This window comes from Mesorhizobium sp. PL10 (genome assembly GCF_053714315.1).
Genome location: NZ_JBSKBR010000003.1, coordinates 57,325 through 110,297, shown reverse-complemented (window position 1 = coordinate 110,297; position 52,973 = coordinate 57,325). Strand labels below are relative to the sequence as shown.

Annotated in this window: 62 protein-coding genes and 1 tRNA gene (1 of these 63 running past the window's edge); 25 read left to right on the top strand and 38 right to left on the bottom strand. The window is 62.2% G+C overall.

Annotated features, from left to right (window positions below; translation table 11 throughout):
- Positions 1-108 precede the first annotated feature (108 nt).
- The 3 genes from gpt to ACWGTO_RS06705 form a co-directional block, all read right to left on the bottom strand.
- Complete coding sequence (gpt, locus tag ACWGTO_RS06715) at positions 109-609, bottom strand: xanthine phosphoribosyltransferase (protein WP_181061551.1); 501 nt, start codon at positions 607-609, stop codon at positions 109-111.
- Positions 610-748: 139 nt separating this feature from the next.
- Positions 749-1,582 (bottom strand): universal stress protein, encoded by an 834-nt coding sequence (locus tag ACWGTO_RS06710; protein ID WP_454574088.1) that lies wholly within the window; start codon positions 1,580-1,582, stop codon positions 749-751.
- Positions 1,583-1,681: 99 nt separating this feature from the next.
- Complete coding sequence (locus ACWGTO_RS06705) at positions 1,682-2,422, bottom strand: competence/damage-inducible protein A (RefSeq protein ID WP_454574087.1); 741 nt, start codon at positions 2,420-2,422, stop codon at positions 1,682-1,684.
- Positions 2,423-2,590: 168 nt separating this feature from the next.
- Between ACWGTO_RS06705 and ACWGTO_RS06700 the strand changes: the two genes are divergently transcribed.
- Positions 2,591-3,562, top strand: a complete 972-nt coding sequence (locus ACWGTO_RS06700; RefSeq protein ID WP_454574086.1) for an alpha/beta fold hydrolase — start codon at positions 2,591-2,593, stop codon at positions 3,560-3,562.
- A 30-nt stretch (positions 3,563-3,592) separates the two neighbouring features.
- Here ACWGTO_RS06700 and ACWGTO_RS06695 read toward each other — a convergent pair whose 3' ends face one another.
- From ACWGTO_RS06695 to ACWGTO_RS06680, 4 genes are all read right to left on the bottom strand, one after another.
- Positions 3,593-3,832 carry a DUF2188 domain-containing protein gene (locus ACWGTO_RS06695; RefSeq protein ID WP_454574085.1) on the bottom strand — a complete coding sequence of 80 codons (240 nt, stop codon included), beginning with the start codon at positions 3,830-3,832 and terminating at the stop codon, positions 3,593-3,595.
- A 25-nt stretch (positions 3,833-3,857) separates the two neighbouring features.
- Positions 3,858-4,136, bottom strand: a complete 279-nt coding sequence (locus ACWGTO_RS06690; RefSeq protein ID WP_032891817.1) for a DUF982 domain-containing protein — start codon at positions 4,134-4,136, stop codon at positions 3,858-3,860.
- A 73-nt stretch (positions 4,137-4,209) separates the two neighbouring features.
- On the bottom strand, positions 4,210-4,524 hold the full coding sequence (locus ACWGTO_RS06685; protein WP_454574084.1) for an SH3 domain-containing protein: 315 nt from the start codon (positions 4,522-4,524) through the stop codon (positions 4,210-4,212).
- 122 nt (positions 4,525-4,646) lie between these two features.
- A complete protein-coding gene (locus tag ACWGTO_RS06680; RefSeq protein ID WP_454574083.1) occupies positions 4,647-5,744 on the bottom strand; it encodes an NADH:flavin oxidoreductase/NADH oxidase in 1,098 nt (365 codons plus the stop codon).
- A 135-nt stretch (positions 5,745-5,879) separates the two neighbouring features.
- Here ACWGTO_RS06680 and ACWGTO_RS06675 point away from each other — a divergent pair, with 135 nt between their 5' ends.
- Complete coding sequence (locus ACWGTO_RS06675; RefSeq protein ID WP_454574082.1) at positions 5,880-6,461, top strand: NUDIX domain-containing protein; 582 nt, start codon at positions 5,880-5,882, stop codon at positions 6,459-6,461.
- A 439-nt stretch (positions 6,462-6,900) separates the two neighbouring features.
- Positions 6,901-7,995, top strand: coding sequence for an acyltransferase family protein (locus ACWGTO_RS06670; protein ID WP_454574081.1), 1,095 nt, complete (start codon positions 6,901-6,903; stop codon positions 7,993-7,995).
- 170 nt (positions 7,996-8,165) lie between these two features.
- On the opposite strand, the gene ACWGTO_RS06665 is transcribed toward ACWGTO_RS06670, so the two are convergent.
- The 3 genes from ACWGTO_RS06665 to ACWGTO_RS06655 form a co-directional block, all read right to left on the bottom strand.
- Positions 8,166-9,662, bottom strand: coding sequence for an HAL/PAL/TAL family ammonia-lyase (locus ACWGTO_RS06665; protein ID WP_454574376.1), 1,497 nt, complete (start codon positions 9,660-9,662; stop codon positions 8,166-8,168).
- A gap of 483 nt (positions 9,663-10,145) precedes the next feature.
- On the bottom strand, positions 10,146-10,352 hold the full coding sequence (locus ACWGTO_RS06660) for a hypothetical protein (RefSeq protein WP_454574080.1): 207 nt from the start codon (positions 10,350-10,352) through the stop codon (positions 10,146-10,148).
- Between the two features lie 133 nt (positions 10,353-10,485).
- Positions 10,486-10,710, bottom strand: coding sequence for a hypothetical protein (locus tag ACWGTO_RS06655; protein ID WP_454574079.1), 225 nt, complete (start codon positions 10,708-10,710; stop codon positions 10,486-10,488).
- A gap of 334 nt (positions 10,711-11,044) precedes the next feature.
- Here ACWGTO_RS06655 and ACWGTO_RS06650 point away from each other — a divergent pair, with 334 nt between their 5' ends.
- On the top strand, positions 11,045-11,284 hold the full coding sequence (locus tag ACWGTO_RS06650; RefSeq protein WP_454574078.1) for a hypothetical protein: 240 nt from the start codon (positions 11,045-11,047) through the stop codon (positions 11,282-11,284).
- 682 nt (positions 11,285-11,966) lie between these two features.
- On the opposite strand, the gene ACWGTO_RS06645 is transcribed toward ACWGTO_RS06650, so the two are convergent.
- From ACWGTO_RS06645 to ACWGTO_RS06635, 3 genes are all read right to left on the bottom strand, one after another.
- Positions 11,967-12,052: transfer RNA gene (locus tag ACWGTO_RS06645), tRNA-Leu, on the bottom strand.
- A gap of 135 nt (positions 12,053-12,187) precedes the next feature.
- Complete coding sequence (locus ACWGTO_RS06640) at positions 12,188-12,850, bottom strand: outer membrane protein (RefSeq protein WP_454574077.1); 663 nt, start codon at positions 12,848-12,850, stop codon at positions 12,188-12,190.
- A gap of 115 nt (positions 12,851-12,965) precedes the next feature.
- Entirely contained in the window at positions 12,966-13,817 is an 852-nt protein-coding gene (locus ACWGTO_RS06635) for an alpha/beta fold hydrolase (protein WP_454574076.1), read from the bottom strand.
- Between the two features lie 390 nt (positions 13,818-14,207).
- Here ACWGTO_RS06635 and ade point away from each other — a divergent pair, with 390 nt between their 5' ends.
- The gene (gene ade, locus ACWGTO_RS06630; protein WP_454574075.1) at positions 14,208-16,019 is read left to right on the top strand and encodes an adenine deaminase; all 1,812 of its coding nucleotides are present in this window, start codon (positions 14,208-14,210) and stop codon (positions 16,017-16,019) included.
- Positions 16,020-16,047: 28 nt separating this feature from the next.
- Here the strand turns inward: ade and ACWGTO_RS06625 are convergent, their stop codons facing one another.
- From ACWGTO_RS06625 to ACWGTO_RS06615, 3 genes are all read right to left on the bottom strand, one after another.
- On the bottom strand, positions 16,048-17,211 hold the full coding sequence (locus ACWGTO_RS06625; protein ID WP_454574074.1) for an alpha/beta hydrolase: 1,164 nt from the start codon (positions 17,209-17,211) through the stop codon (positions 16,048-16,050).
- Positions 17,212-17,344: 133 nt separating this feature from the next.
- Positions 17,345-18,448 (bottom strand): alpha/beta hydrolase, encoded by a 1,104-nt coding sequence (locus tag ACWGTO_RS06620; protein ID WP_454574073.1) that lies wholly within the window; start codon positions 18,446-18,448, stop codon positions 17,345-17,347.
- A gap of 97 nt (positions 18,449-18,545) precedes the next feature.
- Entirely contained in the window at positions 18,546-19,949 is a 1,404-nt protein-coding gene (locus tag ACWGTO_RS06615; protein WP_454574072.1) for an aminopeptidase P family N-terminal domain-containing protein, read from the bottom strand.
- A gap of 128 nt (positions 19,950-20,077) precedes the next feature.
- Here ACWGTO_RS06615 and ilvA point away from each other — a divergent pair, with 128 nt between their 5' ends.
- Both ilvA and ACWGTO_RS06605 read left to right on the top strand, forming a co-directional pair.
- A complete protein-coding gene (ilvA, locus tag ACWGTO_RS06610; RefSeq protein ID WP_454574071.1) occupies positions 20,078-21,334 on the top strand; it encodes a threonine ammonia-lyase IlvA in 1,257 nt (418 codons plus the stop codon).
- Complete coding sequence (locus tag ACWGTO_RS06605; RefSeq protein ID WP_454574070.1) at positions 21,331-21,885, top strand: DUF1697 domain-containing protein; 555 nt, start codon at positions 21,331-21,333, stop codon at positions 21,883-21,885. Before ilvA ends, ACWGTO_RS06605 begins: the two co-directional genes overlap by 4 nt.
- Positions 21,886-21,887: 2 nt before the next feature.
- Here the strand turns inward: ACWGTO_RS06605 and ACWGTO_RS06600 are convergent, their stop codons facing one another.
- Both ACWGTO_RS06600 and ACWGTO_RS06595 read right to left on the bottom strand, forming a co-directional pair.
- Positions 21,888-22,181 (bottom strand): DUF2218 domain-containing protein, encoded by a 294-nt coding sequence (locus tag ACWGTO_RS06600; protein WP_454574069.1) that lies wholly within the window; start codon positions 22,179-22,181, stop codon positions 21,888-21,890.
- A 132-nt stretch (positions 22,182-22,313) separates the two neighbouring features.
- Positions 22,314-22,754 carry a VOC family protein gene (locus ACWGTO_RS06595; protein ID WP_454574068.1) on the bottom strand — a complete coding sequence of 147 codons (441 nt, stop codon included), beginning with the start codon at positions 22,752-22,754 and terminating at the stop codon, positions 22,314-22,316.
- Positions 22,755-23,112: 358 nt separating this feature from the next.
- Here ACWGTO_RS06595 and ACWGTO_RS06590 point away from each other — a divergent pair, with 358 nt between their 5' ends.
- The 5 genes from ACWGTO_RS06590 to ACWGTO_RS06570 all read left to right on the top strand — a co-directional run bounded on the left by ACWGTO_RS06590 (position 23,113) and on the right by ACWGTO_RS06570 (position 26,126).
- Entirely contained in the window at positions 23,113-23,709 is a 597-nt protein-coding gene (locus ACWGTO_RS06590; RefSeq protein WP_454574067.1) for a cold-shock protein, read from the top strand.
- 125 nt (positions 23,710-23,834) lie between these two features.
- A complete protein-coding gene (locus ACWGTO_RS06585; protein ID WP_454574066.1) occupies positions 23,835-24,407 on the top strand; it encodes a DUF192 domain-containing protein in 573 nt (190 codons plus the stop codon).
- A gap of 9 nt (positions 24,408-24,416) precedes the next feature.
- Complete coding sequence (locus ACWGTO_RS06580; RefSeq protein WP_454574065.1) at positions 24,417-25,184, top strand: alpha/beta fold hydrolase; 768 nt, start codon at positions 24,417-24,419, stop codon at positions 25,182-25,184.
- 66 nt (positions 25,185-25,250) lie between these two features.
- Positions 25,251-25,577 carry a hypothetical protein gene (locus tag ACWGTO_RS06575; protein WP_454574064.1) on the top strand — a complete coding sequence of 109 codons (327 nt, stop codon included), beginning with the start codon at positions 25,251-25,253 and terminating at the stop codon, positions 25,575-25,577.
- Between the two features lie 48 nt (positions 25,578-25,625).
- On the top strand, positions 25,626-26,126 hold the full coding sequence (locus tag ACWGTO_RS06570) for a GNAT family N-acetyltransferase (protein WP_454574063.1): 501 nt from the start codon (positions 25,626-25,628) through the stop codon (positions 26,124-26,126).
- A 25-nt stretch (positions 26,127-26,151) separates the two neighbouring features.
- On the opposite strand, the gene ACWGTO_RS06565 is transcribed toward ACWGTO_RS06570, so the two are convergent.
- Positions 26,152-26,763, bottom strand: a complete 612-nt coding sequence (locus ACWGTO_RS06565; RefSeq protein WP_454574062.1) for an HD domain-containing protein — start codon at positions 26,761-26,763, stop codon at positions 26,152-26,154.
- Positions 26,764-26,875: 112 nt separating this feature from the next.
- On the opposite strand from ACWGTO_RS06565, the gene ACWGTO_RS06560 reads away from it, so the two are divergent.
- The 3 genes from ACWGTO_RS06560 to ACWGTO_RS06550 all read left to right on the top strand — a co-directional run bounded on the left by ACWGTO_RS06560 (position 26,876) and on the right by ACWGTO_RS06550 (position 28,902).
- Complete coding sequence (locus ACWGTO_RS06560) at positions 26,876-27,502, top strand: VOC family protein (RefSeq protein WP_454574061.1); 627 nt, start codon at positions 26,876-26,878, stop codon at positions 27,500-27,502.
- Between the two features lie 194 nt (positions 27,503-27,696).
- Positions 27,697-28,545 carry a serine O-acetyltransferase gene (gene cysE / locus ACWGTO_RS06555; protein ID WP_454574060.1) on the top strand — a complete coding sequence of 283 codons (849 nt, stop codon included), beginning with the start codon at positions 27,697-27,699 and terminating at the stop codon, positions 28,543-28,545.
- A 153-nt stretch (positions 28,546-28,698) separates the two neighbouring features.
- Positions 28,699-28,902: a DUF3126 family protein gene (locus ACWGTO_RS06550; protein WP_006200852.1), complete on the top strand. Its 204-nt coding sequence runs from the start codon at positions 28,699-28,701 to the stop codon at positions 28,900-28,902.
- A gap of 85 nt (positions 28,903-28,987) precedes the next feature.
- Here ACWGTO_RS06550 and ACWGTO_RS06545 read toward each other — a convergent pair whose 3' ends face one another.
- Complete coding sequence (locus ACWGTO_RS06545) at positions 28,988-29,713, bottom strand: hypothetical protein (RefSeq protein ID WP_454574059.1); 726 nt, start codon at positions 29,711-29,713, stop codon at positions 28,988-28,990.
- A gap of 52 nt (positions 29,714-29,765) precedes the next feature.
- Here ACWGTO_RS06545 and ACWGTO_RS06540 point away from each other — a divergent pair, with 52 nt between their 5' ends.
- Positions 29,766-30,215 (top strand): DUF6949 family protein, encoded by a 450-nt coding sequence (locus ACWGTO_RS06540; protein ID WP_454574058.1) that lies wholly within the window; start codon positions 29,766-29,768, stop codon positions 30,213-30,215.
- 100 nt (positions 30,216-30,315) lie between these two features.
- The gene (locus ACWGTO_RS06535) at positions 30,316-30,843 is read left to right on the top strand and encodes a gamma carbonic anhydrase family protein (RefSeq protein WP_454574057.1); all 528 of its coding nucleotides are present in this window, start codon (positions 30,316-30,318) and stop codon (positions 30,841-30,843) included.
- A 57-nt stretch (positions 30,844-30,900) separates the two neighbouring features.
- On the opposite strand, the gene ACWGTO_RS06530 is transcribed toward ACWGTO_RS06535, so the two are convergent.
- The 7 genes from ACWGTO_RS06530 to ACWGTO_RS06500 all read right to left on the bottom strand — a co-directional run bounded on the left by ACWGTO_RS06530 (position 30,901) and on the right by ACWGTO_RS06500 (position 35,891).
- Complete coding sequence (locus ACWGTO_RS06530) at positions 30,901-31,449, bottom strand: ankyrin repeat domain-containing protein (RefSeq protein ID WP_454574056.1); 549 nt, start codon at positions 31,447-31,449, stop codon at positions 30,901-30,903.
- Positions 31,450-31,680: 231 nt separating this feature from the next.
- Complete coding sequence (locus ACWGTO_RS06525) at positions 31,681-32,289, bottom strand: transglutaminase-like cysteine peptidase (RefSeq protein ID WP_454574055.1); 609 nt, start codon at positions 32,287-32,289, stop codon at positions 31,681-31,683.
- A gap of 265 nt (positions 32,290-32,554) precedes the next feature.
- A complete protein-coding gene (locus tag ACWGTO_RS06520; RefSeq protein ID WP_454574054.1) occupies positions 32,555-33,172 on the bottom strand; it encodes a PilZ domain-containing protein in 618 nt (205 codons plus the stop codon).
- Between the two features lie 231 nt (positions 33,173-33,403).
- Positions 33,404-34,042 carry a PAS domain-containing protein gene (locus tag ACWGTO_RS06515; protein ID WP_454574053.1) on the bottom strand — a complete coding sequence of 213 codons (639 nt, stop codon included), beginning with the start codon at positions 34,040-34,042 and terminating at the stop codon, positions 33,404-33,406.
- 118 nt (positions 34,043-34,160) lie between these two features.
- Positions 34,161-34,406, bottom strand: a complete 246-nt coding sequence (locus tag ACWGTO_RS06510) for a hypothetical protein (protein WP_454574052.1) — start codon at positions 34,404-34,406, stop codon at positions 34,161-34,163.
- A 103-nt stretch (positions 34,407-34,509) separates the two neighbouring features.
- The gene (locus ACWGTO_RS06505; RefSeq protein WP_454574051.1) at positions 34,510-34,749 is read right to left on the bottom strand and encodes a MoaD/ThiS family protein; all 240 of its coding nucleotides are present in this window, start codon (positions 34,747-34,749) and stop codon (positions 34,510-34,512) included.
- 59 nt (positions 34,750-34,808) lie between these two features.
- Positions 34,809-35,891: a WD40/YVTN/BNR-like repeat-containing protein gene (locus ACWGTO_RS06500; RefSeq protein WP_454574050.1), complete on the bottom strand. Its 1,083-nt coding sequence runs from the start codon at positions 35,889-35,891 to the stop codon at positions 34,809-34,811.
- A 264-nt stretch (positions 35,892-36,155) separates the two neighbouring features.
- Here ACWGTO_RS06500 and ACWGTO_RS06495 point away from each other — a divergent pair, with 264 nt between their 5' ends.
- On the top strand, positions 36,156-36,923 hold the full coding sequence (locus tag ACWGTO_RS06495; protein ID WP_454574049.1) for a rhomboid family intramembrane serine protease: 768 nt from the start codon (positions 36,156-36,158) through the stop codon (positions 36,921-36,923).
- A gap of 111 nt (positions 36,924-37,034) precedes the next feature.
- Entirely contained in the window at positions 37,035-37,466 is a 432-nt protein-coding gene (locus ACWGTO_RS06490) for a CBS domain-containing protein (protein ID WP_454574048.1), read from the top strand.
- Between the two features lie 47 nt (positions 37,467-37,513).
- Here ACWGTO_RS06490 and ACWGTO_RS06485 read toward each other — a convergent pair whose 3' ends face one another.
- Entirely contained in the window at positions 37,514-37,771 is a 258-nt protein-coding gene (locus ACWGTO_RS06485) for a YjhX family toxin (RefSeq protein ID WP_454574047.1), read from the bottom strand.
- Positions 37,772-38,167: 396 nt separating this feature from the next.
- Here ACWGTO_RS06485 and gatB point away from each other — a divergent pair, with 396 nt between their 5' ends.
- Complete coding sequence (gene gatB, locus ACWGTO_RS06480) at positions 38,168-39,667, top strand: Asp-tRNA(Asn)/Glu-tRNA(Gln) amidotransferase subunit GatB (RefSeq protein WP_454574046.1); 1,500 nt, start codon at positions 38,168-38,170, stop codon at positions 39,665-39,667.
- A gap of 4 nt (positions 39,668-39,671) precedes the next feature.
- Entirely contained in the window at positions 39,672-40,160 is a 489-nt protein-coding gene (locus tag ACWGTO_RS06475; protein WP_454574045.1) for an N-acetyltransferase family protein, read from the top strand.
- A gap of 12 nt (positions 40,161-40,172) precedes the next feature.
- Here ACWGTO_RS06475 and ACWGTO_RS06470 read toward each other — a convergent pair whose 3' ends face one another.
- From ACWGTO_RS06470 to panB, 4 genes are all read right to left on the bottom strand, one after another.
- Positions 40,173-41,603, bottom strand: a complete 1,431-nt coding sequence (locus ACWGTO_RS06470; protein ID WP_454574044.1) for an ArnT family glycosyltransferase — start codon at positions 41,601-41,603, stop codon at positions 40,173-40,175.
- Between the two features lie 152 nt (positions 41,604-41,755).
- Positions 41,756-42,916 (bottom strand): PAS domain-containing protein, encoded by a 1,161-nt coding sequence (locus ACWGTO_RS06465; protein WP_454574043.1) that lies wholly within the window; start codon positions 42,914-42,916, stop codon positions 41,756-41,758.
- A 222-nt stretch (positions 42,917-43,138) separates the two neighbouring features.
- Positions 43,139-43,996, bottom strand: a complete 858-nt coding sequence (gene panC, locus ACWGTO_RS06460; protein WP_454574042.1) for a pantoate--beta-alanine ligase — start codon at positions 43,994-43,996, stop codon at positions 43,139-43,141.
- The gene (panB, locus tag ACWGTO_RS06455) at positions 43,993-44,829 is read right to left on the bottom strand and encodes a 3-methyl-2-oxobutanoate hydroxymethyltransferase (RefSeq protein WP_454574041.1); all 837 of its coding nucleotides are present in this window, start codon (positions 44,827-44,829) and stop codon (positions 43,993-43,995) included. The genes panC and panB overlap by 4 nt, the downstream gene beginning before the upstream one ends.
- Positions 44,830-45,057: 228 nt before the next feature.
- Here panB and ACWGTO_RS06450 point away from each other — a divergent pair, with 228 nt between their 5' ends.
- The 3 genes from ACWGTO_RS06450 to ACWGTO_RS06440 all read left to right on the top strand — a co-directional run bounded on the left by ACWGTO_RS06450 (position 45,058) and on the right by ACWGTO_RS06440 (position 46,577).
- Positions 45,058-45,456, top strand: coding sequence for an NADH:ubiquinone oxidoreductase subunit NDUFA12 (locus ACWGTO_RS06450; RefSeq protein WP_454574040.1), 399 nt, complete (start codon positions 45,058-45,060; stop codon positions 45,454-45,456).
- A 115-nt stretch (positions 45,457-45,571) separates the two neighbouring features.
- Complete coding sequence (locus ACWGTO_RS06445; RefSeq protein WP_454574039.1) at positions 45,572-46,117, top strand: DUF2155 domain-containing protein; 546 nt, start codon at positions 45,572-45,574, stop codon at positions 46,115-46,117.
- Between the two features lie 214 nt (positions 46,118-46,331).
- Positions 46,332-46,577 carry a hypothetical protein gene (locus tag ACWGTO_RS06440; protein WP_454574038.1) on the top strand — a complete coding sequence of 82 codons (246 nt, stop codon included), beginning with the start codon at positions 46,332-46,334 and terminating at the stop codon, positions 46,575-46,577.
- A 32-nt stretch (positions 46,578-46,609) separates the two neighbouring features.
- On the opposite strand, the gene aat is transcribed toward ACWGTO_RS06440, so the two are convergent.
- The 6 genes from aat to ACWGTO_RS06410 all read right to left on the bottom strand — a co-directional run bounded on the left by aat (position 46,610) and on the right by ACWGTO_RS06410 (position 51,959).
- Complete coding sequence (gene aat, locus ACWGTO_RS06435) at positions 46,610-47,227, bottom strand: leucyl/phenylalanyl-tRNA--protein transferase (protein ID WP_454574037.1); 618 nt, start codon at positions 47,225-47,227, stop codon at positions 46,610-46,612.
- A gap of 27 nt (positions 47,228-47,254) precedes the next feature.
- Complete coding sequence (accC, locus tag ACWGTO_RS06430) at positions 47,255-48,598, bottom strand: acetyl-CoA carboxylase biotin carboxylase subunit (protein ID WP_454574036.1); 1,344 nt, start codon at positions 48,596-48,598, stop codon at positions 47,255-47,257.
- Between the two features lie 10 nt (positions 48,599-48,608).
- Positions 48,609-49,073 carry an acetyl-CoA carboxylase biotin carboxyl carrier protein gene (gene accB / locus ACWGTO_RS06425; RefSeq protein WP_454574035.1) on the bottom strand — a complete coding sequence of 155 codons (465 nt, stop codon included), beginning with the start codon at positions 49,071-49,073 and terminating at the stop codon, positions 48,609-48,611.
- Positions 49,074-49,099: 26 nt separating this feature from the next.
- Positions 49,100-49,534 carry a type II 3-dehydroquinate dehydratase gene (gene aroQ / locus ACWGTO_RS06420; protein ID WP_454574034.1) on the bottom strand — a complete coding sequence of 145 codons (435 nt, stop codon included), beginning with the start codon at positions 49,532-49,534 and terminating at the stop codon, positions 49,100-49,102.
- A gap of 151 nt (positions 49,535-49,685) precedes the next feature.
- Positions 49,686-50,489, bottom strand: coding sequence for a DsbA family protein (locus tag ACWGTO_RS06415; RefSeq protein ID WP_454574033.1), 804 nt, complete (start codon positions 50,487-50,489; stop codon positions 49,686-49,688).
- A 57-nt stretch (positions 50,490-50,546) separates the two neighbouring features.
- Positions 50,547-51,959, bottom strand: a complete 1,413-nt coding sequence (locus ACWGTO_RS06410; RefSeq protein WP_454574032.1) for a M48 family metalloprotease — start codon at positions 51,957-51,959, stop codon at positions 50,547-50,549.
- 155 nt (positions 51,960-52,114) lie between these two features.
- Between ACWGTO_RS06410 and ACWGTO_RS06405 the strand changes: the two genes are divergently transcribed.
- A protein-coding gene (locus ACWGTO_RS06405) for a pyridoxal phosphate-dependent aminotransferase (RefSeq protein ID WP_454574031.1) crosses the window boundary here: on the top strand, positions 52,115-52,973 show its 5' portion. 290 nt of this gene lie beyond the right edge of the window; only the first 859 of its 1,149 coding nucleotides appear in the window; its start codon is at positions 52,115-52,117; its stop codon lies off the right edge, out of view.

Below are 52,973 nucleotides of genomic sequence, written 5' to 3'. Positions count from 1 at the left end.
AATCCGCCAACAGGTGTCGATTCAACAGAATATTGTGTGTTGGCGCGCCAGTTTCCACAGCAAACTGCGCGGGCCTTGCCGCTTGGGCAGATAAAGGGGGGCTGCGAATCAGCCGGCGTGATCGTCGGCGATCGGCTTCTGGTAGGTAAAACCCATGTCCCAGGGAAAGTAGATCCAGGTGTCCTGGCTAACTTCGGTGACGAAGGTGTCGACCAGCGGCCGGCCTTTCGGCTTGGCGTAGACGGTGGCGAAATGCGCCTTGGGCATCATGGCGCGCACGATCCCTGCGGTCTTGCCGGTGTCGGTGAGGTCGTCGATGATCAGCACGCCGGCGCCGTCATCGGTGAGCAGCGCCGGCGTGATTTCCTTCAGCACCTGCAATTGCCCTTGGCTGGTGTAATCGTGGTAGGAGGCCACGCAGACCGTCTCGATGACGCGGATGCCGAGTTCGCGCGAGATGATGGCGGCGGGGACAAGTCCGCCGCGGGTGATGCAGACGATCGCCTTCCACTGACCCTTGTTGGCGCCGGCAAGCCGCCAGGCCAGCGCACGGGCGTCGCGGTGGAACTGGTCCCAGGAGACCGGAAAGGCTTTTTCAGGAAGGGACATTGCTGGTGCACTCCGCGCGCGAGCATGATGCCGAAAAGTGCGACGCGGTTTTCGGACGACATCATGCTCTATTTTTAATTCAGAGCCGAATGCGCGCGGAATTAGCCGGAAAGCCTTGGCCTTGGCAAGGGCGATCGATTTAGCGCGACAGGAAAGCCGCCACCGGCACGGTGCGCAACACGGTGCGCGTCACGCCGCCGAACAGAAGCTGCCGCAGCCAGGAATGACTGTAGGCGCCGAGCACCAGAAGGTCGGCGCCGGTCTCGGCGATCCGGTTCTGGATGACGTCATCGACAGAGTCGCCGCCCGATGTCTGCACCGACACACTGACCGTCGCGCCATGCCTGGAGAGTGCGGCCGCGATCTCCGCGCCGGCGGCTTCCGGATTGTCGTCCAGCGTATCCGGCGGATCGATGACCAGAATGTCGGTCTTCTCGGCCTCGATGATGAAGGGCAGGGCGTCGAAGGCGGCGCGGGCGGCCTCCTTGCTGCCGTTCCAGGCCAGCAGCACATGCTTGAATGTGGTGACGAGCGGGCCTTCGTGCGGCACCACCAGCACCGGGCGGCCGGCATCGTAGACCAGCGTGTCGACATCGGCGCTCGGATCGCCGCCGGTCTCGCGCTGGGCGGCAATGATCAGGTCGGCGGCGCGCACGCTGGAAATGCCGGTCAGCGCGCTGTCGCCGGAAAAACTCTCGAGGCTGCGCCATTCAAAGGACAGGCCGGATTTTTCGATCTGTCCGAGGAAAAGCGCCTGCAGTTTTTCGGCGCGCTCGCGGTTCATGTCGGCGGAAACCTGCAAGAATTCGGTGTCGGGGAAACCGGTGGCCGAGGTGTAGGGAACGGGAAGCGCTTCGGCATGGATGCCGATGAGATGGCTCTCGAACCGATCGGCAAGCGGAATGGCGCAGTCGAGCACGCGCTCGGCATCCTGTTCATTCTGCAATATGGCGACGATGGTCTTGAAGCGCATGGGAAATCCCTCAAATCTGCCGGCGCATGGTGCGCTGGAGGGAAAACGTTAGAGTACGGCGCTTGGTTCCGGCTCGGCGATGGCCCCGTGAACCCAAGGTCAATTGGCGGCAGTGAAGCCGGCCACCATCGCCTCGACATCGGCACGCGCCGAATCCAGCGCCTCCTGGCTGCGGGCGCGCACGACCAATTCCGTCCAGAATTTGCCGTCGCCATATTTCGGGTAGGAACCGATGATCGTGTCGGGATGCGTCTTCTGGATGTCGCCCAGGGGGCCGCCGATCAGGCCTTCACCGAACGGACAATGGACATTGGCTGACAGTATCTTTGTGCCGGCCTTCAGCGTCGGCACGACATTGTCGAGCATGGCCTGGAAGATCGACGGCACACCGGCCATGACATGGACATTACCGATGCGAAAGCCGGGCGCGACGGAGACCGGGTTGTCGATATGGTCGGCGCCGCGCGGCATGCGCGACATGCGCTTACGCGCCTCGGTGTATTCGATGCCGCGCGCGGCATAGCTCTCGCCCAGCATCGCATAGGCCTTGGCGTCGTATTCGCAGGGCACGCCAAAGGCCCTGGAGATCGAATCGGCGGTGATGTCGTCATGCGTCGGGCCAATGCCGCCGGTGGTGAAGACATAGGTGTAGCGCGCGCGCACGGCATTCACCGCCGCGACGATCTCGTCCTCCTCGTCGGGAACGATGCGCACTTCCTTCAGGTCGATGCCGATGGCCGTCATGATGTCGGCGAGGTGGCCGATGTTCCTGTCCTTGGTGCGGCCGGAGAGAATCTCGTCGCCGATGACGAGCATGGCGGCAGTGACGATTTCAGGCATGGAAGGCTCCGGTGAGGGCGCAGGACAGGCAGGACCGTCTTGGTCAAACAAGGTTGCCTGAGATAGCGCGACATGGAACGGGCGGCAATGCCGACGGAAGCCGCCACCTGCCTTGCCGTGCGTTCGGCAGTGGGTGATGGTGTGCGCCGGTCCGCTCCCGGGTGAAAAATGCTGGTATCGATTCTGCCATGGCTTGTCGCTGGCCTGTTCGTACTGGCTCTCGTCATCGTCGCCTGCCTGGTGGCAGCGACGCTCTGGATTGCCGTCAAGGCCGAAAGGCTGGTGCCGGCCAATGGACGGTTCGTCGAGATCGACGGCAACCGCATCCACTATGTGGACGAGGGCGAAGGCAGGCCGATCGTATTCGTGCACGGACTTGGCGCCCAGCTCCATCATTTCAGGCACACTTTGTTCGGACGCTTTGGCCCGGGCTACCGGGTGATTGCAATCGACCGCCCGGGATCGGGCTATTCGGTACGGGCCAGAGGGGCGACAGGCCGCTTGCCTGAGCAGGCCGAGATCATCAGGCGCTTCATCGAAACGCTCGCCCTGGAAAGGCCGCTTGTTGTCGGGCACTCACTGGGCGGCGCCGTCGCGTTGACCATGGCCGTGGACCATCCCGACGCGATTTCTGGCATCGCCTTGCTGGCGCCGCTGACCCATCTGGAAGCCGGCGTGCGCGAAAAGGCGGGCCTGCTCTACATCCGTTCGCGCGTGTGGCGCTGGATCATGGCCTATACGGTCGCGATACCGACAAGTCTCAGATATGCGCAGCCGACAATGGAGTTCATCTTCGCGCCGCAGCCTGTTCCCGCCGACTACATGGTCGATGGAGGCGGATGGCTCGGGCTGAGGCCAAGCCATTTCCATGCGACCTCCACCGATTTCGTGGCGGTCGAAGAGGATCTTGGCCGCATCGAGCGGCTCTATGGTGAGATCGCCATGCCGGCCGGCATTTTCTTCGGATCCGTCGACCGCGTCATTGGTGTGCACACCCATGGAGAGCCGATGAAGGACAGGATCGAAGGGCTCGATTTCGAGGCCGTCGACGGCCTTGGGCATATGCCGCAATTCGTCGAGCCGGACCGCGTCGTCGCTTTCATCAAGCGCATCGCCGAGCGAGCCTTCGCGCCGGATTGAGCCCGTCAGGCTGCTGGCGAAGAGAAAAAGTCAGTCGGAAACTTCGGTCTGTGGCCGGTCGCGGCCGTCGGCCAGTTCGTCGTGCCACTTGCCGTCGGCGTCCTCATACTGGATGCCGTCCGTGGTGCCGGCGACCTGCTGCTCGGCCGAGGCGATCTCGGCGGCGCGCAGCGCGTCCTGGTGGGTGGGGAATGTCTCCGAGAATGTCGAACCCACCTGGTAGGCCCAGCCCCCGTCATGCTCGACGATCTTGTAAGTCAGCTTCGCCATGAAATCCTCCGGTTCGTCCGTTCGTTCAATGCAATTTGGCGTCGGGCAGCCGGTCTTCCGGAACCAGCACTTCCGATTCCTTGGCCGCTTCGATCAATGCCCGGCGCGCATCGGCCGTCGAACGATAACCTTCCAGCACTTTGAGGCAAGTGTCGAGAGCATCACGATGGCGCGGGCCGCGATTGAGCGGCCAGACCGTCATCAGGCACTCCGCCGCTTCCTGGGTGCTGCGGATCTGGCGATATTTGCCGACATGGCCGAGCTCGACCACGACGGGCGTTTCAAAAGGTTTGTTATCCATGATGGCCGCAACGCAAAGCAGCCAATTTGGTTGCAAAAGTGGCAGTCAGCCTGCGCCCAAACGTCTCAGAGGCCTCTCAGTAGCCGCAATCGTTGCGCAGCCAGCGTGCGTTGGCCCAGCCGGTCCGGCCCTTGAAGTCGATCTGGTACCAGTTGCCGCGGCGGTCGAAGATTTCGGTGTGATCGCCGTTGAACAACTGGCCGATCATGCGCGACGACGAGTTCGGCCGCGCCCGTACGGCAAGAAACCCGCTGCCCGTATCCAGATCGTAGTGCCTGGACAGGCCATGCACCGTGCCTTCGCAATATTGCGCGCCAACCGGTGATGACGCGGCGAACGACAGCGCGACCACCAGAGCGGCGGCGACGGGATAGATTGCCCTTGATGCCATGACTTTGCTCCCAACCCCGGCCGCCAAGGCGGCCTTACCCCAGGGACTATTGCGGGATGGATTAAAGCGAAGCTGCGGCAACCTGTCCAGCAGATGCGTTTGCGTCCGTCGGTGCAGGCGTCTCAGTCCTTCATCCAGTGCTGCATCGTCGTTACCGAGCGGGCGAGCTGCGGCGCCGGATGGATTTTCTCGTCAAAGGTGGCGGCGGCGCGCCAGCCCCAGCGCGGGTCGGCAAGGAATGCGCGGGCCAGCGCCACCATATCGGCGCGGCCGTCGGCGACGATCGCTTCGGCCTGGGCGGGATCGTCGATCAGACCGACAGCCCGCGTCGGGATGCCGGCGCCCTTGCGCACCGCTTCGGCCAGATGCACCTGGTAGCCGGGGCCGATCGGCAGCTTCTGCAACGGCGAATTGCCGCCGCTCGAGCAGCAGAGATAGGCAATGCCCAGCGCTTTCAACGCCTTGGCCACCTCGATCGCGTCCGCGACGTCGAAGCCGCCATCGACCCAGTCCTTTACCGACAGGCGTGCGCCAAGCATCAGGTCTGGAACGGCTTTCCTCACCGATTTGGCGATCTCCAGGAGGAAACGCATGCGGTTCTCCAACGACCCGCCCCAGCGGTCGGTGCGCTGGTTGGAAAGCGGCGACAGGAACTGGAAGATCAGATAGCCGTGCGCGGCGTGCAGTTCGAGGAAGTCGAAGCCGGCTCGCTCGGCCCGCTTTGCGGCTTGAGTAAAGCGCTCGACGAGCTGCAGGATTTCATCCTCCTCCAGCGCATGCGGCACGTTCCAGCCGGTGTCATAGGCGATAGCCGAAGCCGAGACGGTCTGCCAGGGATCCTCGCCCGGCTGCAGCGGACCGCCGCCTTCCCAGGGCTTTCTGTTGGAGGCCTTGCGGCCGGCATGAGCAAGCTGGATGCCGAATTTCGTCTCCGGGGCGGCGACGCGCCTGGCCGCATCCAGCGTGCGCCGGGCAGCGGCCTCGTTGTCGTCGGAATAAAGGCCGTGGCAACCGTGGGTGATGCGGCCCCGCCGCTCGACATCGGTCATTTCGACGGTGATCATCCCAGCGCCCGACATCGCCAGGTTCATCCAGTGATGGAGATGCCAGTCGCTGGCCGAGCCGTCGTCGGCGGAATATTGGCACATCGGCGCCACTGCGATGCGGTTCGGGAAGGTCAGGCCATCGAGGGTGATCGGCTGGAAAAGCGCTGCGGTCATCAAAAAAACTCCGGGACGGTGGCTTCAGCTATGTAGGCGATGGCAGTTGCCGGCACCAGACACGAGGCGGTGAAACGGTTGCGCGGGAAGCGGTTCGCGGTTACGCCATGGCGCCGACAGCATGGAGTTTCACGCATGGAAGATCGCATCCGCATCCGTTCGGAGGAAGTCCTGTCCGACGACTGGGCGGTCCTGAAGAAGACCGTTCTCGACTATCGCCGGCGCGATGGGCAGTGGGAGACGCAGATTCGCCAGACCTACGATCGCGGCGACGGCGCGGTGATCCTGCCTTATGACCCCGAGCGCCAGACGGTGCTTCTGGTGCGGCAGTTCCGCTATCCCGCCTATGTCACCGGTCACCGCGAACCGCTGATCGAGGCCTGCGCCGGCCTGCTCGACGAAAACGATCCGGAAACCGCTATTCTAAAGGAGGCCGAGGAAGAGCTTGGCTATCACTTGAAGAACATCGAGCGGCTGTTTTCGCCTTATATGAGCCCCGGCAGCGTAACCGAACGGCTGTGGTTCTTCGTGGCGCGCTATTCACCCGACGACCGCATTTCGTCCGGCGGCGGCGCGGCGGACGAGGGCGAGGATATCGAGGTGCTGGAAATACCGCTCGACGAGGCGCTGGCTGGCATCGCCGACGGCCGCATCATCGATGCCAAGACCATCATCCTGATCCAGCATCTGAAGCTCAATCCCGGCCTGGCCGGCTGATCGGCAGCGGTCGCCGCCAGAGCAGGCTTGCAACGCTGTCTCGCTCTACCAGTGGCGGCCACGCGGACGTGGTGGAACTGGCAGACACAAGGGACTTAAAATCCGTATTTGCTATTGATTTGATAAGTTATTTCGACCACTGCAAGCCGCAGACGGCATCGTCGGCTATTCGAGTTTCGCTCGAGGGGGCTCGGCGATCATTCGAGGCTCCATGAGACAGTGTCAGGTCGATGTTCTTCCCACCACACCGGTCGCACCTGAGCTTCGCTGTCAGATCGTCGTGCATGATCGAACAATCGAAGCCCAGTCACGTGTGGGCGCAGCGCCGTCTCCCCAATACGAAGTATGACGTCGCATGCGAGGCGTCGAAAGAGGTAATTGCCTCCGAAATCGCCTCCGGTCAGACTAGCTGATTGTCGCGGGCGACAGAGTCAGGCTGATGCTGAACAATCTCCAGGTGCTTCGGGCTGTCGCTGCGTATGCGGTGGTTTTGTACCATGCCCAGCCGTTCATCGAGCGCCTGCACCCGCTCCCCTATCATTCAGATCTGGGGGCTGCGGGTGTCGATATATTCTTCGTCATATCTGGCTTCATCATGGTTTATGCAAGCGACAGAAGCCACCGTGGTCCTGCTGCGTTCTGGCGTGACCGACTCATCCGGATATTGCCGCTATACTGGATCATCACTTTCGCGATGATAGCCGTCCACTCTGTCGGCTTCAGTCCGTCAGGACTGCACAATTGGGACGGCTCGGACTTGCTGACATCCCTGTTCCTACTACCGAATATACGGCTCGACGGGGTTCCGGAGCCTATACTCAGTCCGGCATGGACACTGATCTACGAGGCTTTTTTCTATTTCTTCTTCGGCCTTTTCCTGCTTTCGGGGCGAAATAGTCGGGCAACTACCATTTTGGCCGTGGTCTTTCTGTCGTTTTGGTTCATTGGCATGGTATTCAAGCCACAATCTTTTGTGATCAAGTACTATACGAACGCCATCTTACTCGAGTTCGCGCTCGGCTGTTTCCTGGGGCTCTTATATCTGAAGTCACGGGCACTCAACCTGCCCTACGGAACAACACTGAGTGTTCTGGCGATTTGGGTAGCCGTTGCTGTGTTGGTTGCCCAAGACTGGCACTTGGGCGTCGAGGTTATGCGCACGGGGGAAATCAGGCTCATGCGGCTTGGCCTACCTGCGATGGTCATCGTCGCCAGCGCGTTGATACTTGAGCGTTCAAATCATCGGGCGTCGCATCGGGGCGCTCTCCTGCTGGGGTCTGCGAGCTACGCGACCTACCTGATCCATCCGCTGATTCTGCACAGCGTGTACTTTCTTTCGGCAGAAGTGCTTCCGGCGGGCTCCATTTTCTCAGCCAGTTTCTATTTGTTCGCCGCACTCGCCGCTGTCTGTCTCTTCAGCGTTGGCCTGCATTTGTGGGTAGAGGTACCGCTCACCCGCTTTCTCAAGCAGCTGTCGCGCAGCCAGTCGGGCAGAACACTTATTCCACTGCCCGAAGGTGCGAGTGCTCAGTAGGCCTGTCAACGTCTTCCCAGCGACGCTACATGGCCGCCGTGCCGGTGCGGCCGGTGTTGCGCGTTATGGCAAGTGAAGCGCTGCATCGAGCTGTTCCGCGTCGGTGAACGGATGGGCACACCTCGCTCCAGACAACCAAAGGCTACGCCCCACCTTACGCCGAAGCACCTTCAGGGCGGACAGGGCGGCACGTCCATTTCGCGGATGAAGTTGCGCAATTCCTCCATGTCCCCGGACAAAGGCCGATCGTCGGAATAGTGCGCGATGTTTTCCCGGACCATGCGGTAGATGGTGTCGGTGCCGGGCGCCCGCGCCCCGCGCCCCGCCAGGAAATCATGGGCCTGCGCGGCAGCCATGAGCTCGATCGCCAGAATGTATTCCGCGTTGTCGATAACGGCGAGCAGCTTGTTGGCAGCGACCGTAGGGTGAGCAAGAAAGTCCTCTTGCAGGCCGGATGTGACGCCACCGTCGGTCGCCGCCGGGGCGGCCAGGCGCCGATTGACGTTGCTCAGCGACGTGGCGGTGTATTGGGCAATCATGAAGCCGGAATTGCTGCCGTCCTCATCGGCAAGGAAGGCCGGCAGATTGTTGACCAGAGGATTGACGAGACGGTCGATCCGACGCTCGCTCATTCCAGCCACCTGCGCCAACGCGATGGTCAGGCCGTCGGCTGCCTGCCCGAGCGCCGGCGCCACCGCATGTGCCTCTGAAACAACCTGGGGATCGTTCAACGATCCGAATACAGCGGGATTGTCGGTGACGGCAGCCAATTCACGGTCGACCAACACAGCGGACCGGTCCAACACCTCGCGGGCGGCGCCATGAACATGCGGCACGGCTCGAAGACTGAGTGCGTCTTGCGTGCGACTGCCGTGAGCAAGCGCGATAAGCTCGCTGCCGTGAAGCCAGCCTCGCAGCGCTTTGCCGACATCCTGAATGCCAGGCGAGGGCCGCATCGCCAGGATGGCTTCGCCAAAGGCCGGCATTTGTGCGCCTGCGGCTTCAAGTGTCAAAGCGGCCGCGGCGTCAGCCCATCCCAACAGGCGCTCCGCGCGCTGAACGGCGATGCTTGTCAGGCCGGTCGCGCACGCCGTGCCATTGACGAGGCTCAAGCCTTCCTTCGCGCCAAGCTCGAGGGGCTCCAGGCCCATTTCGGCAAGCGCTTCCAGACCGCTCATCGAGCGACCTGCCACTGTTGCGCTGCCTTCACCAATCAAGACCAGGGCCACATGCGCGTTGTGTGTCAAATACCCGGCCGATCCCCTGGATGGCACATCGGGAACGCAGTCGCGCTCGATAAAGGTGAGCAGATTGCGAACGATCTGAGGGCTTACGCCGGAATGGCCATGCGCGAAATTTGCCACTTGAGCGGCAATGATGGCGCGCACGCCGCGTCGCGGCACCAGGTCACCGACGCCGCATGCGTGACTGCGAATGATGTTGCGCGACAGCTTCTTTTGCAGCGCAGGCGCCACAACCTTGCTTGCCAATGCGCCAACCCCGGTGTTCACGCCATAGGCGCGGATGCCGTTTTCGACGATGGCCGCTACGATCCGGTTCGCAAAGGCGATCCTCTCCCACACTGCCGGACTGAGCGCCAGGGATTCGCCCTCGCTCACTTGCGCGATGTCGCGCCAGCTGGCGTTGCCATCTATCGTTATTGTCATTGGTCGTTCCGAAAATAGCGCTGCGGTTGCGCAAGCGCTGTTGGGTCGCTCGAAAGGCTGGGTGAGAACCTTGCCGTGGCTCCGTACCGTACAACCGCAATGCATAGTGACGATGGAACCGCCGATTGATGCGACTGTAGCGACGTCGCGGGTAAAAAACTCTGATCCGGCGCCTGAAGCTGAAGCCGCTTTCGGCTGAACCATGGCTTCATTCCGGCGCTTGCATTATCGGGCTAGACCCGCGAATCCCGGTCGCCTAGTCGTCCGGAAGTTGCAGGGACAGCGCAAAGGCATGGCTGAAGCAAAGCAGCGCGCGAGCATCTCTCCTGTTGCTGAACGCCGCGCTGCTTGTCCGCCACCGCCGGTTGACCCAGCGTTTCCTCAAGCGGATGCGGCATCTGCCGAATTTCGCCGCCCCTGTGACCTTCACGGACTGGCGCGCGAGCCGCGCTTGACGATAGACGGGGGGTCTGAAATGACCGATCAATTGGTCTTGCCGGGATCGATCTTCGTGAGCCGCTTCTTGGCCTCGACCACGCGCCGTTGCGCTGAGCGGATTCGGCAACACAAAGCGAGATTCATGGCGACGCCGCAGTCTTCATCAAGCAAGTTTTCGGCGCGTTCGAGATCCAATTTTGCCCGGCCCACGCGCTGTCGTGCTCTGGCCAGTTCCAAGTCCATCAGGTCCATTGTTCCGCTTCCTTTGGGTTGCGGTCCCTTCACAACACCAACCCCTGCCGAACGCTTTGGTTCCTGCGACGTATTGGCCGAGCACCGCCAAGGCTGCCGGCCCCCTCTCCACACTATCCGGAGTGGGCCGCGCTCATTGTGCCAACTCTTTCAGGGTTGTTGGGGTCGCAGGGTTGTTGGGGTCGATTGTCGCCAGACGCCCGCCGGGCTTCATGACACGCCGCCTCGCCGACCGTATCCTGCTGCACAGGGCGAGGTTCTCAGCCACCATTTGCTCGCTGCGTAAAAGCGCGAGCTCGGTCTGTTTGATGCGCTGCTGGGCATCGACGAGTCGCATCGTCTGAAGATCGGCTGCCATTCTGGGTCCTGGGTCCGCGAGATTCATGGGCATCTAACACATGGCGGGCGAAATCGTTCCCTATTGTCGGGCGAAACCGGCGCTACATCAAGGGGGCTGAGGTTGAACCCCAGCGGGATATCCCAAGCCCGACGTCAGGGGCGCCGACCTATCGGCACCCCTGAAGAGCGACGAATGCAGCTGACGTTCAGGCCGCGAGCGCCAAGGCAATGCGACGGCGAGCCCGTGGGCGATCGGAAAGGCCGCCGCCTCACGGGTGGCGGGCTGTTTGGAATGGTCAGGCTCGCGACAGCCTTGACAGGTATCGTTACGGCCTCATCAAGCGGAGGTATCAATGGTCTCGGCGATTGGAAATCAACATCGGCAGGAAACTCAACCGAAAGCCGCAAGGACAGAACCGGGCGAAGTATTTGCGCCAGGCAAAAGCGCAGACAGCGTAGGACATCGCGCCAAGGCTATGGTGGCAGAAAGTGGCGATACCGGTCCTGGTGCGCAGGGGCGCGCCGCATCGACAATCGCCAGGATGGATATTACCGTTTTGACTCCACCGAGCGAAGAGCCGCCTTTGGAGTAGCTCGGGCGGCCGTGCGGCTGCCTGACGGTGGCGGGCCATGGCAGGCTTCAGTCTTTGTGCTGCACGATGTAGCGACTGCTCACCGCATTCGCTCCCATGCCCCGCGTGACAACGACCGTCCTATACCCGGCAGGAAGGGAACCTGTAGCGGATGCGTCGACCGAACGGCATTGCCCCACGATCTCTCCATTGGGGGCGCCTGCGAGCCTGTTGGCCAAAGCTACCTGGCATTGGTCAAGGGATACGAACATCATGGCCGGTGATGTATCGAGCGGTTTGCAGACAGCCTGACTTGGGCTGCACGACAGCAGAACCATCAATGCTGCAGTTGCCGGATCCATTTGCGAGTTTTTCCCCGTTGTGGACGAAATCTCAACGCGGAAATGGGGACTTTGTTTCGCAGCTGCTAAAATATCAGAGCATGTGTGGGAACAAGAGAGTGGCTATGTCGGTTCTATGGGAATGCAAGGCAAAATCAAAGATCCGCCGCCGAAACCCAGTCCGGGGAAGACGCCTGTCCGTCCCGACAAGGACGCATCGCCAGAGCCTCGACATGTCGACCCGCCACCGCGAGATGTGCGCGAGGCGCCGGTACCAAATCCAAACGGCGATAAAAAGTCCTGACGGCCGGCCTGCCGACCGAGAAGCGGTTTTGGGGTAGCCAACAAGATTGATTTCAACGTGGTGCGGACGACGGGAATCGAACCCGTACGATCAGAGATCGAGGGATTTTAAGTCCCTTGCGTCTACCAATTCCGCCACGTCCGCAGGCCAGCCCTTTTCAGACGCCAGCGAAAACCCGTCAAGCCATCTTTTGCCGGCAATCGCCGTTCGAGCCTACAACGGATGCTGCGCTATTTTAACACAACAGGTTGCGCGGAAAATCTCAGTCGCTGAGGACGATCAGAACTTGTAGCTGAGGTTGATGCCGACCGCGTTCAGCTTCACGTCCTGGTCGCGATCGGTGAAGGGTGCCGGTACGTCATAGTGCTCGGAGCCGAGATCATAGTAGCGATATTGCGCGCCGACGATGAACTTGTCGGTCAGTGCGTAGTCGACGCCGGCACCCACGGTCCAGCCGACGTTGGTGCGCGTGCTGGCGAACGACGCCCCCGCGACTTGCGACGTTTCGATGCCAGCAAAGGCGACGCCGCCAACGCCATAGAGCAGCAGGCGGTCCATGGCGAAGCCGGCCTTGGCGTTGACCGACCCGAACCACTTGATGTCGGCGCCAAATGTGCTTCCCAGGCCCGATACCGACGTACCGTCGATCGAGGAATAGTTCAGCTCCGCCTCGGCGCCGAGCACCGCCTGGTCGAACTGCCACAGGCCGGCGACATGGCCGCCGACGAAACCGCCGTCTATGTCGGGCGTGATGGAAAACGGCGCGCCCTCCGTTCCTGTAATGTCGGACTGGCCCCAACCGTAGCCAGCCTGCAGACCGGCATAGTAGCCGGTCCAGTCGAAGCCCGGTTCGGTCATCGGTACCGCCATCGGGTCGGCGGCAAAAGCCGGCGCGGCCAGAGCGATCAGAAATCCGGCACTGGTTATCGCCAGACCACGCATCGAACTCTCCGAAATGGCGGTTCAGAAGACTCCTTGCAGCAAGGTAGCTCTATTCGCTGTAAAACGGAACCCATTGTTCAACAATCGAAATGCGCCTGTTGCTGCGCGCTATGCTCTATTTGGCGTCGATGAAGTCCAGCGCCGCCTGGCTATATTCATCCGGCGCCTGAAGCATGGCGAAGTGGCTGGCGTTGGGCAGGATGATAAGCTTGGCGCCCGGAATGACGGAGGCCATGTATTCGGTGTGTTCGCGCTCGATCGCCTCGTCATGATCGCCAGCGACGATCGCCGTCGGCGTGGTGATCTTGCCGAGCTGTTCCTTGGTCCAGGCCGGCTCCGACTCCCACATATGGCTGATCTGCGAAACGAAGGCGTCATACTGGTCCGGCGTCTTCGACATCTTCTTGTAGTCGCGGCCGGAGCGTTCGATGTAGGCGGCAAAGGTCTTGTTGGTCATCACGCCGGGATCGACGCCATCGGTGGTGACATTGGCGGCTTGCGCAAAGAGCCTGGTCAGCCGCTCCGGATGATGCAGCGCGATGTCGATGCCGATAATGCCGCCATCGCTCCAGCCGACAAGAGCGGTTTTGTCGATCTTGAGGTAGTCGAGCAGGGCCAGATAGTCGGACGCCATGAGGTCATAGCCGTAAGGCTGCTCAGTGCGGGTGGAGCGGCCGTGGCCGCGGCTGTCGGCGACAATCACCTTGTGGGTCTTGGACATCGTCGCCACCTGGCTCGCCCAGATGTCGGCGTGGCCAAAGCCGCCATGGATGAGGAGAACCGGATCGCCCTTGCCGAAAACGGCGTAGTACATCTGGATGCCGTTGACCGGCGCATAGCCGCTCTGCTCGGGTTTGGGCATGGCCGCCGGTTCGGGTAGCGTCAGCCAGCGCTCCTCGGCGGATGCAAAGCCGGCCGAGATCAGGAACAGGGTGACGACGGCGAATGCTTGCAGGATCCGGGTCATGACTTCCCCTCAGGAGGTTTCGGCCTCGGGCCGTTTCGGTCCCGGGGGTCGATTTAACGGCCTTCCCGAGCGCAGAGTCAACGAACGGGGTTTCGACCTGGTGACATGAATTGAAATTTCATGCCGCCATTGCGGCAACGCGTCCGTGACGGCAATCGCAACAAAAAACCCGCCTCGCGGCGGGTTGTCGGCGCAAATCAGCACCATGCCCAACACTATAGCATAACTGCCGCCACAAATCACCGTGAATGATCGCGCCGTCGACGCTTGCCATCGCCAGGGTGAGCAGGTGCGGCGCATTCGCCAATGCATCTCATCGAGCGGATTTTGTCCGCAATCGCTGGTCAAAACCTTGCCGGCTTGGCACAGTCGGGCAAACAGGAGTCTGTCATGGCCAAGCAGCCATCGGTGACGAAACCCAAACCATGGACCGAGATGGCGACGCATCTGGTCGATGTGGCGACCGGGCGCAAACCGGCCGATCTGGTTATCCGCAACGGGCGCTGGGTGAACGTGCATTCGGGCGAGATCATCGCCGGCACCGACATTGCCATAGCCGGCGGCCGCTTTGCCTATTGCGGGCCGAATGCCAGCCATGCCATCGGGCAGGGCACGAAGGTGGTCGATGCCGGCGGCCGCTATCTGGTGCCCGGCCTTTGCGATGCGCATATGCATGTCGAGAGCGGCATGGTGACGGTGACCGAGTTCTGCCGCGCCGTCATTCCGCACGGCACCACCTCGATGTTCATCGACCCGCACGAAATTGCCAATGTACTGGGGCTTCCCGGAGTGCGGCTGATGCACGACGAAGCTGTCGCCATGCCGATCAACGTGCATGTCCAGATGCCGTCCTGCGTGCCGTCGGCACCGGGGCTCGAACATGCCGGCGCCGAACTGACTGTCGCCGACGTTACCGAGGCGATGACCTGGGAGAACATCATCGGCCTCGGCGAAGTGATGAATTTCCCCGGTGTCGTGGCCAACGATCCGGTGATGTCGGGCGAGATCGCCGCGACGGTGAGGGCCGGCAAGACGGTCGGCGGCCACTATGCCTCGCGCGATCTCGGCCTGCCGTTCCACGGTTATGTCGCCGGCGGACCGGAGGACGACCATGAGGGCACCCGGGCCGAGGATGCCATTGCCCGCGTACGCCAGGGCATGAAGGCGATGCTGCGGCTGGGCTCGGCCTGGTACGATGTGGCGTCGCAGATCAAGGCGGTGACCGAGAGCGGCCTCGACCCGCGGAATTTCATCCTGTGCACCGACGACAGCCATTCCGGCACGCTGGTGCATGATGGCCATATGGACCGGGTGGTGCGCCACGCCATTCAACAGGGCTTGAAGCCGGTGACGGCGATCCAGATGGCGACGCTCAACACTGCCCAGCATTTCAAGCTGGAGCGCGAGATCGGTTCGATCGCGCCGGGGCGGCTCGCCGATCTGCTGATCGTTTCCGATCTTGCCGAAATGACCATCGACGAGGTCTATGGCCGCGGCGTCAGGCTGGCCAGGGGCGGCAAGCTCGAGATCGACATCCCAGCCTATGACTATCCGAAGACGGCGAAGAACACGGTCAAGCTCGGCAAGAAGCTCAAGGCAGGCGACTTCGACATTGCGGCCCCCAAGGGCGCCAACGAGGTGCGGGTGCGGGTCATCGGCGTCATCGAGAACCAGGCGCCGACGCGGGCACTGGAGGCCGACCTGCCTGTCGAGGACGGGCTGGTCGCCATGGATCGCCGCAACGATGTCTGCCAGATCGCGCTGGTCGAGCGTCACAGGGGCACAGGCGGCGTCACCAACGCCTTCGTCTCCGGCTTCGGCTATATGGGCGACTGCGCTCTCGCGTCGAGCGTGGCGCATGATGCCCACCACATCATTTGCGTCGGCACCAACAAGGAAGACATGGCGCTTGCCGTCAACCGGCTGGGCGAGGTCGGCGGCGGTGTGGTGTTGTTCTCAAAAGGCAAGGAACTGGCGCTGGTCGAAATGCCGATCGCCGGTCTGATGTCGGACGAACGCGCCGAGATCGTCGCCGCCAAGGCCGAAAAGCTGACCGAGGCGATGCGCAAGATGGGTTGTTCCCTGAACAACGCCTACATGCAGCATTCGCTCTTGGCGCTGGTCGTCATCCCGGAGTTGAGAATTTCCGATGTCGGCCTGATCGACGTCACCACGTTCCAGAAGGTCGATCTGTTTGTTTAGGTATCTCGATACCCCGGCGCTGGGTTGATCAGCCGCCGCCGCCCGTGGCGACCGTCAGCACCTTGAACGGGGTGGTGATGACGACTTCGGCCATGGAGCCGACCGCCTTGCCAATCCCTTGGCCGATATCGTCAAACTCACCCGGATCGTTCGATCGCAGGGCGGCTGGTGTGCGCAGTCGGTCACCGAGCAATTGCACCAGGATCGGATTGTCGGCGAACTTGGCATGGTTCAAACGGTCACCGCCCTTGGTCTTTGTCAGATCCGCTACGACCACACCATAGCTGGCGAGGTCGGCCGCATTGCCGTAGTCACCGACGCGCGGCTTGTCGCCGGAGATCAGGGACGACAGCTTCAGCGCGCGGTCGTCTCCCGAAAGCAGGATGGCGAACGGCTTGTCGGGTTTGCCGTAGCGGATCATCTGTTTCTTGAAGACGTCGACATCGATGTCCGGCGAAGCGAGGACGACATAGCCGAGCTTGCCGCCGAGATCGCGGTCGCCGGTGATGGCGAGCTGCCGCAGCGCCTCCATCGTCACCCATGTTCCCATCGAATGCGCAATGATGTCTATGCTCTTGACCTTTGTCTTGGCCAGCATCCTGAGCGTCGCCTCGAGATCGTCGCGCGCGGCGTTGGCGCTTTCCTTGTCATAGATGTAGCCGGTGGTCTTGCCGCTCGAAGCCCATGAGAACAGCACCGGCGTGCCCGGATATTTGGTGTCGTGGGCGATCTGCGTCAGCCGGTAGACGCCGTCGTCGAAACCGTTGTTGAAGCCGTGCACGAAGACCAGTGCGCGTTCGCCACTGATGGCGATGTTGGCGCCCACCGCCTTGGCGAATTGCTGCGCGTCGCCATAGTGGACGACATCGGTGGCGGTGAACTGCTTGGCCGGGTTGGAATTGGCCGAACCCTTCGCGCGCTCGATGGCACCGATCTGATGCACTTTGGGAACGGTGACGTCGACACGGGCATAGCTGGTGGTCAGCGAGCGATCGCCGTCGAACACCTGGCGCGGATCCTTGGTCGCCTGCTGGCGGGTGGTGGCGACGAAAATTTCATGCGTCGCGGCTATGTCGGAGGCAGGCACCGAAACCGTCGTGCTGTTCAGGAGGTCATGCGTGTTCTGGCCGGCGCAGCCGGCGACAGCGAGCGCGAACGCAAGGACGAGGGCAGTCTTCCAACGCACGGTCACGCGGGCTCCCGCTGGCGCATAGCGCCGATTTCAATGTCGATAGAGGCAGAGACCGGCCCGGTCCAGTTGAAAGTGATCCGGGCGCCCGGCATTCGCGAACTCTCGGTGCGACAGTCGCCGCAAGGCAACAGCCTTATTGTCCGAGCGCGCTGATGCGGTCGGTCACCGTCTGGTCGCTGGCAAAGCCGTCATCCTCGCGCAGCCGCTGGCCGATCATCTTCACCAGTTCGGGATTGTCGGCGAATTTGGTGTGGTTGAAGCTGTCGATTCCCTTGACCTTGGACAGATCGACCACCGTGACGCCATAGGCCGCAAGGTCGGCGGCGTCCTTGTAGTCGCCGACGCGCGGCCGCGAGCCGGCGATCAGCCCGGAGAGCCTGAGCGCACGGTCATCGTCAGAGAGCAGCAGGATGAACGGCTTGTCCGGCTTGCCGTAGCGGCGCATCTGGCTCTTGAACACGTCGACATCGATATCGGGCGAGGCCAGCACGACGTCGCCGAGCTTGCCGCCGAGATCGCGGTCACCGGTAATGGCCATTTGGCGCAGCGTTTCCATGGTGACCCAGGTTCCGAGCGAATGGGCGACGATGTCGATGCGCCGCGCGCCGGACTGCTGCAGCATCCGCAGCGTCACTTCCAGCTGGTCGCGGGCGGCGCTGGCGCTTTCCTTGTCATAGACATAGTCGGTGGTCTTGGCGCCTGAAGCCCAGGAAAACAGCACCGGGGTGCCGGGATAGCCGGAATCGTGGACGATCTGGGTCAGGCGGTAGACGGCGTCGTCGAAGCCGGTGTTGTAGCCATGCACGAAGACCATGACGCGGCCGCCACGCGCTGCGATGTCGGCGTTGAGCGCACTGGAGAATTTGGGCTGCGCGTCATAGCCGACAACCTCGGACGCCATGAAATACTTCGCCGGGTCGTTGGACTTGCCGCGCGAGCGGCGTTCGATCTGGCCGGTCTGGTGAATGCCGGGAACGGTGACGTTGACGCGGGCATAGTTCAACGTCGCCGAGCGTTCGCCGTCGAAAACCTTGTTGGGATCGTCGGATTTCTTGCGTGTCGTGGTGATGAAGATCGAGTGATTGCCCGAGATTTCAGTCACCGGCGTGGACATGACGGCGCTGCCGAGCAGTTCCTCGGTTTTGCGGCCGCCGCAGCCGGCGGTCAACAGGGCTAGTGCAAGAATGCAAATCGTCTTCAAACGCACGTCAAAAGTTCCATCGAAAGATGAATTCATTTCGAATTCACTTTGGGGCAACAGCCCGTCACCCTCCGCGACACCTCCCGGACAGGCCAAGTGCGGCAGAAGTAAGTCGTGTCCAGCCGAAATGTGGTCAGCGCCGGGAGACAGTCATCGCACTGTTGCGCGAAAGCCAGAACGGCGGCAGGAACGCCGGGATGTTGGAAAAGGGCAGCACTTCGGGCTTCAGCCTGATGCCGAGCACGTCCACCATGAAGGCGCGACGCGCCTCGATGCGGCGCCAGGCCTCGGGATAGCGGGCCGCGATCTCCTCGCGCAGCGCCTCGTCGGCGAGCGCAATGCCGTCCTCGATGTTGGTGGTGAAATAGGCGGTTCCGGTCGCCGGGATGATGTCGATCTGCAGCGCCATGCCCGATCGCAGCCTGATATCCGAGCCGGAAAACACCGGCGAATGCATCCATTCGTCGATATGGACGAGATGGCCGGGGTTGAGCGAGACGCCGAAGAACGGATCGCCGATGCGGTCATGCACCGCTTTCCACAGGGCACCGCCGGTGACACTAATGCCGATGGTTTCGTACCAGTCGACGACGGCGGCGAAATAGGGCGCGACCAGCTTCTCGACATAATCGTTTATCTCGCGCGGCAGTTCCGCCGCGCTCTCGACGAGGAAGCCGGCGCGGGCATTGAGCGAGCCCTGGATGCCATAGGCCATGGTGATGGGGTCGCCGCGCTTGACGATGTCGAGGCGGGGGCTCGGCAGTCCGTAGGCCGCGCGCTTGCCGGCGGACAGCATCGGGTGGCAGCACAAGGGCAGGCCGTTGATGCCCATCAGCCGGGCCGCCTGCAATTCGCTCATGCCAGGCTCGATGCCTCTGAGCACGTTGCGCAGGCCTTGCGAGGAAAAGGTCGCGGCGAATTCGAAGGCTGCCAGCTGGTCGGCCTCATTGATGGCGCGCAGACCGTCGGCCGGGTTCATCAGAAGGTTTGCGGCATTGACCACCGCGCCTCTGTCGCCGGCCAGTGTCCGCAGCGTATCGGCAATGAAGGAGGGCAGGTCGAGCGTCGTCTCACCAAAACCGGCATCGCCGACGCCGAACGGCTTCCATCCAATGGCGCCGATTGTCTGGCCGGTCTTCAGGCCGCAGGCAGCAAGCGTATCGGACAGGGAGGCGGAGCGGTCGCGCGGCTGCGCCGGCAGCGAGAACGTCTGGTAGAGGACGCGCTCATATGGCCCGTCGCAGATCTCGGCATAGCCCCAGCCCTCATTGCCGACGAGAAGTTTGGGCTGGTTGCCTGGAACGATAACCAGCAGCGTCTCCTCGAAACGAGGATCGTAACCACTGAGATAGGCGACATTGGCCGCATGCTCGCGGTCGCCATAGACGGCGAAGGCGTCGAGCCCGACCTCGGCGCCGCGTGCCAGCAGAGCCTCGATGCGCGCTTCGTAGGTCCGGCGCTGAAGCAGCGGCATCACTGTCGGCTCGCCGAATTCGGGAAGCGCGACGGTCTTCAGGGCGACAGCCGAAACAGCCATTGAAAACGTGCTCCAGTCTATTTGATGGCGCATCGATGAAGCATCGAGGGATCGCATCGGTGGCTGCAAACGGCGATTTGTGCAATAGGCTTCGCGCTCGAACCATTCGATCCAGAGGTGACCGCGCCATGAACAGCTTTTCCTCCCGCGTCGCCACTGCTGCTGCTGCGATCCGTCAAATCTTTCCCGAGACGCCGCTGCAGGAAAACGACTATCTGTCGAAGAAGACAGGAGCGCGGGTGCTGTTGAAGCGCGAGGATCTTTCTCCGGTGCGCTCCTACAAGATCCGCGGCGCCTTCAACTTCTTTCGCAAGGCGCTGGCCGCCGGCAACCAGGCCGAATTGTTCGTATGCGCCTCGGCCGGCAACCATGCGCAGGGCTTTGCGTTCGTGTGCCGCCATTTCGGCAAAAAGGGCGTGGTCTTCATGCCGGTAACGACACCACAGCAGAAGATCGACAAGACGCGATTGTTCGGCGGCGATTTCGTCGAAATCAGGCTGGTCGGCGATTTCTTCGACGACTGCTACCGCGCCGCCTTCGAGTTCACCGAAAGTTCGGGCGCGCATATGGTGCCGCCCTTCGACCACAAGGATATCATCGAGGGGCAGGCCACCGTCGCCTATGAGATCGCCGACCAGATGCCTGGCGCGCGCATGCCCGACATCATCATGCTGCCGGTCGGCGGCGGCGGTCTCGCCGCCGGGGTGACGCACTATTTCGCCGACCAGCAGCGCGAAGCCCGCTACGTCTTCTGCGAGCCGGCCGGGGCGCCGAGCCTGCATGAGAGCCTGGCCAGCGGCAAGCGTATCAAGCTCGCCAATGTCGACAATTTCGTCGACGGCGCGGCGGTGGCCGAGATCGGCCGCGAGCCGTTGCGGCACCTCAGGGAGTTTGCCGCTGACGCCGTGCGGCTGATCCCGGAGAATCGGCTCTGCGCCACCATGATCGAAATGCTCAACATCGAAGGCGTGGTGCTGGAGCCGGCCGGCGCGTTGGCGATCGATGCGCTAAAGGATTTTTCGCGGAAAGAAATCCGCGGCAAGACCATTGTTGCGGTGGTGTCGGGCGGCAATTTCGATTTCGAGCGACTGCCCGACGTGAAGGAGCGGGCGCTGCGTTTCGAGGGCCTGAAGAAATACTTCATCATCCGTTTCCCGCAGCGGCCCGGTGCGCTGCGCGATTTCCTCGAAATGCTCGGTCCCGACGACGATATCGCCCGCTTCGAGTACCTGAAGAAATCGGCGCGCAATTTCGGTTCGGTGCTGATCGGTATCGAAACCAAGGACCGGCGCAATTTCGACCTGCTGAAGGCGAATTTCGAGGCCGAGGGCGTGCACTATCAGGACATCACCGACAACGAGACTTTGGCTGGGTTCATCATATGAGCGGTTCGGTCTTTGTTGCACTGTTTTCCGGCATCAATGTCGGCGGCAACCGTATCGTCAAGATGGCTGAGTTGCGGGCGTTTTTCGAGGAACTCGGCTTCACCGACGTCGCCAGCTACGTGCAGAGCGGCAACGTCGTGTTCCGGGCGAAGAAGGGCAGTGCTGCCACGCTGACGAAGCAGATCGAAACTGCCTTCGAGAAAAATTGGGGCTTTCATTCGCGGATCATGGTGCGCGATCTCGGCTGGTTCGAACGGCTGGTGAGTGGAAATCCCTATCCGGAAGTGGCCGGCGATCCGACCAAGCTGCATGCCTACACGCTGGAGCGCCAGCCGACGGCAGACGAGATCGCCAGGCTTGCCGAAAAATGCACCGGGCCCGAAAGCTTCGAGGTCAAGGGCGACGTGCTCTACCTCAAGGCGCCGGACGGGCTCGGCAAATCGGTGTTCGCCAACCTTATTCCGCGCGTGCTGAAAGTACCGGGCACCGCGCGCAACTGGCGTTCGGTGCTGGCATTGCTGGAGATGGCCGGCCAGGCCGGCGCAAAATAGCGTTACGCCGCCGGAGCGGGCTTCCAGTCGAAGGCCAGCTCCTCGCGGAAGGCAAAGCGCTTGATGTGATCGGCAACGACGCTTTCCAGGCGCTCCAGCGATCCGCCTTCATCCGTCGACACGGTGATATGCAGCGCTGCCGCATCGGCATCGAGAACCGTGCGGCCGAGCGAGAGATCGATGGTGCCGTGGTTCGGATCGAACTCGACGGGAAATTTGTGTGCCCAGTGCTTGCACAGCTGCTGCAGATAGCGGCTGGCATAGGCGGTGGTGACATCGACACGGCTGGTCGGCATGAATGAAACTCCTGGATGGGGCGCTGGCTATGCCTGGCTGGCGCGTCGGGCAATTACATAGGTGCAGTCGCCCGAAACGGCAAAGGCGGCCGGCTTGTCCGCGCGGCCGCCTTGCTCAAGATGGCGTGATCGCTACCAGGTGCCGGTGTTAGGCATCGACGCCCACGGCTCGGCCTTGGGCTTGGCCGGTCCCTTCTGCAGCAGTTCAAACGAGATTCCATCCGGCGACTTGACGAAAGCCATGTTGCCGTCGCGCGGCGGCCGGTTGATGACGACGCCATTGTCCATCAGATGCTGGCAGGTGGCGTAGATGTCGTCGACCTCATAGGCGAGGTGGCCAAAATTGCGGCCGCCCTTGTAATCTTCCGGATCCCAATTGTAGGTCAGTTCGATCAGCGGCGCCTTGTCGGCGATGCCGCTCTCTTCGTCCTCGGAGGCGGCGAGGAAGATCAGCGTGAAGCGGCCTTGCTCGTTTTCGTAGCGGCGCACTTCCTTCAGGCCGAGCTTGTTGACATAGAAATCGAGCGAGACATCGACGTCGGCGACACGGACCATTGTGTGGAGGTAGCGCATGGGATTTCCTCGGGGATATTTGGGTTGCGAGGCAACATAGGGTCCACCCCGCCGAAGGGCAACGAGCATCGGACTGAAAAAGTGGTCGCCGATTTTGGAAAAGTCGGATTGCTCTGACAAAAGCGTCGGACGCAAGTGGTTGCCGATTCCGGCAAAATTCTACACAAATTGCCGACCGGTTGACGGGCCTGACGGATCGTTGTTGCGGCCGACAGCAACGCCGGCAAACAACAAATCAGCTATTCCTGTATCCAACCGTGAAAAAAGGCACGGCAGGTCTTGCACACACCGGAAGCGGCGGTGTTAATCTGATGCCAAGAATCACTTGCGGTTTTCTTGAAAAAAAGGGGGCGTTCTTATGGGGGATAGGGCCTCTTTCACGAGGCGGGATGAGAACCTTGACGACGCCCTGACGCGCGACAGTGGCGGCGATACCGCCGATCTGGTCGAAATCGCCGGCGCCATCAAATGGTTCGACGTGGCCAAGGGCTACGGCTTCATCCTTCCCGATGACGGTTCTTCGGGCGACATCCTCCTCCATGTGACGTGTCTTCGAAAGGATGGTTTCCAGACTGCGTTGGAGGGCGCGCGTGTCGTGTGCCTCGTCAAGCACGGCGACCGCGGCTTGCAGGCGTTTCGGGTGTTGTCGATGGACACCACGACGGCGATCCATCCGGCCGAGATGCAGGAACAGCGCACCCACGTGTCGGTGACACCGGAAAGCGGTCTCGAACGGGCGCTGGTGAAGTGGTTCAACCGCACCAAGGGCTTCGGCTTCCTGACCAGGGGCGAGGGCACCGAGGATATCTTCGTCCATATGGAGACGCTGCGCCGCTACGGCATTACCGAGCTCAGACCCGGACAGGTCGTGCTGGTGCGTTTCGGACGCGGTGACAAAGGCCTTATGGCGGCCGAGATTCATCCCGATATGGGCACCTTGCCGGTCGCGCATTAGGACGCGAGCCATCCCGATAAAATTCGGGACGGCTGTCTTTACCTTGTTTTCTTGGTTTCACCACGATCTTATCCGAATACCTGAGACCATTTTTCGGGATCATGGTCTTCGGTCGAGGATTTCCAATGGCGCACAGGAACTGGCTGACTGCGGGCGCGCTCAGCGTCATCGTTGCCGTGGCCGCCGGCGCTTACTTCTATTCCGGGCTGCCGACCGCATCACAGCAGACGATCGCTGGCGGCCAGGCGATGATCCTTCCTGTCGATCCGACGCCGCTGGTTGTGGCGACGAAGGGCGGAGACAAGTCCTTTTCGATCGAAATCGCCGACACCGACTCCGAGCGCGAGGCTGGGCTGATGTATCGGCAAGACATGGCCGACGACCACGGCATGCTCTTCGTCTTCGAGATGCAGAAGCAGGTCGGTTTCTGGATGCACAACACGCCGATGCCGCTCGACCTGGTCTTTGTCGGCCAGGACGGCAAGATCCGCGCCGTCAAGCACGGCGATCCGTTCTCCGATGCAGTCATCTCGCCAGGGGTGCCTGTGCGTTTCGTGCTTGAGCTCAAGGCCGGCACCGCCGCCAAGAACGGCATAGAATATGGCAATCTGCTGCGCCATCCGGCCGTCGGTACGGTCTCTGGCCCGGGCATGCCGCCGGCGGACAAGGGTGATGCGCCCACACCCGGCGCCGGATGAGGGGCGCTGATGCAGTTCTTCTCGCATAATAGGTTCGATCTCGCCTTCCTCGACCGCCAGCCGGCGTCGGGCGAGGGTGATCCGGTGCTGATGATCCACGGCTTCGCCTCGAGCCACTATGTGAACTGGGTGTCTCCGGGCTGGTTCAAGACGCTGAATGATGCCGGCTACCGCGCCATCGCCTTCGACAATCGCGGCCATGGTTCGTCGTCGAAGAGCTATGACGAGGGCGACTATACGCCGGCCAAAATGGCCTCGGATGCGGCAGCACTGCTCGACCATCTCGGCATCGGGCGTGCGCATGTCATGGGCTATTCGATGGGCGCGCGCATCTCGGCGTTCCTGGCGCTGTCCGATCCTGACAAGGTGGCGACGCTGGTGTTCGGCGGCCTCGGCATCGGCATGGTCGATGGTGTCGGCGACTGGGACCCGATCGCCGAAGCGCTGCTGGCCGACGATCCGGCCGCCACCAGCCATCCGCGCGGCCGCTCGTTTCGTGCCTTTGCCGATCAGACGCGCAGCGACCGCCGGGCGCTGGCGGCCTGCATCGCAAAGTCGCGTGAATTGCTCAGCGAAGAAGACATGACGCGCATCGCCCAGCCGACGTTGATTGCGGTTGGGACGACAGACGATATCGGCGGTTCGCCCGACCAGCTTGCCGCGCTGATGCCGAACGCCAGGGCGTTTCACATCGAGGGACGCGACCATATGCTGGCGGTCGGCGACAAGACCTTCAAGCAGCGTGTGCTGGAGTTTTATGCCGAAAATCCGCTCTGAGGCGGATGGCAAGGGGGCAAGGTGGCACAATCGGGAAGGGGCGCGGCCGCCGTTCCAGGCGAGGTCGTGCAGACTAAACTCGGCAAACGTTCAGTTATACTGGCGCTGGCTGCCTTCGGTGCAGGAGCGGTTGCGATCGCCATCATGGTGGCGATGCCGAGCGACGCATCGGAGCTTACGCAGAGCGTTGCGACGGGTTTCTTCATGCTGGTGTTTCTGCTCGCAGCCCCGGTGGCGCACATCACCGGCGTGGTCTTCGGCGTGATGGCGCTGGTGCGCTCCAACGACAGGCGCGGGCTCGGACTGCTGGGGATTGTCCTGAACGGGCTGTCGGTGGCGGGAGGCCTGGCGCTGCTGGCGGCGATGGCGTCGACGATCGGCGCTTTTACGTGATCCTGCGCGAGCTGCCGCGTTGCTGCTTGTCGCGGTACAGGTGCCGCCGTGGTTGATCTTCTTGTCACCTACATGGAGATGCGCCAGGCCAATCCGGCGCCTTGCCGCGCCAGCCCGGCAGCCGGCGCCACGGTTGCGCGTGAAAGGCTGGACCGCGCCGCCTATCTCAGCCTCTACCGCGCCGTCGGCGAGCCCGTGCAATGGGACCAGCGGTTGCGCATGGCGGCCGAAGACCTCGAGCGCCTGCTGGCGTTATCGTCGACACATATCCATGTGCTGCGCGTCGAGGGCGAAGCCGCCGGCCTGTGCGAATTCAACGGCGTCGGCCAACCTGACGTCGAGTTGACCCATTTCGGTCGGGTTCCCGCTTTCCAGGGCCGCCGGTTCGGGCCGTTCCTGCTCGACCAGGCGCTTCGTGCCGTCTGGTCGCATGCACCGCAAAGGGTCTGGCTGCATACGGACACCTACGACCATCCGTCCGCGCAATCGGTCTACGGGCGGGCAGGTTTCAAGCCGTATGTGCAGCGCATGGAAACCTTTCCAGACTAGCCGGGACTCCCTCCGGAGTTTCCGGTCAGCCAGCCGCGAGAGTTTCGATTGAACGCGCGATGTTTTGCCTGGCTTGCGGTTCGAACCGGCGCCGGAATTCCTCGGTATGGAAGATGTGGTCGCGGGCGAGAAAACTCTTCAGGACTGCGCTGCGACCGGCGCGCCACATCGGCTCCTCGACCCAGGCATATTCCTGTCGGACCGCACGCTCGTAGTCGTCGAACGCATCCGGCGCGGTGCCCAGGATCGACAGGTCCATATCAAGGAACAGGCTGGCGTCCCGCATCGCCGCCGCATCGTCAAACGACGGCAGCTGGTGCGTGGCGGTGGCGAGGATCATCGCGGTGATGCGGCTGAGCCGCACGGGATCGGCGCGTCCGGCCAGCATCTTTTCGGCTAGAGCGGCACTTTGCGCCTCATTGTCCTTGGCCTTGCTGTCGTAGATGGCATCGTGGAACCAGATCGCGGCCTCGACGGCTTCGAAATCGTGCAGCGACGCGCTATAGTCCTCAGCCAGCGCCAGCATCGCCTCGATATGCCCGAGGTTGTGGTAGTAGCGGTCTTCGGCCCGATAGAAGCCTGAGAGTTCCCGCTTCAGTGGTTCGTCGATCAAGGGCTGGTCTTTCAAGTTTGTCATCCGTCCAGTTAACCGATCTCAACCCCTCGGAGTCAAAACCAATCATTTTCAAACCTTGCGCGGGCCGGGGCTCTGGGGAATGTTGCCATTCCATTCAACCAAGGAGGCTGACATGACGAATACCGTGCCGGGGACGATCGACATGAAGCTGGAGGCCGTCATCATCGCCGTTGCCGATGCCGAGCGGTCCAAGCGTTTTTATGGCGATCTGGGTTGGCGGCTCGACGCCGACTTCGTCGTCGGCGATGCGTTTCGGGTGGTGCAGTTCACGCCGCCGGGTTCGCCATGCTCGATCCATTTCGGCAAGGGCCTGACATCAGCCGCGCCGGGCTCGGCAAAGGGACTTTATCTCGTCGTATCCGATATCGTGGCGGCGCATGCCGAACTCGTGGCGCGCGGCGTCGAGGCGAGCGAGGTGTTCCACCGTACCGGGCCCGGGCAGCCGCCGGTCAGCGGCAGGCATCCGGAAGGGCGCAGCTATTCCTCCTATGCCACGTTCAGCGATCCGGACGGCAACAGCTTCATCCTGCAGGAGATCACCCAACGCTTGCCGGGGCGCGTGGACGCCAGCGACACGATATTCACCTCGTCGGGCGAACTTGCCGCGGCGCTACGACGCGCGGCGGCGGCACATGGCGAGCACGAGAAGCGGACCGGCGGACAGCACGATGTGAACTGGCCCGACTGGTATGCCGAATACATGGTGGCGGAACAGGCCGGAAAGCCGCTGCCGACCTGAAAGGCCACAGCGCATGGGCGTCGCGCGCGTCCGTTTTCCGGAGGGGCGGTGATCAAGGGTTCGTTTTCCATGGCGGCTTGAATCTGCGTGAACCAAATCCATTTGATGAAGCACTAAGGAAAATTGAGTTCAATCATGCTATGATCTGGCCTATATGTGCGGCCGGACAACAAGCCGGCAGGCCGGAGACGTCGATGAACAGCATTACGATTGCCCGCCCCACAATGGTGCAGCCGGTCGATCCGATCTGGCGCTCGATCCGCGACGAGGCGATGGACGCGGTCAACCGCGACCCGCTTCTGGCGGCGTTCCTCTATTCGACCATCCTCAACCAGGAGAGCCTGGAAGAGGCGGTCATCCACCGGCTGGCCGAGCGGCTTGCGCATCAGGACATCGGTTCCGACCTCATCCGCCAGACCTTCAAGTCGATGCTGGCCGACGACAAGGAATGGTCGTCGATCGTGCGCGTCGACATCCAGGCCTATTACGACCGCGACCCGGCCTGCGACCGCTTCATCATGCCGGTGCTCTATTTCAAGGGTTTCCACGCCATCCAGACGCACCGGCTGGCGCATTGGCTATGGAACCAGGGCCGCAAGGATTTCGCGCTCTATCTGCAAAGCCGATCGTCCTCGGTGTTCCAGACCGACATCAACCCGGCCGCCCGTATCGGCAAGGGCATCTTCATCGACCACGCCACCGGCCTTGTCGTCGGCGAGACGGCTGTGATCGAGGACGATGTGTCGATCCTGCACGGCGTGACGCTGGGCGGCACCGGCAAGGCCGGCGGCGACCGTCACCCGAAGATCCGCTACGGCGTGCTGATCGGCGCCGGCGCCAAGATCCTCGGCAATATCGAGGTCGGCCATTGCTCGAAGATCGCGGCAGGCTCGGTGGTGCTGTCACCGGTGCCGCACAACAAGACGGTTGCAGGTGTGCCGGCCCGCGTCGTCGGCGAGACCGGCTGCGACCAGCCTTCGCGCCAGATGGACCAGCTTTTGCCGTCGCAGTCGATGGACCAGGTCGTCAGCTTCGATATCTGAATTTCACATGCTTCCGGTAGGCCGGGCCGAGGCCGGCTACCGCGCCGGCGTCCGCCAGTTCTCGCTCTATCCAGCCGGCTTGCCTTTACATCGCCATTGTCGACGTGCCAGAAGCGCGTTCCAACGAGCAAGCCCGACGATCGGAGAAGACTTTTGAAGCCGGACGAAATCAGAAAGCTGGACGCCTATTTCAAGCGCGTCTTCCAGAATCCCAAACTCGAAGTGAAGGCGCGGCCGCGCAAGGAAGATTCGGCCGAGGTCTATGTCGGCGACGAGTTCCTCGGCATCGTCTTCAAGGATGAAGACGACGGCGATTACAATTTCTCGATGGCGATCCTCGACATCGATCTGGCCTGAGCCAGGACTTTGCGGCTGACCGGACCTGCCATGGTGCAGGCCGGCAGCCTTTCATATTCAGAAAATATGCAACGAATTCAGCCAGCTATCTCGCTGCCTTGAGGACGCGCGTGGCCTCGGCGACGATTGCTGCGTCGAGCGCCTGCCAATTGCCCAGAAATTCGCGGGGAAAGCGGTAGGTCAGGCTGAGGCTGTCGCCGACCAGGATATCGCGCTCGCAGGGCGCCAGCGATTCCTCAGCAGTCGGTCCGCTCAGGCAGCGGGCGACGAACGGATCCTTGCCGGGGCGGCCGGCAACCGCAAGCACCTCGTTGAGATAGCCCGATTTTTCGCCGAAGCCGTAAATCATCGTGCCGCCAGGCCCGGGCGTTCCGGGCTGGCTGATCAGCGCGCTGTAGATCGGCGCGAAACGGCCGCTCATGTCGCGCGACATCATCTGCGGCTCGAACGACAGGAAGATGATGTTTTTGGCCGTTCCCGTATGGTTGAAATCGTCGCGGGCGGCTTCGCTGTAACCCTCCATCTGGGGATAGCGCAGATAGAGGTCGAGGCGCGAAGCGATGCCGTCGCGGCGCGCCTGCAGGAAGCGGATGGCATTGGCCGGCACGGCAATGACATTGTTGCCGATCACCACCCGGTGGACCGTGGCGTCGTCGGTATAGCCGGCCATGGCGATCGAGCGGCCAAACCATTTGCCGCCAAGGCTGATCGCCAGCGACAGCAGCGCCAGTGCCGCAAAGGCATAAAACACCCGCTTCATCAGCACGGAATCGACGACGTTGAATTCTTCGGCGGCCGCTGCCTGCTTCATCGCAATCCCCATAATCGCCGCTTCTGTCCTTGGACGGCACACATGCCGCGGCATGGCTCTTGCTGCGCAGCTGTCGGATGCGACTGTGCGATTTCATGGTAAACGGAAGGTAAAGATGAGTCTGTTGATGCCCGTTCTCTTCGCTTTTGCCGTCGGGCTTACTGCCTGTGGGCTCACCGGATCCGTGATGGAACTGGCGGCCGGCCGCCGGCTTGCCTTTTCCGAGCCCTATGTGTCGCCGGCGCACATCCTGCGCTCGCTGGCCGCAACCGCCTGCGCCGGGCCGTTCATGCTCGCCAACGATGCCCTTGATGCGCGGCGCGAGGGCCGTATTTCGACGCTTATGCTGATGTCCTGCGGCTGCACCGTGATGGCCTGGGCGCTGGCGCTGGGCATCGTGCTGATCGCCATTGCCTCGTGGGGCGTCGGTTCTCCTGGAGCGGTTCAGCTTTTGGTCGAATCGCTGGCCCGGTATGTTCATCTTGACGCAATTGCGAACTGAAACCTCGCCGCAGTTTCTCGGAAAAACCGCTACGCGGTTTTCCCGGAATTGTCTTAGGGTCCGCCGATTTGCCGACATAAGAAGAATCGGAGACGGAAAAATGCCGACCTATGCGATCGACGGAAAGGCGCCCAGTTTCGAGGATGCCGACAGCAACTGGATCGCGCCGGACGCCAAGTTGATCGGCGACATCAAGGTCGGTCGCAATGCCGGCTTCTGGTTCGGCGTGGTCATTCGTGGCGACAACGAGGCGATCGTCATCGGCGCCGACAGCAATGTCCAGGAACACGCGGTGATGCACACAGACCCCGGCTTTCCCCTGACGATCGGGCAAGGCTGCACCATCGGCCACCGCGCTTTGCTGCATGGCTGCACGATCGGCGACAACAGCCTGATCGGCATGGGCGCCATCGTGCTGAACGGCGCCAGGATCGGCAAGAACTCCCTGGTCGGCGCCGGCGCGCTGGTCACAGAAGGCAAGGAATTCCCCGACAATTCGTTGATCGTCGGCTCGCCGGCGCGGGTGATCAGGACGCTGGACGACGCCGCGGTCGCCAGGCTGCGCGCCTCTGCCGCGCACTATGTCGCCAACGGCAAAAGGTTCAAGGCGGGACTGAAGAAGGTTTGAGGCCAGCATAAACGACCGCGTGTCGCGGGGGTAATTGCGGTCCAACCACTGTTAGTCCTAGGAGCGCCCGGCCATCGCATCGCGCAGCAATGAAGCGCCAGCCTCAAAGCCGGCATTGTCGGCTTCCTCAAGGGCCGTCGTATAGTCATCGATGCGGGTTTCCAGCGCCGGGTCGGCGCCCGCCGTCAAAAGCAGGCGGAGCGCCTCGACATTGCGGATCGCCACCGCATAGTGAAGCGGCGTCCAGTCGTTCACGCCCCGCATGTTCGGGTCCGCGCCACCGTCGATCAGCACCCTGACGATTTCCAGCCTATCGGATCGATCGGTTGACAGTGCAGCAATGATTGCTGGAAACCCGCCGTGATCCTGGTAATTCGGATCCGAGCCTGCATCCAGCAAAGTCGAAATGAACCCGACCGGGCTCCAATAAATCGCATATTCCAGCGGATGCCCGAGGCCGAGCTCGAATGGCATGCGCTCGTCGAACCAGCGGTGCGAGCCGCCCAATGCCACGCCGAGCCCCTCGAAATCGCCGACTTTGAAGGCATCGTCGATCGCCTTGAACAGGCGATGGCGCTCGCACCGATCTTCCGGGATTTCCAACATCGCCGTGATCCAGAAGGTGAAACCAACGGCATAGTGCTTCGATCTTCTGTGCGTGAAAAGGCGTGTCGCGATCTTCAGGTGCGCCTGGCGGCTGCCTTTCGGTGGAAATGGTGGAGCCGGCCCGGGGACGGGGCCGGCTCCTAAAACCCGGTCGTTGGGGACGGGGAGGGTGGGGACTCGACCGGGCTTTCTCGTCGCGTCCTGAGCGGACGTGATTCTTGTTTCCGCGTCCTAACGGACGCTGGCAACCGCGTCGGCGCGGCCGTCATTGATCGTTACCCACATGCCGGAATTCTGGTCGGATTGGCGCTTCAGGTAAGTGTAATCGGTGTCGGTCCAGGACAGCACCTTGGACTCCAGATTGTCGAGGATGAACTCGCCAAGGCTGGTGCGTACGGTGAGCACCGCATGGCCGTCGCCATTCGGCTGGCGCGCCACGGTCATCAAGAGATTGCCGGCGGGAACGCCAAGCGCCATCAATTCGCGGCGCTTCTCCAGCGCATAGTCCTCGCAATCGCCGAAGCCGCTGTCGGGGTAGGACCAGACCTCTTCCTTGCCCCACATTTCCATGTCGGTGCGCGGCACAATCCTGGTGTTGACCGAATTGTTGATGCTGACCATCGACGCCCACAGCCTGCGGGTCAGTTCGACCGGCGCCTGCTTGGGCGTACGCTGCGCGCATTCCGGCGGCAGCTTCTGGCAGAATTCGTAGTGGCCCACAGGCTGTGTGGTGCGGCCGCCAGTGTGCATGTAGGCTGGTCCCGCTGCTTGCGCCATTCCCCAAGCGGAAAGCTGCATCGCCATTGCCAAGAGCAACAGCTTGCCCCACGTCTTCGCCATTTGGTCAGTCTCCCCGTTTGAGGAGACAATGACACCGGTCGATTTATTTCACGCAAAAACCCGAAGTAGACATTGAGTAAAACCCCAATAGAATAAGCATAAAATTTGATCTATTTTAATATAAAATCGTTCAGGTCTCGACGCAAAATCGCGGCGTAGAGGGCGTGGACGTGGCGCACTGCGACAAGGAGAACCAGACGGAATGCCGGGCAACAAAAAACCGGCCGCCAAGGGCCGGTTCGTTTTAATGCGTGTTGCCGACCAGTCAGGCGCGCGGGGCGTTGAACTCGGAATCGAGCGTTTCCGGGCGCTGGATGACGGCGAATTCGATGGCGACGCCATCTTCGAAATGGCGCACCACCTGGCCGCGCATGGTGCCGAGCATCACCTGAATGCCGATCGCCGGCTTGACGTCGATTTCGATTGCCGCACCCGACAGCGACAGGTCGATGATGCGGCACTGGTACTGACGTCCATCGGTAAGCTGCAGCACGCTGGTCGGGTTGCGCGGCGCCACGCGTTCGTGGCGGCGGTCTTCCGGCAGGTCGAGCTCATGCTTGTTGGCGAGCCAGGTCAATTGCGCGGCAAGCTTGTCTTTCTTGCGATCCGAGGCAATGACGGTCATGGCAAAGCCGTCCTGCGAGGTGCGCGTCACCACGCCCTCGATGCGGCCGATATGATCGATATAGGCAATGATTTTTTCGCCCGGCATGCCGACGCGCTCGGTGCGCAGCGCTACATTGCCCGGCGACATGTCGACCACCTGGCACGGGTGTTCGGTGCGGTCCTCCAGCATGAAGCGCCCGTAGATCTTGACCCGGACGCGCTGAAAGTTACGCCTTTCGGCGCGGGACGGCGCATATTCGACCGCCGCTGACCTCATGACTGCCTACACCCCGTTGGCATTCCCGCGTAGTGCGTGGAACTTCACGCCAAAACGCTACAGCAAATCAGGTTAACAAAGGGGAAAAGCGGGCCGCCTATACTTAAGATCAGGCCCTGGATTTGAGCCTGGAGCGCGTCCCGTCCGAACGGATTCAGGCGACGCGCGTCCGGCCTTTGTTCTTATGCATGTCGTTTTCTCAAAATCAGGGCCACTTTTGAGCGATATGCATTATTCCCCACGCCCACCGTCGAACACCACGAGGTGGCGGATGCGTCGCGACCGACCGAGCGCCGAGATGGTCTCCGGCGCTTCGAGCTCGGTAGGTGCCAGCGAAGGAACGGATATTTCCGGCCGGTTTTTCAGGAATATCGGTTCCTTGTCGGGATCGATGACGCGGATGGCGTCGATCAGCGCGTCGGTGATCGGGTCGGCGCCCAGCCAAAACGGCTTTTCGACGGCGCTGATGACGCCGAGGCAGCGCGGGTTCTCGACGCCGCCGTCGAGCGGCAGCGCAAGCAGTTCGAAGCGGTTGGAACGGCCGTTGCGGCTGAACCCTTCATAGGTGATGAGCACCACGGATTTTTGCTCGAAGACGCCGTGAATGAGCCGCGACATCAGCCGCTGGTCCTTGTCACGCCACAGGGAGGGAAACGAAAAACCCTTGAGCTCGCGGCCGTAGCCGGCGCAAAGCCTGGTGCCGGCAAGCCGAAACACCGCTTCGCCGCGCGTATCCCTTTCCAGGATGAACGTGTCGGCCAAAAGCGTCTTGATATCGGCCGGTTCGACCTCCGAACGCTTTGGGGCAGGACGTCCATCACGCAGTCGGTTCCAATAATGGAACAGCGTGATTGATCCGTTCTGGTTCATGCTATGCAACTCCGCGCAATCTGCTTTCTGATGGTCCCATCGGTGAACAGAAAGGGCGCCCTCCGATGACCTACATGCGTTCCGGAGCAGGATGCGTGCCAGCGTCGTTAACACTTGTTCACGGGTCGGGGACGTTAAGGTTAACAAGTGGTTTACGTTGCGCGCCGACGGTCGTCGTGGCACACAAAAACCACTCCAGAAGCGGTCGTTTCGCGACGATCGGCAGCACTTCAGTCAAGAGTTTTAGGGGGAGCAGGGGCTCGACCAGCCGTTCAAGGGAAACCTTGGACGGTTTCTTTTTGATTCGCGCCTGGTGATTCGCGGTCGAGGCGTGTAGCGGCCAGCCAGCAGCAACATTTGCCAATGGCGTGCTTCGAAACGGTCGAGGATCCCGACGTCAAGCTTCCTGCCGTCGGCGAGCGATGAACGTGGCTGCCACCAGCCGGTCCCCAGGAGATATCCCTGGCCTAACCGCCGCTGATTGCTGTTAGGATAAAAACCTCGGTGCCGGGCGCGAGCCTGGTTTCCAGGGTTGCCTTCTCGCCATCGACGAAAACGTTCATATGACGGCGGATGGCAGGGCGGGAATCGCACATCCGGTCGCGCATGCCGGGCCAGAGCGCGTCGAGCCCGTCGATCATTTCCTTCACAGTCGAGGCCGGCAGCTCGACCCGACGGGGCGCGCCAGGAAACAGGTCGATGAGCACGCCCGGAAGCCGCGCGATGACAAGGTGCACACTGCGGGCTGGGTTGTTCGACATTTGCCCTACTCGCCCACTACCATCGTCTCGACGGACAGAATCGTGGGCAGATGCTGAGCGATCTCCGACCAGTCTTCGCCTTCGTTGGCACTGGCAAAGAGCGAGCCGCCGCTGGTGCCGAAATAAACTCCGGCCGGCTCGAGGCTGTCGGTCGCCATGGCCTGCCGCAACACGCCCGCATAGCAGTTCTCCTGCGGCAGACCCTTGCGCTCGTCGAGCCATGTGGCGCCCGCATCCTCCGTCTTCCAGACCGCCGCCTTTGCGTCCGGCACGTAACGGCCGGCGCTGTCGCCGTTGAGCGGCAGAAGGAAAAGCGTGTCGGCGTCGCGCGGATGCGTGGCCGCAGGAAAACCGAAGGTCGAGGGGAGGCCCTTCTCGATGCTCTGCCAGTTCTTGCCGCCATCGTCGGAGCGGTACATGCCGCAATGGTTCTGCTGGTAGAGCCGGTCGGGCTTGCTGGGCGCCATCACCAGACAGTGCACGCACTGGCCGAATTCTGGATAGTTTTGTCCTTCGGGCAGGAAGTCGGCGCGGGTGCCCCGGTTACGCGGCTCCCACGTTTTGCCGCCGTCCCAGGTGTAGAACACGCCTGCGGACGAGATGCCCACCCAAATCTGCTCCTCGTCTCTGGGGTGCGTGACGATGGAATGGAGGATAAGGCCCGCGCCACCGGGGTTCCAGTCCTTGCGGCTTGGGTGATGCTGCAGGCCCTCGATGTGGCTCCAGGTGGCCCCGCCGTCGTCGGAGCGAAACAGGCCGGCCGGCTGCACGCCGGCATAGAGGCTGCCGTTGCGCCTGGCGAGGCTCCACACCGCCTTGATCGGTTCCTCACCAGCCGCATAGGCCAAGCCCTCGCTGGAATGCGTCCAGGTCCAGCCAAGGTCGTCCGACTTCCAGACCGCCGGGCCGAACCATTCGTTGCCGCCGGCGCCGTAGATCGCGCCGGTCTCGGGGTCGCCGACGACATGGTTCATCGGCCAGTGCTCGCAGAACGGACCGCGCAGCTTCCACGACCCGCGCTTGCCATCGCTCTCGGCGATGAAGGCGCCTTTTTTCGTCCCGATGAGCACGAGGATTTTTTCTGGCATTTTCTCCTCCCGATTGCGTCCCTTTCATCAAGGACGGCGGAGCTCCGACCGGGCCAACGATTTTTTTTAGTCTAAACCCGTTGAGGCCAAGGTGAGAAGATATGCCGCCTCCCCGGCTCTGCCATCGAGGACAGCGCGATTTGTGCTGTCATCACCTGACGCCGCGCTGAAGCGCGCCGTGCGAGGTGGCAGAGGATGCAGGGCAGTTTCAACCGAAGCATCCTTGCTCTAAAGCTCGCGCAACGAATCCCTGGACCCAAGTGAATGAGCGAACCGACAAGCCCCACCGAGACCGAACAGACCGAGGAGGCGCCGCCGCCGCGCCGCGAGCCGGTGTTCAACCTGCCGCCGGTGGTGCTGGCGGTGATCGGCATCTGCGTCGCCGTCTTCCTGCTGCAGCAATATGTGCTGACCGAAGAGCAGCAGATAACATTGCTCACCGACGGGGCCTTCATTCCAGTCCTCTACACCGGCCAATACGGCTTCGACTGGTTCCTCTTCACCCGTCCTTTCACCTATGCCTTCATGCATGGCGGCCTTGCCCACATTGCCATCAACATGGTTGCGCTGGCCGCCTTCGGTTCGCCGCTGGCCAACCGTCTCGGCTGGTTCCGGTTCGCATTGTTTTTCGCCGCCACCGGATTGGCCGCGGTGGTGCTATTCTGGGCGGTCCACCCATTTGGCGAGGCGCCGCTGGTCGGCGCCTCCGGTGCGATATCGGGCATGATGGGTGCGGCGGCGCGTTTCGGGTTCCGTACCGACCGCTCGTCCGGCAGGGCTGCCTTTGCCGGTCCCGTGCTGCCGATCGCAATCGTTCTGCGCTTGCGCGGCGTCGTCAATTTTCTCGGTGCCTGGATGGTCATCAATCTTGTCACCGGCCTTTACGGTCTCGGGCTCGGCGAGGCCGGCCAGATCGCCTGGGAAGCGCATATTGGCGGCCTCGTTGCCGGCTTCTTCGGATTGCGCTGGTTCGACCGGCCCGGGCAGGCGCCTGAATGGGAAATCCCCGAGGACCAGAGCGCTCCCGACTAGCGCACCCGCTGGCGCACTTGAAAAGCAACCGATCACGGCGCACGATGTTCACTCTTATGTGAAGCCGGTCAGGGCGGGAGCTGGCTAGCCAAGCAGGAGGAGGAGGACGCCATGACGGTTAAGGCAATTCTCGAGAAAAAAGGCCATGACGTGTTCACGCTCGGGCCGAATGAAAAGCTGAGCGAAGCCATTCGAATCCTGGTCGACCACAAGATCGGTGCACTGGTCATCACCAATGGCGATCGCAAGATCGTCGGTATCCTTTCCGAGCGTGACATCGTGCGGGTGGTTGCCAAGGAAGGCGCTGCCGCACTTGATATCGCGGTGCGCTCGGCGATGACGCCGAAGGTGAAGATCTGCAACGAGAACCACACGGTCAACGAGGTGATGGAGATCATGACCCGAGGCCGGTTCCGCCATCTGCCGGTGGAAAAGGATGGGATGCTCGACGGCATCGTGTCGATCGGCGACGTGGTCAAGCGCCGCATCGAGGATGTCGAGCGCGAGGCCGAAGAAATCAGGGCCTATATTGCGACGGCCTGATCCGCGAAGAGACCGCCGACCGGAAATACCGGCCGGCGGGGCTTATCTTATCGGTTGTCGAGTTCGGAGCGGACGAGCTGCAGCCCGCGCCTTGTGATGCGGTAGGGACCGCCATCGCAAGATGAAACCGCTTTCCTTCGCCTCAGTTTTCGAAACAGATCGAGATCGACGCCTGGATAGTGCCAGCCGTCGCGAGTCATGCATTTGACGGTGGCGATCCGTCTTTTGTGGTTCTTTTCGACTTCGATGCGCCCGCCCTGCGCGAGCAGGTGCAGGATGCGCTGTTCCACAGCGCCGCGCGTCATTTTGGACGCGCAAAGGACGCTGTGGCACTTATAATTGGCACATGATCCTTTCCGAAAATCGGTTCCGATTTTCGGGGTCATGTGCTGCGCGAAATATCCATTGGAGAAATTCCCGGGAAAACGAAAAATGCCGCCGCCGCGAAGCTTCACGGCACGGGGTTTCAGGTCTTCTTGCCCCTGCCTCGCTACGAGGTCAGGGCCTTACCGGGACTGAGCGTAAGTGGACATCCACTCTCCATTGGGATGGGCGTCCTATAGGCGAAAGCGGCTGAAAAGGCCAGACTGCGGCTATGCGCTTCTTTGGGCGCTTGTCTCGCGAAGCGGTTTGCACTAGCGAAGGCCGATACCCAAATTTGCGAAAATCGCAATTTTCGCGAGCCAAAAGCGCAGGCCACCATGACCCTCATCGATACCCGCACGCCCGACGCCAAACGTTTTATCTCCGGCGCCACCGGCGATTGGGAGATCATCATCGGCCTCGAGGTCCATGCGCAGGTGACCTCGGAAGCAAAGCTTTTTTCCGGCGCATCGACGACCTTCGGCGCGGCGCCCAACGCCAATGTCAGCCTGGTCGACGCGGCCATGCCCGGCATGCTGCCGGTCATCAATGAGGAATGCGTCAAGCAGGCCATCCGCACCGGTCTCGGACTGAAGGCGCAGATCAACCACAAGTCGGTGTTCGACCGGAAAAACTACTTCTATCCGGACTTGCCGCAGGGCTACCAGATCTCCCAGTTCAAGCAGCCGATCGTCGGCGAGGGCACGATCGTCATTTCGGTCGGCCCCGACCGGCAGGGCGAGTTCGAGGACATCGAGATCGGCATCGAGCGCCTGCACCTGGAGCAGGATGCCGGCAAGTCGATGCACGACCAGCATGCGACCATGTCCTATGTCGACCTCAACCGCTCGGGCGTGGCCCTGATGGAGATCGTCTCCAAGCCCGACATGCGCTCCGCCGACGAGGCCAAGGCTTACGTCACCAAGCTGCGCACCATCGTGCGCTATCTCGGCACTTGCGACGGCAACATGGACGAAGGCTCGATGCGCGCCGACGTCAACGTTTCGGTGCGCAAGCCCGGCGGCGAATTCGGCACGCGCTGCGAGATCAAGAACGTCAACTCGATCCGCTTCATCGGCCAGGCCATCGAGTTCGAGGCGCGCCGCCAGATTGCCATCCTCGAGGATGGCGGCAAGATCCACCAGGAGACCCGGCTGTTCGATGCCATCAGGGGCGAGACGCGCTCGATGCGCACCAAGGAAGAGGCGCATGACTACCGCTACTTCCCCGATCCGGATCTCCTGCCGCTGGAATTCGACCAGGCCTATGTCGATGCGCTGGCCAAGGAGTTGCCGGAACTGCCCGACGACAAGAAGGCGCGGCTGATCTCTTCGCTGGGGCTGTCGACCTACGACGCCTCGATCCTGGTGTCGGAAAAGCCGATCGCCGACTATTTCGAGCAGGTCGCCAGCGGTCGCGATGGCAAGCTTGCCGCCAACTGGGTCATCAACGATCTGCTCGGGCAGCTCAACAAAGCCGGAAAAGACATTGAAAACGCTCCGGTTTCGCCGGAGCAGCTCGGGGCGGTCATCGATCTGATCAAGGAAGGCACCATCTCCGGCAAGATCGCCAAAGACTTGTTCGAGATCGTCTGGAACGAGGGCGGCGATCCGCGCCAGCTGGTCGAAAGCCGCGGCATGAAGCAGGTCACCGACACCGGCGCCATCGAGAAGGCAGTCGACGAGGTCATTGCCGCCAACCCCGACAAGGTCGAGCAGGCGCGGGCCAAGCCGACAATGGCCGGCTGGTTCGTTGGCCAGGTGATGAAAGCAACCGGCGGCAAGGCCAACCCGCAGGCGGTCAACGATCTGGTCAAGACCAAGCTCGGCATCGAGTAAAACGATGTTCGTCCGCACCGCTGGGGAACGCGACCTTGCCGCCATCCGCGCGCTGCTGGTCGAAACCTGGCACGCGACGTATGACGCCATTTATGGCGTCGAGCGGGTGACTGAGATCACCGACGACTGGCATTCGATCACCTCGCTCAAAGCGCGGCTGACCAGGCCGAACTCGGAATTCCTGGTCGCCGACGATGGCAAGCGGCTCGGCGGCATGGCTTTCGCCGCCGCCACGACGGATGCGAAGATCGTGCTGTTGAACCAGCTCTATGTGCTGCCCGCCTGCCAGCGGCAAGGCATCGGCCGCGCCTTGCTGGACGAGGTCGAGGCCAGCTTTCCGGAAGCAAACACTTTGCGCGTCGAGGTGGAGGAGGCCAATGCAACGGCCATAGCCTTCTACCGCTCGAACGGATTTCTGCCGGCAGGCAGCTCCGCCGATTGCGGCGGCGGTTCGGGATTGCCGGCGCTGATCTTCGAGAAGGCGCTGGGATAAACGTCAGACTACTTAGTGCTGTCCTTTCAGGACGACCAGATAGCCGCGCTCCACCGGCTGTCGAAAGGCGATCTGCTCGGAGGCGCCTGGATCATTTGGCTGCTTTTCAATGACGTAGCCGCCGGGGTGGGATTTGAGCCACTCATCAGGCTTGTCGGCGTTCTCGAACGGCTTCTCCATGCCTGCAAGGAAACCGACCTCGCCCTGATAGTCGAACCCGACGGCCCAGTCCGCGTCCTTTCGCTCATCGATGAAGCTCGCCAGCGGCGACATATCGTAGCTTTTGAACGCGGTCTCCGAGGCGACGGCGTGGCCGATGGCGAAAATGGCAAGCATGGTCAAGGCCGTGCCTTTCAGCCGGAAGAGTGAAATCTCGGTCATGAAATAGCCAAGCAGGATGGTTGCAAAAGGCAGTGCCGGCACCAGATAGTGCGGCTGCTTGCCGGATATGGCGCTGAAGACCAGCAGCACCGCAATGAAAGAGAACGAAAGCAGGCGCAGGGCGCGCAAATCCGGCGACGTTGTGTCGATCAGTTTCCGTATCCCGGCGATCGGCTTCAGTCGCCACACCGGCGGGATAAAGGCCCAGGGCACAAACATGAGCGGCAGCAGCATCAGGTAGAAATAAAACGGCCGGCCATGCGCATTGTGCAGGTTTCCGGTCACCCGGCCCGCCGACTCGTTCCAGACAAGATCGTAGACGAAAGTCCCCTTGGTCAGAATCGTCGCCGGCACCAGCCAGATGGACACCGGAATGAGAGCGGCGAGAACTGCAAGGCCCGCTCCGGCAAAGAACTGCAAAGGGGCAAGGCCGGCGCGCCGGTCGCGCCAAAGGGGATAGAGCAGGATGGGCGCGCCGATATGGATGAGCACGACCGGGCCCTTGGCCAGCACGCCGAGCCCGATGAACAGACCCGCCAGCACCGCCTTCCAAAGGTTGCCGCTCCTGGCAAAGGCCAGCAATGACAGCAGGGCAGCCAGCACACAGGCCGTGAGCAGCATGTCGAAGAGGATGAGGGTTGAATAAATGACGAACACGGTGCTGCCGGCAATCAGCCAGGGGATGCGGCTCGAGATATCCGGGCGCCCTGGAAAGAGGGTTTTGGCGAGCAAGGTCGTCAACCAGATGACCAGTGACGAGGCAGCGAACACGACGAGCATCGCCGCTGCACGGCTGACGCCGAAGAGGCTCCAGGCGAGGTCGATGAGCCAAAACAGCAGCGGCGGCTTTTGCAGATAGGGTGCGAAGTTCATCGTCGGCACGAAGACATGGCCGCTGATAAACATTTCCCACGCGACGGTGAGATAGCGCGTCTCGTCGACCGGCAATAGCGGGCGCAAAGCGAGCGCGATGCAAAGCAGGGTCAGCAAAAAAAGGTAAGGCAGCAGCTGTTCTATGCGTGTCGCTATCAACTCGGGAACCGTGCCAGAGATTGTTGTCACGTCCGGTCGGGCACGATGCGCGCCGTCTCCGGGTCGGGACAGGACCGCACCATGATTTTGGCCGAATTGCAACAATGCCGGCTTAGTATTGTGGATTATGCCGCCTTGCCGGCAAATACTTGAAAAATATGCCGATTAGCCTTGTGCATGGCTCAGATCGCGCGCAGCGGCGGCGTCAATTCGCGCATCAGTAGCGCCAGCTCTCGTTGGTCGCCGGTGGCGGTCTTGTCGAAGATCGTCGCCAGCTGTGATTTGACGGTGCCGTCCGAGACGCTGCTGGCTGCCGCGATTTCGCGGCGCGTCAGACCGGCGGCGACGTGACCGGCGACGCGCTTTTCCGCCGCGGTCAACCCGAACAGCGCTGCGATCGCTTCCAGCGCCGGCACGGGTGTTGCGTCGGCGGCGGCGATGAAGATGGCGGCGGCGGCGCGCTGCGACATGCGGGCCGAAATGTCACGTCGGGCCAGCGGCATGACATGCGCCACCGCCGGAGCCATGGCCCGCACCAGGGGAATGTTGATGCCGGAAGGTCCGAGCGCGAATTCGTTGCGGTTGCCGAGGTGGACGGCGCCGCCGATCGCTGTGTTGGCATTGGCATAAGTGAACGAAAGCTGGCCGCGTATCGAGGACACTGAGGTGTTTTGCGCGAGCAGCGCCTCGGCCGCCGGATTGGCGAAGATGATCTGCATGTCTTCAGCGACGATCAGCACCGGATGGTCGAGGCTCTCGATGATCGAGCGAAAGATGTCGGACTTGCGCCGCTCGGCCTCGAAGAGGTCGCCGATGGTCACCGCACGCCGGACATGGGGTGCTAGCGTGGAAATCAGATCGAGATCCCTGATTGAGATCTGCGGCCTGTCCTTGTCGGTCACCACCATCAGCATGCCGGTGCGCGCCGGCTGCCTCATCAGCGCCACCCAGAAGAAATCGTCGAGACGGTTGGGTTCCACCCACTCGCGCACGATGCGGCTTTCGATCCAGTTTTGCCGGGCATCGGGGCCTTGCAGCGCATAGACACTATCGACGGTGAACGGCACGTCTATGTCCATTTTCGGCACCGCCTTGAAGAAAGGCACTTCGGAGGCGTAATCGCGTTGCAACGCCGCGAGCATGGCGAGGTCGCCGCAGGAGATCGAAAACCGGGCAGAATTGCTCGATGTCTCGACGACCGCCAGCATGGCAAGCCGTCCAATCGCCAACCTGCAGATGGCCTCGAGCGTCGACTGCCAGCGGCCGACATCGGCAATCGAATCGTAAATGGCCTCGACGATCTGCGGCAGAGCGCGACCGAACATGTTGGCCTGGATGGACATAAAGCCTCGTTTACATTACGGCGTAGTGGCAAGTCACACATTATGTTTGCCTGAAGTCACACACAACATTGGCGGGTACGTTACGTCTGTGAAACGTCCCACAGCGGCGTCTAGTTTGGTGCGATCGCCCATCAGGCGAGCCAATATGGCTCTAAATGTCGCTGTGTAAGAGCGATCGAGCCAATCTGCGATACAAATCAAAGTGAATGGTTTTGGACTTTTTCAGGGAATAAATGAGGAAACTTCCACATTGTCGATCAGCCTGGTCTTGCCAAGCCAGGCCGCAGCGAGGAGGCGGCCGTCGCTGTCACGCCGCCAGGGGGCGAGGGTCAGGCTCTCGCGCGCCGCGACATAGTCGACGCTGTCGAAGCCTGCCTCGAGAAGCGCGGCGGCAGCCTTGGCCGTCACGCTGCTTTCGTAGGTGCCAGCTGCAAGCGCTGCCGCCGCCTGGCGCAGGATGACATTGAGCTGGCGGGCGACGCCGAGTTCGGCGGCGCCGAGATAGGCGTTGCGCGACGACATTGCGAGGCCGTGCGCATCGCGCACGGTTGGCGCGCCGACAATATCCACCGGCAGGTCGAGATCGCGGCAGAGTTTTCGGACGACGCAAAGCTGCTGGTAGTCCTTTTCGCCGAAGACGGCGCAATCGGGCAGGGCTTGTAGAAACAGCTTGGCCACAACCGTGGCGACGCCCTCGAAGAAGGTCGGCCTGAAATCCGATTCTAGCCCCGAAGACGGGCCGCCGACCAAAATCCTGGTGGCGAAACCCGCCGGGTACATTTCGGAGACCATTGGGGTGAAGGCAAGATGGGCGCCGGCTTGCGCCAGCTGTTCGAGGTCGCGACCCAGCTGGCGAGGATACTTGTCGAGGTCTTCGGTGGGCGCGAACTGGGCCGGATTGACGAAGATCGAGACGACGCAGCGATCGGCCGTCGAAAGCGCGGCCCTGACCAGCGAGATATGGCCGTCATGCAGCGCGCCCATGGTCGGCACCAGGGCAACGCTGAGCCCGTCGCGCCGCCAGTCGCGGATCACGGCGCGAAGGGCAAGCACAGTGTCGACAACGACAGGCTGGTTCATGCGTTGTCCTTGCCCTCTTTGACTGAAAAGACATGGCCCGGTCCGGGAAAGGTGCGATTGCGCACCTCCGCCGCGTAACGAGCGGCGGCATCGGCGACCACGCCGCGCAAGTCAGCGTATTCCTTGACGAATTTCGGCACCCGGTCGACGGTCAGGCCGATCATGTCGTCGATGACCAGGATCTGGCCGTCGCAATCGCTGCTGGCGCCGATGCCGATGGTTGGAATGGCGACGCGCTGGGTGAGTTCGGCGGCAACAGTCTCGACCGTACCTTCGATGACCAGCGAAAAGGCGCCAGCTTTTTCGACCGCATCGGCGTCGCGCATGAGGGCAGCTACATTCTCCGGCGTACGGCCCTTGATCTTGTAGCCGCCGTCCTTTTCCACCGATTGCGGCTGCAGGCCGATATGACCCATCACCGGAATGCCTGAGGCGACAATTGCCGCGATCTGGCCGCTGACGTCGACGCCGCCCTCCAGCTTGACCGCCTGGCAGCCGGTTTCATCGACGATGCGGCGTGCCGAGGCAACGGCTTGCGCGGCCGAATTCTCATAGCTGCCGGCCGGCATGTCGACCACCACGCAGGCCTTTGCCGAGCCGCGCATCACCGCCTGGCCATGGGCGATCATCATCTCCAGCGAGGCGCCGAGCGTGGTCTTGTGGCCGTGCAATACCATGGCAACGCTGTCGCCGACCAGGAGAAGGTCGACATGGTCGTCGAGCAGGCGGGCGACGGGATAGGTGTAAGCGGTCAGGCAGACGATCGGCACGCCGCCCTTGCGGGTGCGAATCGTCTCCGCGCTGATCCTGGCGACCGACGCGTCTGGGGCCATTCCTCACCTCCCGCACCTAGCGTTGACCAGCGCCGGGCGATGAGAGCTTTAGGAAGACGCAGCCGGCTTGGCAAGTGTGGTGTTCGCAGTTGCGAAATGGATCGACCGCCGCCCATGCGTTCGGGCGTGCCGTCAGTGCCGCAGGCAGCGCAAAACCCTTGCCTTCGCGATGACCTGACGCCATAAGCAGGGAAGCGGGCGCCGCCCCGCGCGCCGCGAGGATTTTTGATGAAAACCTTCCTTAAGCAGTTTTTCACGTGGTGGAACGGTCAGACGCTGGGAACGCGTTTCAACACCTGGCGTCACGGCAGCAAGGTCGGCCAGGATGCTGTCGGCAATGTCTACTATGAAGGCGGCGTCGATTCGGAAGGCCGCACCCGCCGCTGGGTCATCTACGCCAACTATTCGGAAGCCTCGGCGATTCCCCCGGGCTGGCACGGCTGGATCCATCACCGCGTCGATGTCGCGCCGCCGAGCGACGACTATCGCCCGCGCGAATGGGAAAAGGCGCACGAGCCGAACCTCACGGGTACTCCGGCGGCCTATCGGCCGAAGGGTTCCGTGCTCACCAATCAGCACCGTCCGCAGGTGACGGGCGACTATGATGCGTGGACGCCTGGTTCTTGACCGTCGGCCGGTCTTTTGTCGCCACAATTGGCGTTTAGCTGCTTGCTGGTATGACAACGGCGAATAGCCTCGGGCGTGACAGAATCACCCTAGCCCAAACCACCGGTATATCAGCATGAACATTTTCAGCCTGACATCGATGGCCGGACTGACGGCAGTTGCCGCTGTTGCCATGTGGCCGACCGCGTTTGCGGCAGCCCAGGCGCCTGCCGCGGCGCCGGCAATCTCCGATCGCATCACCAACCCGGTCGCCGAATTCGCCGGCATCGACAAGATCACCGGCCGCATCATAACCTTCGATGTCTATATCGACGAAACCGTGCAGTTCGGCGCTTTGCAGGTGACGCCGCGCATCTGCTATTCGCGGCCGGAGAACGAGGAACCGAAGACCGATTCCTTCGTCGAGGTCGACGAGATCACGCTCGACCGCAAGATTCGCCGCATCTTCACCGGCTGGATGTTTGCCGAAAGTCCTGGCCTCAATGCCGTCGAGCATGCCGTCTATGACGTGTGGCTGAAGGGCTGCAAGCAGAAGTCGGACGTGCCGCCACCTGACGCGGCCAAGGCCGAAACACCCAAGGTCGACACCTCGAAGCCGAAGCCTGCTGCGGCAGAGGCACAACCGGACGCGACCGAGCCGGACGCCGACACGACCAACTGATCCTCGGAACTGCCGTGGCAACCATGCGTTAGCCTGTGAGCGACCGCTCGTCTACGCGCATGGAGGATTTGCGATGTCAGCCATCAAACGGATCACGGCCAATAAGAAAGACTTGCTTGACCTCGAAAGAGGGTTCTGGACAGGCGATAAGGCCTATTACGCAGCCAATGCCGACGCGGAGTGCCTTGTGGCTTTCCCTGAGATGGCGCAGGCCATGAGCAATGCAGATTTGGCAGAAACCGCCAAGAAGCCCAACCAGTGGCGCGATCTCGATATCGAGGTCAAAGGCATGGTCGAGCCGGGCAGCGATATCGTCATGCTGACCTATGAAGCGCATGCGACGCGGCCCAATGGCGAGGCCTACGCGGCGCTGGTCAGCACCGGTTATGTCCATCGCGCCGACGGCTGGAAGATGATGTTCCATTCGCAGACGCCGATGGAGGCTGCGGCGAAAAACTGATCGTCTTTAACCAGGGTGAGCAGGCATTCCGATCAAGGATAAAAAACGGCTTCCCCCTTCAGCGCGTCGGCCAGCATGTTCTCATACTTGCCGCGCGGGACGTCGACCGCACCGAAGCGCTTGAGGTGTTCGGTGGTGAATTGGGTGTCGAGCAGCGCGAAGCCGCGCGCCTTCAGCCGCTCGACCAGATGATAGAGGCAGGTCTTGGACGCATCGGTCTCCCGGGCGAACATGCTTTCGCCGAAGAACACCCGGCCGAGCGAGACACCATAGAGGCCGCCGACCAGCCGTTCCTCGCGCCATGCTTCGACCGAGTGGCAATGCCCGAGACGGTGCAGTTCGACATAGGCTTCGCGGATCGGCGCGTTGATCCAGGTCGAGCGCCGCTCCTCGCGCTTTTCTGCGCAGCCGTCGATCGTCGCCTCGAAATCGAAGTCGAAGCGGATGTCGAACGGGTGCTTGCGGATCGTCTTCTTCAGGCTCTTCGGCGTGTGGAAACCGTCGAGCGGGATGATGCCGCGCGTTTCCGGACGCACCCAGAACACTTCAGGGTCCGAAGCGCTCTCGGCCATCGGGAAGACGCCCGAGGCATAGGCCTTGAGCAAAAGGTCGGTCGGAATGCGATAGCCGGGCGCGTAGGGGCGGGTCATCGCGTCATCATACCGGTAATTTGGGCGCTATTCCTCTTGGGCCAGATACTTTTCCAGCCAGTGGATGTCGTAGTCGCCATTGGCGATGTCGGCATTGCCGACGAGGTCGCGAAACAGCGGCAGTGTCGTCTTGATGCCGTCGACGACGAATTCGTCGAGCGCCCGGCGCAGCCGCATCATGCATTCGACGCGGTTGCGTCCGTGAACGATCAGCTTGCCGATCAGGCTGTCGTAATAAGGCGGGATCTTGTAGCCGGAATAGACACCGGAATCGACGCGGATGCCGAGGCCGCCGGGCGTGTGGAAATGCGTGATCGTGCCGGGTGAGGGCGTGAAGGTGCGCGGATCCTCGGCGTTGATGCGGCATTCGATGGCGTGGCCATTGAACTTGATGTCCTCCTGGCGCACCGAAAGCCCGCCGCCGGAGGCGACGCGGATCTGCTCATGCACGAGATCGATGCCGGTGATCGCTTCCGTCACCGGATGCTCGACCTGCAGGCGGGTGTTCATCTCGATGAAATAGAACTCGCCGTTCTCGTAGAGGAACTCGATGGTGCCGGCGCCGGAATAGCCGAGGTCGGCGATAGCCTTGGCGCAGATACCGCCGATACGGGCGCGCTCCTCGGCATTGAGGGCCGGCGAGGGCGCCTCTTCCCAGACCTTCTGGTGACGGCGTTGCAGGGAACAGTCTCGTTCGCCGAAATGCACGCCGCGGCCGGCGCCGTCGCCGAACACCTGCACCTCGATGTGGCGCGGCTTTTGCAGGTATTTTTCGATGTAGACGGCATCGTCGCCGAAGGCGGCACCGGCTTCCGTGCTCGCTGTCTGCAAGGCGATCTCAAGGTCAGCCTCGGTGAGAGCGACCTTCATACCGCGCCCGCCACCGCCCGCGGATGCCTTGATGATCACGGGATAACCGATCTCGGCGGCAATGCGCCTGGCTTCCTTTTGATCGGTGACGGCGCCGTCCGAACCGGGCACCACGGGGATGCCGAGCCGCTTTGCCGTGCGCTTGGCCTCGATCTTGTCGCCCATGATGCGGATATGGTCGCCGGACGGGCCGATGAAGGTAATGTTGTGGGCGGCAAGGATGTCGGCGAACTTGGCGTTCTCCGACAGGAAGCCATAGCCTGGATGCACGGCGTCGGCGCCGGTGATCTCGCAGGCGGCGACGATCTGGTGGATGTTGAGATAGCTGTCGCGTGATGGCGGCGGGCCGATGCACACGCTCTCGTCGGCAAGCCTGACATGCATGGCGTCAGCGTCGGCGGTCGAATGCACCACCACGGTCTGGATACCGAGTTCCTTGCAGGCGCGCAGCACCCGAAGCGCGATTTCGCCGCGATTGGCGATGAGGATCTTCTGGAACATCCGGCCCGCTCTACTCGATCACGACGAGCGGCATGCCGTATTCGACCGGCTGGCCGTCCTCGAACAGGATCGCCGTCACCGTGCCGGCGCGCGGCGAAGGGATCTGGTTCATCGTCTTCATCGCCTCGATGATAAGCAGCGTCTGGCCTTCCTTGACCGTCTGGCCGACTTCGATGAAGGCCTTGGCGTCTGGCGAGGGAGCGAGATAGGCAGTGCCGACCATCGGCGAGGGGACCGCGTTCTTGGACGGATCGGCCACCGCGGGTGCGGCAGCTGCGCTCGCCGCGGGCTGCGCTGCCGGCGCATAGCCTGCTTGAGGTGCTGCAATGGCGTGGACGGCCGCCGGCGCCTGGCGCGATACGCGCACCTTCAGGTCGCCGAGCTCGACCTCGATCTCGGTGAGGTTGGTGTCGTTCAGTATGCCCGCCAGATCGCGGATCAGTTGCTGGTCAACACCGGTCTTCTTTATCGACATTTTCGAGCCTTCTGTTTGTTGGTCGGTCATAGGCGTGCCGCCAGCGCCTGCAGCGCCAGCGAGTAGCCAAGCGGCCCGAACCCGCAGATCATGCCGACAGCGACCGGCGCGACCATGGAGACGTGGCGGAATGGTTCCCGCGCGTGGATGTTGGAGAGGTGAACTTCGGCGACGGGCAACGGCGCAATGGCGCGGATGGCGTCGTGGATGGCGATCGAGGTATGGCTGTAGGCGCCCGGATTGATGACGATGCCGGCTGCCTTGTCGCCGGCCTCCTGGATCCAGTCGACGAGGTCGCCCTCATGGTTCGACTGGCGAAAATCGATCTCGAGGCCAAGTGCGGCGCCCGCCTGCCTGCAGTCGTCGGCGATCGCGGCAAGCGTCTTGCCGCCATAGATGCCGGGCTCGCGCTTGCCGAGCGCGTTCAGGTTGGGACCGTTCAGGACGAAAATCGTTTTCAAAAATGCCGACCTTTTCCGGCGCCGGCCTCAAGCCGGCGCGCAGGGCCTTCTATAATGGGCATAGCTGCCCGCGGAAAGAGCACAAAGTGCGATCTTTCACTGTCCACAACAGGCGGAAATCTGCCCGTGAGAAATAGGCTCGCGCGCAAGATCAGAGCGCGGCTTTCGCCGCCTCGATCTTTTCCGCCAGCACTTGCTGGCCGAGCGCGCCGAACACCACTTCATTGCCGACGACGTAGGACGGCGTTCCGGTGATGGCCAGCTTGTTGGCGAGGTCGAAGGTCTTGGAGAAAGCCTCGGTAATGGTCGGGTCCTTCATCTTCTCACGCAGTTTCGTCTCATCGGCGCCGAGAGACAGCGCCACCTTGATGGCCGCCGCCTCTGTGGCGCGGCCCTGGCCGCCGAGCAGTGCATTGTGGAACTCGCCGTACTTCTCCGGCTTCATGAGGTGGAAGGCCATAGAGACGACGCTGGCCTTCTGCGAATCCGGACCGAGGATCGGGAATTCCTTGAGAACGAAGCGCAGGTCCGGATCGGACTTGGTCAATTCGCGCATGTCCTCGATGGCGCGTTTGCAGAAGCCGCAATTGTAATCGTAGAACTCGACGATGGTGACCTTGCCCTTCGGATTGCCGACGACGCCGTCGAATTTCGAGTTGAAGATCTCGTCCTTGGCCTTCTCGATGACGCCGAGCGCGGCGATCCGCTGTTCTTCCTTCTGCTTGGCCTCGAGCGCGTCCTGCACTTCGAGCAGAACCTCGGGGTTCTTCAAGAGGTAGTCGCGGATGATGCCCTCGACCTCGGCGCGGTCGATCTTGGTGTCCGAGGACGCTACCTGCACGATCTGCGCCGTATCGGCCTTGGCGGCTTGCGGACTGCCGGCGACGAACCCGAAAGCCAGCATGGCAAGAGCAGCCGCCACTCCTGTCGTGCCGAGCAGTATTGCCTTGTTCATCATCTCATCCTCTTGCCGGTTCTGGTCTATCCTAGTCGCTGCGGGCGACCGTAAGGTTCACTTCTTGAGTTTGCCTGAAGGGTTGTAGTTTATGATGTCCTGCGCCCGAATCCAGCCGGGCTCGCCGCGCTTCAAGTCCTTTTGCGCGCGCATGGCGAAGATTTTCGCGTTCTTGTAGTCGCCGGAATAGAAATGGCCCTCGGCGGTCGCGAGCTCCGCCGAAGGGATGTTGCCGAGCTCGCCATAGGCCTGAGCCAGATAGCGGTATCCGTCGGTATTTTCCTTGTCGCGCCCGAGGCCGTTGTTGATCTGCACCACCGCCTTCTTCAGCGAATCCGGCGTGCCGACGGCCATCAGCGCCTGGCCGAGGGAAACGGGCAACAGGCCCGACTTCACCGGATCGAGGCTGACCGCCTTGGCATAGGCGTCCGCGGCGTCCTTCGGCTTGTTTGCCTTCATCAGGATGTCGCCGCGCAATTCCTGGAAATAGGGGTTTTTCGGCTGTTCCTTGATCAGCGCGTTGGTTTTGGTGAGTGCCGCACCGAGATTGCCGTAGAGATAGGCCATCTGCGCCTCGCCGTAGCGCGATGGGAGGCTGCCCGGGGCCTTGCGGATCAGTCGCGTCGCGGCGGCCTGGCCGCCCATATAAGCGGCGATCTTGATGCGCATCATGTCGTGGCGCTGCTGCAGGGCCGGCGGATCGACCTTGTCGACATTGGGGCTTTGCTTGACCAGCACTTCGAGATTGGCGATGCGCTCCTGCGGCATGGGATGGCTGATCCGGTAGGGATCGACCTGCGTGCCGGATAGCGACAGTGCGTTCTGGAAGCGGGCGAAGGTCTTCAGCATGCCCATGCCGGACTGCCCGGTGGCATTGAGATAGGTGATGGCCGAGCGGTCGGCGGTCGACTCTTCGGTGCGCTGGTAAGCAAGAATGCTGCGCTGCGCCATCTCGCCGCCACCGGCAGCGACACCCATGCCTGCGCCGGCAAGGCCGCGGCTGTTGGTGGTGGCGCCCGCAACGATGGCGCCGGCGCCAAGCAGCGTGGCGATGATGGCCATCGTCTTGGCGCGCTCGAGTTGGTCACGCAATTTCTGCTGGTGGCCGCCGGCGATGTGGCCGGCTTCGTGGGCGATGACGCCGATGATCTCGTTGGGCGTTTCGGCCTGCATCAGCGCGCCGGTATTGATGAACAGCCGGCGCCCCGTGACGAAGGCGTTGAAGCTTTGATCGTTGACCAGAACGATATCGACGCCATCATTGGCAAGACCAGCCGCCTTGAAGATCGGCCGCGCATAGTCGCGCACCAGCGCCTCGATCTCGGCATCGCGCACCACCGGCACGCCCTGCGCAAATGCTGTCACCGAGCCGGAGATGACAACGGCGGCGGCAAGTAAAAGCGTCGCGAAGCCGCGCGCTGTCTTCGCGATGGAAGATTTGGAAATCGTCGATTTGGGTCGGCTCAGCATGAGGTCCACTGGTAAACGAGTGGGCGAACGATGAAAAGTCACGGCACCGAAACTAGGTGAACTTGTGATCCTCACATCAATCGGGCATTTGTGCGGCGCTGCCATCCGGGTTGATGGCCTGGAGCGGCGGGATCGTGCGGAAAGAGTGAGGTCAAATGGTTGTTTCGCTGTCGCGCCGCGGTGAAGTCGAGCCGTTTCACGCCATGGACATTCTGGCCGAGGCCAACCGGCTGAAGGCGACAGGCGTGCCTGTCGTGTCCATGGCCGTCGGCCAGCCATCCGATCCGGCGCCGGTGGGGGTGAGGGAAGCAGCCGTAAATGCGCTCAAGACCGGCCGCATCGGCTATACCGACGCACTCGGCCTGGCGGATCTGCGCAAGGCGATCGCCGCGCATTATGGCGAACACTATGGGATCGATGTCGCGCCGGGCCGCATCGCCGTGACGACGGGATCGTCGGCAGCCTTCAATCTGGCCTTCCTGGCCATGTTCGACCCTGGGGACCGCGTCGCAATCGCGGCACCCGGCTATCCCGCCTACCGCAACATCATGGCGGCGCTGGGCATCGAGATCGTAGAGATCGAGTTGGGCTCGGACGCCTATCTGCATGCCGACCATTTGAAATCGGCGCATCGCGAAAAACCGCTGAATGGCGTGCTGTTCGCCAGCCCCGCCAATCCGACCGGCGCGGTCATTCCTGCCGACGAGCTGTCGGCGCTGGTAAGGACTGCCGAAGAACTTGGCATCGCGGTGATATCGGACGAAATCTATCACCGACTGGCCTATGCCGCGCCCGACACCACGGCGCTGGCCTACGGCAAGGGCGTGACGGTGATCAATTCCTTCTCGAAATACTATTGCATGACCGGCTGGCGCATCGGCTGGATGGTGCTGCCTGAGGCCCTGGTGCGGCCAATCGAGCGCGTCGCCCAGAGCCTTTACATCTCGCCGCCGGAGCTGTCGCAGATCGCGGCGATCGAAGCCTTCAAGGCGACGGAAGAGCTGGAGGCGGTGA

Bases quoted from the DNA above. Each gene is read 5' to 3' on its own strand.
- ACWGTO_RS06500 (WP_454574050.1), bottom strand. From the start codon at position 35,891: ATGCCAGAAAAAATCCTCGTGCTCATCGGGACGAAAAAAGGCGCCTTC.
- ACWGTO_RS06495 (WP_454574049.1), top strand. From the start codon at position 36,156: ATGAGCGAACCGACAAGCCCCACCGAGACCGAACAGACCGAGGAGGCG.
- ACWGTO_RS06490 (WP_454574048.1), top strand. From the start codon at position 37,035: ATGACGGTTAAGGCAATTCTCGAGAAAAAAGGCCATGACGTGTTCACG.
- aat (WP_454574037.1), bottom strand. From the start codon at position 47,227: ATGACCCGCCCCTACGCGCCCGGCTATCGCATTCCGACCGACCTTTTG.
- ACWGTO_RS06640 (WP_454574077.1), bottom strand. From the start codon at position 12,850: ATGCGTGGTCTGGCGATAACCAGTGCCGGATTTCTGATCGCTCTGGCC.
- ACWGTO_RS06415 (WP_454574033.1), bottom strand. From the start codon at position 50,489: ATGAACAAGGCAATACTGCTCGGCACGACAGGAGTGGCGGCTGCTCTT.
- accB (WP_454574035.1), bottom strand. From the start codon at position 49,073: ATGTCGATAAAGAAGACCGGTGTTGACCAGCAACTGATCCGCGATCTG.
- gatB (WP_454574046.1), top strand. From the start codon at position 38,168: ATGACCCTCATCGATACCCGCACGCCCGACGCCAAACGTTTTATCTCC.
- ACWGTO_RS06695 (WP_454574085.1), bottom strand. From the start codon at position 3,832: ATGGCGAAGCTGACTTACAAGATCGTCGAGCATGACGGGGGCTGGGCC.
- ACWGTO_RS06710 (WP_454574088.1), bottom strand. From the start codon at position 1,582: ATGCGCTTCAAGACCATCGTCGCCATATTGCAGAATGAACAGGATGCC.
- ACWGTO_RS06520 (WP_454574054.1), bottom strand. From the start codon at position 33,172: ATGAGGTCAGCGGCGGTCGAATATGCGCCGTCCCGCGCCGAAAGGCGT.
- ACWGTO_RS06620 (WP_454574073.1), bottom strand. From the start codon at position 18,448: ATGAATTCATCTTTCGATGGAACTTTTGACGTGCGTTTGAAGACGATT.
- ACWGTO_RS06585 (WP_454574066.1), top strand. From the start codon at position 23,835: ATGGCGCACAGGAACTGGCTGACTGCGGGCGCGCTCAGCGTCATCGTT.
- ACWGTO_RS06485 (WP_454574047.1), bottom strand. From the start codon at position 37,771: ATGACGCGCGGCGCTGTGGAACAGCGCATCCTGCACCTGCTCGCGCAG.
- ACWGTO_RS06615 (WP_454574072.1), bottom strand. From the start codon at position 19,949: ATGGCTGTTTCGGCTGTCGCCCTGAAGACCGTCGCGCTTCCCGAATTC.
- ACWGTO_RS06705 (WP_454574087.1), bottom strand. From the start codon at position 2,422: ATGCCTGAAATCGTCACTGCCGCCATGCTCGTCATCGGCGACGAGATT.
- ACWGTO_RS06440 (WP_454574038.1), top strand. From the start codon at position 46,332: ATGAGCAATGCAGATTTGGCAGAAACCGCCAAGAAGCCCAACCAGTGG.
- panB (WP_454574041.1), bottom strand. From the start codon at position 44,829: ATGGCCCCAGACGCGTCGGTCGCCAGGATCAGCGCGGAGACGATTCGC.
- ACWGTO_RS06595 (WP_454574068.1), bottom strand. From the start codon at position 22,754: ATGCGCTACCTCCACACAATGGTCCGTGTCGCCGACGTCGATGTCTCG.
- ACWGTO_RS06650 (WP_454574078.1), top strand. From the start codon at position 11,045: ATGGTCTCGGCGATTGGAAATCAACATCGGCAGGAAACTCAACCGAAA.
- ACWGTO_RS06545 (WP_454574059.1), bottom strand. From the start codon at position 29,713: ATGAAGCAGGCAGCGGCCGCCGAAGAATTCAACGTCGTCGATTCCGTG.
- ACWGTO_RS06515 (WP_454574053.1), bottom strand. From the start codon at position 34,042: ATGAACCAGAACGGATCAATCACGCTGTTCCATTATTGGAACCGACTG.
- gpt (WP_181061551.1), bottom strand. From the start codon at position 609: ATGTCCCTTCCTGAAAAAGCCTTTCCGGTCTCCTGGGACCAGTTCCAC.
- panC (WP_454574042.1), bottom strand. From the start codon at position 43,996: ATGAACCAGCCTGTCGTTGTCGACACTGTGCTTGCCCTTCGCGCCGTG.
- ACWGTO_RS06685 (WP_454574084.1), bottom strand. From the start codon at position 4,524: ATGGCATCAAGGGCAATCTATCCCGTCGCCGCCGCTCTGGTGGTCGCG.
- ACWGTO_RS06580 (WP_454574065.1), top strand. From the start codon at position 24,417: ATGCAGTTCTTCTCGCATAATAGGTTCGATCTCGCCTTCCTCGACCGC.
- ACWGTO_RS06655 (WP_454574079.1), bottom strand. From the start codon at position 10,710: ATGGCAGCCGATCTTCAGACGATGCGACTCGTCGATGCCCAGCAGCGC.
- cysE (WP_454574060.1), top strand. From the start codon at position 27,697: ATGAACAGCATTACGATTGCCCGCCCCACAATGGTGCAGCCGGTCGAT.
- ACWGTO_RS06525 (WP_454574055.1), bottom strand. From the start codon at position 32,289: ATGGCGAAGACGTGGGGCAAGCTGTTGCTCTTGGCAATGGCGATGCAG.
- ACWGTO_RS06590 (WP_454574067.1), top strand. From the start codon at position 23,113: ATGGGGGATAGGGCCTCTTTCACGAGGCGGGATGAGAACCTTGACGAC.
- ACWGTO_RS06445 (WP_454574039.1), top strand. From the start codon at position 45,572: ATGAACATTTTCAGCCTGACATCGATGGCCGGACTGACGGCAGTTGCC.
- ACWGTO_RS06450 (WP_454574040.1), top strand. From the start codon at position 45,058: ATGAAAACCTTCCTTAAGCAGTTTTTCACGTGGTGGAACGGTCAGACG.
- ACWGTO_RS06410 (WP_454574032.1), bottom strand. From the start codon at position 51,959: ATGCTGAGCCGACCCAAATCGACGATTTCCAAATCTTCCATCGCGAAG.
- ACWGTO_RS06540 (WP_454574058.1), top strand. From the start codon at position 29,766: ATGGCTCTTGCTGCGCAGCTGTCGGATGCGACTGTGCGATTTCATGGT.
- accC (WP_454574036.1), bottom strand. From the start codon at position 48,598: ATGTTCCAGAAGATCCTCATCGCCAATCGCGGCGAAATCGCGCTTCGG.
- ACWGTO_RS06600 (WP_454574069.1), bottom strand. From the start codon at position 22,181: ATGCCGACCAGCCGTGTCGATGTCACCACCGCCTATGCCAGCCGCTAT.
- ACWGTO_RS06675 (WP_454574082.1), top strand. From the start codon at position 5,880: ATGGAAGATCGCATCCGCATCCGTTCGGAGGAAGTCCTGTCCGACGAC.
- ACWGTO_RS06665 (WP_454574376.1), bottom strand. From the start codon at position 9,662: ATGACAATAACGATAGATGGCAACGCCAGCTGGCGCGACATCGCGCAA.
- ACWGTO_RS06475 (WP_454574045.1), top strand. From the start codon at position 39,672: ATGTTCGTCCGCACCGCTGGGGAACGCGACCTTGCCGCCATCCGCGCG.
- ACWGTO_RS06560 (WP_454574061.1), top strand. From the start codon at position 26,876: ATGACGAATACCGTGCCGGGGACGATCGACATGAAGCTGGAGGCCGTC.
- ilvA (WP_454574071.1), top strand. From the start codon at position 20,078: ATGAACAGCTTTTCCTCCCGCGTCGCCACTGCTGCTGCTGCGATCCGT.
- ACWGTO_RS06635 (WP_454574076.1), bottom strand. From the start codon at position 13,817: ATGACCCGGATCCTGCAAGCATTCGCCGTCGTCACCCTGTTCCTGATC.
- ade (WP_454574075.1), top strand. From the start codon at position 14,208: ATGGCCAAGCAGCCATCGGTGACGAAACCCAAACCATGGACCGAGATG.
- ACWGTO_RS06700 (WP_454574086.1), top strand. From the start codon at position 2,591: ATGCTGGTATCGATTCTGCCATGGCTTGTCGCTGGCCTGTTCGTACTG.
- ACWGTO_RS06535 (WP_454574057.1), top strand. From the start codon at position 30,316: ATGCCGACCTATGCGATCGACGGAAAGGCGCCCAGTTTCGAGGATGCC.
- ACWGTO_RS06565 (WP_454574062.1), bottom strand. From the start codon at position 26,763: ATGACAAACTTGAAAGACCAGCCCTTGATCGACGAACCACTGAAGCGG.
- ACWGTO_RS06660 (WP_454574080.1), bottom strand. From the start codon at position 10,352: ATGGACCTGATGGACTTGGAACTGGCCAGAGCACGACAGCGCGTGGGC.
- ACWGTO_RS06530 (WP_454574056.1), bottom strand. From the start codon at position 31,449: ATGTTGGAAATCCCGGAAGATCGGTGCGAGCGCCATCGCCTGTTCAAG.
- ACWGTO_RS06670 (WP_454574081.1), top strand. From the start codon at position 6,901: ATGCTGAACAATCTCCAGGTGCTTCGGGCTGTCGCTGCGTATGCGGTG.
- ACWGTO_RS06605 (WP_454574070.1), top strand. From the start codon at position 21,331: ATGAGCGGTTCGGTCTTTGTTGCACTGTTTTCCGGCATCAATGTCGGC.
- ACWGTO_RS06680 (WP_454574083.1), bottom strand. From the start codon at position 5,744: ATGACCGCAGCGCTTTTCCAGCCGATCACCCTCGATGGCCTGACCTTC.
- ACWGTO_RS06465 (WP_454574043.1), bottom strand. From the start codon at position 42,916: ATGTCCATCCAGGCCAACATGTTCGGTCGCGCTCTGCCGCAGATCGTC.